Annotated in this window: 48 protein-coding genes, 1 other RNA gene, 2 pseudogenes and 1 riboswitch (1 of these 52 only partly in view); of the genes and pseudogenes, 27 read left to right on the top strand and 24 right to left on the bottom strand. The window is 73.4% G+C overall.

Features of this window, described 5'->3' with window-relative positions; translation table 11 throughout:
• The 3 genes from ACWDR0_RS19895 to ACWDR0_RS19885 all read right to left on the bottom strand — a co-directional run.
• Positions 1–421 carry the beginning of a prenyltransferase/squalene oxidase repeat-containing protein gene (locus tag ACWDR0_RS19895; RefSeq protein WP_456353018.1) on the bottom strand. 839 nt of this gene lie to the left of the window's left edge, so only the first 421 of its 1,260 coding nucleotides appear in the window; it begins with the start codon at positions 419–421; the stop codon falls past the left edge of the window.
• 158 nt (positions 422–579) lie between these two features.
• Positions 580–690: riboswitch (cobalamin riboswitch) on the bottom strand.
• 214 nt (positions 691–904) lie between these two features.
• Entirely contained in the window at positions 905–1,945 is a 1,041-nt protein-coding gene (locus tag ACWDR0_RS19890; protein ID WP_456353017.1) for an MBL fold metallo-hydrolase, read from the bottom strand.
• A gap of 191 nt (positions 1,946–2,136) precedes the next feature.
• Complete coding sequence (locus tag ACWDR0_RS19885) at positions 2,137–2,925, bottom strand: NADPH-dependent F420 reductase (protein ID WP_456353016.1); 789 nt, start codon at positions 2,923–2,925, stop codon at positions 2,137–2,139.
• An 89-nt stretch (positions 2,926–3,014) separates the two neighbouring features.
• Here ACWDR0_RS19885 and ACWDR0_RS19880 point away from each other — a divergent pair.
• Positions 3,015–3,359: pseudogene (locus ACWDR0_RS19880) on the top strand (winged helix-turn-helix transcriptional regulator); the annotation flags it as partial.
• Between the two features lie 107 nt (positions 3,360–3,466).
• On the opposite strand, the gene ACWDR0_RS19875 reads toward ACWDR0_RS19880, so the two are convergent.
• Positions 3,467–4,378, bottom strand: a complete 912-nt coding sequence (locus ACWDR0_RS19875) for a histone deacetylase (RefSeq protein WP_456353015.1) — start codon at positions 4,376–4,378, stop codon at positions 3,467–3,469.
• 148 nt (positions 4,379–4,526) lie between these two features.
• On the opposite strand from ACWDR0_RS19875, the gene ACWDR0_RS19870 reads away from it, so the two are divergent.
• Complete coding sequence (locus ACWDR0_RS19870; RefSeq protein WP_456353014.1) at positions 4,527–6,029, top strand: aldehyde dehydrogenase; 1,503 nt, start codon at positions 4,527–4,529, stop codon at positions 6,027–6,029.
• Between the two features lie 123 nt (positions 6,030–6,152).
• Positions 6,153–6,386, top strand: a complete 234-nt coding sequence (locus ACWDR0_RS19865; RefSeq protein WP_456353013.1) for a ferredoxin — start codon at positions 6,153–6,155, stop codon at positions 6,384–6,386.
• A 218-nt stretch (positions 6,387–6,604) separates the two neighbouring features.
• Here ACWDR0_RS19865 and ACWDR0_RS19860 read toward each other — a convergent pair whose 3' ends face one another.
• Positions 6,605–7,201, bottom strand: a complete 597-nt coding sequence (locus tag ACWDR0_RS19860; protein ID WP_456353033.1) for a TetR family transcriptional regulator — start codon at positions 7,199–7,201, stop codon at positions 6,605–6,607.
• A gap of 434 nt (positions 7,202–7,635) precedes the next feature.
• On the opposite strand from ACWDR0_RS19860, the gene ACWDR0_RS19855 reads away from it, so the two are divergent.
• From ACWDR0_RS19855 to ACWDR0_RS19845, 3 genes are all read left to right on the top strand, one after another.
• A complete protein-coding gene (locus ACWDR0_RS19855; RefSeq protein WP_456353012.1) occupies positions 7,636–9,084 on the top strand; it encodes a glycosyltransferase family 4 protein in 1,449 nt (482 codons plus the stop codon).
• Between the two features lie 118 nt (positions 9,085–9,202).
• The gene (locus tag ACWDR0_RS19850) at positions 9,203–9,934 is read left to right on the top strand and encodes a class I SAM-dependent methyltransferase (protein ID WP_456353011.1); all 732 of its coding nucleotides are present in this window, start codon (positions 9,203–9,205) and stop codon (positions 9,932–9,934) included.
• Positions 9,931–11,031, top strand: coding sequence for a prenyltransferase (locus ACWDR0_RS19845; protein ID WP_456353010.1), 1,101 nt, complete (start codon positions 9,931–9,933; stop codon positions 11,029–11,031). The genes ACWDR0_RS19850 and ACWDR0_RS19845 overlap by 4 nt, the downstream gene beginning before the upstream one ends.
• Positions 11,032–11,183: 152 nt before the next feature.
• On the opposite strand, the gene ACWDR0_RS19840 is transcribed toward ACWDR0_RS19845, so the two are convergent.
• The 4 genes from ACWDR0_RS19840 to ACWDR0_RS19825 form a co-directional block, all read right to left on the bottom strand.
• Positions 11,184–12,203 (bottom strand): LLM class F420-dependent oxidoreductase, encoded by a 1,020-nt coding sequence (locus tag ACWDR0_RS19840; protein ID WP_456353009.1) that lies wholly within the window; start codon positions 12,201–12,203, stop codon positions 11,184–11,186.
• Positions 12,204–12,318: 115 nt separating this feature from the next.
• A complete protein-coding gene (locus ACWDR0_RS19835) occupies positions 12,319–13,113 on the bottom strand; it encodes a hypothetical protein (RefSeq protein WP_456353008.1) in 795 nt (264 codons plus the stop codon).
• Between the two features lie 576 nt (positions 13,114–13,689).
• On the bottom strand, positions 13,690–14,592 hold the full coding sequence (locus tag ACWDR0_RS19830) for an N-acetylmuramoyl-L-alanine amidase (protein WP_456353032.1): 903 nt from the start codon (positions 14,590–14,592) through the stop codon (positions 13,690–13,692).
• A 285-nt stretch (positions 14,593–14,877) separates the two neighbouring features.
• Positions 14,878–15,528 carry a class I SAM-dependent methyltransferase gene (locus ACWDR0_RS19825; RefSeq protein ID WP_456353007.1) on the bottom strand — a complete coding sequence of 217 codons (651 nt, stop codon included), beginning with the start codon at positions 15,526–15,528 and terminating at the stop codon, positions 14,878–14,880.
• A gap of 397 nt (positions 15,529–15,925) precedes the next feature.
• Between ACWDR0_RS19825 and ACWDR0_RS19820 the strand changes: the two genes are divergently transcribed.
• The 3 genes from ACWDR0_RS19820 to ACWDR0_RS19810 all read left to right on the top strand — a co-directional run bounded on the left by ACWDR0_RS19820 (position 15,926) and on the right by ACWDR0_RS19810 (position 21,199).
• Positions 15,926–18,136 (top strand): acyl-CoA dehydrogenase, encoded by a 2,211-nt coding sequence (locus ACWDR0_RS19820; protein WP_456353006.1) that lies wholly within the window; start codon positions 15,926–15,928, stop codon positions 18,134–18,136.
• Between the two features lie 80 nt (positions 18,137–18,216).
• Entirely contained in the window at positions 18,217–19,449 is a 1,233-nt protein-coding gene (locus ACWDR0_RS19815; protein ID WP_456353005.1) for a thiolase C-terminal domain-containing protein, read from the top strand.
• A 202-nt stretch (positions 19,450–19,651) separates the two neighbouring features.
• Positions 19,652–21,199, top strand: coding sequence for an MFS transporter (locus ACWDR0_RS19810; RefSeq protein ID WP_456353004.1), 1,548 nt, complete (start codon positions 19,652–19,654; stop codon positions 21,197–21,199).
• A gap of 179 nt (positions 21,200–21,378) precedes the next feature.
• Here ACWDR0_RS19810 and ACWDR0_RS19805 read toward each other — a convergent pair whose 3' ends face one another.
• Positions 21,379–21,870 carry a response regulator gene (locus tag ACWDR0_RS19805; RefSeq protein ID WP_456353003.1) on the bottom strand — a complete coding sequence of 164 codons (492 nt, stop codon included), beginning with the start codon at positions 21,868–21,870 and terminating at the stop codon, positions 21,379–21,381.
• Between the two features lie 396 nt (positions 21,871–22,266).
• Here ACWDR0_RS19805 and ACWDR0_RS19800 point away from each other — a divergent pair, with 396 nt between their 5' ends.
• The 3 genes from ACWDR0_RS19800 (at position 22,267) to ACWDR0_RS19790 (ending at position 25,499) form a co-directional block, all read left to right on the top strand.
• Complete coding sequence (locus ACWDR0_RS19800; protein WP_456353002.1) at positions 22,267–23,124, top strand: MaoC/PaaZ C-terminal domain-containing protein; 858 nt, start codon at positions 22,267–22,269, stop codon at positions 23,122–23,124.
• Between the two features lie 273 nt (positions 23,125–23,397).
• Positions 23,398–24,474, top strand: a complete 1,077-nt coding sequence (locus ACWDR0_RS19795) for a Zn-dependent alcohol dehydrogenase (RefSeq protein WP_456353001.1) — start codon at positions 23,398–23,400, stop codon at positions 24,472–24,474.
• A gap of 83 nt (positions 24,475–24,557) precedes the next feature.
• A complete protein-coding gene (locus ACWDR0_RS19790; protein ID WP_456353000.1) occupies positions 24,558–25,499 on the top strand; it encodes a 3-oxoacyl-ACP reductase in 942 nt (313 codons plus the stop codon).
• A 248-nt stretch (positions 25,500–25,747) separates the two neighbouring features.
• Here the strand turns inward: ACWDR0_RS19790 and ACWDR0_RS19785 are convergent, their stop codons facing one another.
• Both ACWDR0_RS19785 and ACWDR0_RS19780 read right to left on the bottom strand, forming a co-directional pair.
• A complete protein-coding gene (locus ACWDR0_RS19785) occupies positions 25,748–25,915 on the bottom strand; it encodes a hypothetical protein (protein ID WP_456352999.1) in 168 nt (55 codons plus the stop codon).
• 126 nt (positions 25,916–26,041) lie between these two features.
• A complete protein-coding gene (locus ACWDR0_RS19780) occupies positions 26,042–27,544 on the bottom strand; it encodes a hypothetical protein (RefSeq protein ID WP_456352998.1) in 1,503 nt (500 codons plus the stop codon).
• Positions 27,545–27,801: 257 nt separating this feature from the next.
• Here ACWDR0_RS19780 and ACWDR0_RS19775 point away from each other — a divergent pair, with 257 nt between their 5' ends.
• The 3 genes from ACWDR0_RS19775 to ACWDR0_RS19765 are packed head-to-tail and all read left to right on the top strand — an operon-like array spanning position 27,802 to position 30,703.
• On the top strand, positions 27,802–28,653 hold the full coding sequence (locus tag ACWDR0_RS19775; protein WP_456352997.1) for a Nif3-like dinuclear metal center hexameric protein: 852 nt from the start codon (positions 27,802–27,804) through the stop codon (positions 28,651–28,653).
• Positions 28,650–29,393, top strand: a complete 744-nt coding sequence (locus ACWDR0_RS19770) for a zinc ribbon domain-containing protein (protein WP_456353031.1) — start codon at positions 28,650–28,652, stop codon at positions 29,391–29,393. The genes ACWDR0_RS19775 and ACWDR0_RS19770 overlap by 4 nt, the downstream gene beginning before the upstream one ends.
• The gene (locus tag ACWDR0_RS19765) at positions 29,393–30,703 is read left to right on the top strand and encodes a bifunctional RNase H/acid phosphatase (RefSeq protein WP_456352996.1); all 1,311 of its coding nucleotides are present in this window, start codon (positions 29,393–29,395) and stop codon (positions 30,701–30,703) included. Before ACWDR0_RS19770 ends, ACWDR0_RS19765 begins: the two co-directional genes overlap by 1 nt.
• 142 nt (positions 30,704–30,845) lie before the next feature.
• Here the strand turns inward: ACWDR0_RS19765 and ACWDR0_RS19760 are convergent, their stop codons facing one another.
• The 5 genes from ACWDR0_RS19760 to ACWDR0_RS19740 form a co-directional block, all read right to left on the bottom strand.
• Positions 30,846–31,727, bottom strand: coding sequence for an SDR family NAD(P)-dependent oxidoreductase (locus ACWDR0_RS19760; RefSeq protein ID WP_456352995.1), 882 nt, complete (start codon positions 31,725–31,727; stop codon positions 30,846–30,848).
• The gene (locus ACWDR0_RS19755) at positions 31,724–32,197 is read right to left on the bottom strand and encodes a MarR family winged helix-turn-helix transcriptional regulator (RefSeq protein ID WP_456352994.1); all 474 of its coding nucleotides are present in this window, start codon (positions 32,195–32,197) and stop codon (positions 31,724–31,726) included. Before ACWDR0_RS19755 ends, ACWDR0_RS19760 begins: the two co-directional genes overlap by 4 nt.
• 447 nt (positions 32,198–32,644) lie before the next feature.
• The gene (gene eda, locus ACWDR0_RS19750) at positions 32,645–33,262 is read right to left on the bottom strand and encodes a bifunctional 4-hydroxy-2-oxoglutarate aldolase/2-dehydro-3-deoxy-phosphogluconate aldolase (RefSeq protein ID WP_456352993.1); all 618 of its coding nucleotides are present in this window, start codon (positions 33,260–33,262) and stop codon (positions 32,645–32,647) included.
• Between the two features lie 90 nt (positions 33,263–33,352).
• The gene (yaaA, locus tag ACWDR0_RS19745; RefSeq protein ID WP_456352992.1) at positions 33,353–34,153 is read right to left on the bottom strand and encodes a peroxide stress protein YaaA; all 801 of its coding nucleotides are present in this window, start codon (positions 34,151–34,153) and stop codon (positions 33,353–33,355) included.
• A gap of 390 nt (positions 34,154–34,543) precedes the next feature.
• Positions 34,544–34,843 carry a hypothetical protein gene (locus ACWDR0_RS19740; protein WP_456352991.1) on the bottom strand — a complete coding sequence of 100 codons (300 nt, stop codon included), beginning with the start codon at positions 34,841–34,843 and terminating at the stop codon, positions 34,544–34,546.
• Between the two features lie 416 nt (positions 34,844–35,259).
• On the opposite strand from ACWDR0_RS19740, the gene ACWDR0_RS19735 reads away from it, so the two are divergent.
• Positions 35,260–36,720, top strand: a complete 1,461-nt coding sequence (locus tag ACWDR0_RS19735; RefSeq protein ID WP_456352990.1) for an RNB domain-containing ribonuclease — start codon at positions 35,260–35,262, stop codon at positions 36,718–36,720.
• Between the two features lie 38 nt (positions 36,721–36,758).
• Here the strand turns inward: ACWDR0_RS19735 and ACWDR0_RS19730 are convergent, their stop codons facing one another.
• Both ACWDR0_RS19730 and ACWDR0_RS19725 read right to left on the bottom strand, forming a co-directional pair.
• Positions 36,759–37,637: a hypothetical protein gene (locus ACWDR0_RS19730; protein WP_456352989.1), complete on the bottom strand. Its 879-nt coding sequence runs from the start codon at positions 37,635–37,637 to the stop codon at positions 36,759–36,761.
• Positions 37,634–38,512 carry a MerR family transcriptional regulator gene (locus ACWDR0_RS19725; protein ID WP_456352988.1) on the bottom strand — a complete coding sequence of 293 codons (879 nt, stop codon included), beginning with the start codon at positions 38,510–38,512 and terminating at the stop codon, positions 37,634–37,636. Before ACWDR0_RS19725 ends, ACWDR0_RS19730 begins: the two co-directional genes overlap by 4 nt.
• An 84-nt stretch (positions 38,513–38,596) precedes the next feature.
• Between ACWDR0_RS19725 and rnpB the strand changes: the two genes are divergently transcribed.
• An RNA gene (rnpB, locus tag ACWDR0_RS19720) (RNase P RNA component class A) lies at positions 38,597–39,006 on the top strand.
• Between the two features lie 240 nt (positions 39,007–39,246).
• Here rnpB and ACWDR0_RS19715 read toward each other — a convergent pair.
• On the bottom strand, positions 39,247–40,638 hold the full coding sequence (locus tag ACWDR0_RS19715) for a sporulation protein (RefSeq protein WP_456352987.1): 1,392 nt from the start codon (positions 40,636–40,638) through the stop codon (positions 39,247–39,249).
• Positions 40,639–40,875: 237 nt separating this feature from the next.
• On the opposite strand from ACWDR0_RS19715, the gene ACWDR0_RS19710 reads away from it, so the two are divergent.
• The 4 genes and pseudogenes from ACWDR0_RS19710 (at position 40,876) to ACWDR0_RS19695 (ending at position 44,461) form a co-directional block, all read left to right on the top strand.
• Positions 40,876–41,898, top strand: coding sequence for a dTDP-glucose 4,6-dehydratase (locus ACWDR0_RS19710; RefSeq protein WP_456352986.1), 1,023 nt, complete (start codon positions 40,876–40,878; stop codon positions 41,896–41,898).
• On the top strand, positions 41,888–42,901 hold the full coding sequence (locus tag ACWDR0_RS19705) for an ATP-grasp domain-containing protein (protein ID WP_456352985.1): 1,014 nt from the start codon (positions 41,888–41,890) through the stop codon (positions 42,899–42,901). The genes ACWDR0_RS19710 and ACWDR0_RS19705 overlap by 11 nt, the downstream gene beginning before the upstream one ends.
• Positions 42,898–44,030 (top strand): annotated as a pseudogene (locus ACWDR0_RS19700) (DegT/DnrJ/EryC1/StrS family aminotransferase). Before ACWDR0_RS19705 ends, ACWDR0_RS19700 begins: the two are co-directional and overlap by 4 nt.
• Positions 44,027–44,461 carry an arsenate reductase/protein-tyrosine-phosphatase family protein gene (locus tag ACWDR0_RS19695; protein ID WP_456352984.1) on the top strand — a complete coding sequence of 145 codons (435 nt, stop codon included), beginning with the start codon at positions 44,027–44,029 and terminating at the stop codon, positions 44,459–44,461. Before ACWDR0_RS19700 ends, ACWDR0_RS19695 begins: the two are co-directional and overlap by 4 nt.
• A 10-nt stretch (positions 44,462–44,471) precedes the next feature.
• Here the strand turns inward: ACWDR0_RS19695 and ACWDR0_RS19690 are convergent, their stop codons facing one another.
• Complete coding sequence (locus tag ACWDR0_RS19690) at positions 44,472–45,647, bottom strand: UDP-N-acetylglucosamine--N-acetylmuramyl-(pentapeptide) pyrophosphoryl-undecaprenol N-acetylglucosamine transferase (RefSeq protein ID WP_456352983.1); 1,176 nt, start codon at positions 45,645–45,647, stop codon at positions 44,472–44,474.
• A 540-nt stretch (positions 45,648–46,187) separates the two neighbouring features.
• On the opposite strand from ACWDR0_RS19690, the gene ACWDR0_RS19685 reads away from it, so the two are divergent.
• Positions 46,188–47,063: a hypothetical protein gene (locus ACWDR0_RS19685; RefSeq protein ID WP_456352982.1), complete on the top strand. Its 876-nt coding sequence runs from the start codon at positions 46,188–46,190 to the stop codon at positions 47,061–47,063.
• Between the two features lie 75 nt (positions 47,064–47,138).
• Here ACWDR0_RS19685 and ACWDR0_RS19680 read toward each other — a convergent pair whose 3' ends face one another.
• On the bottom strand, positions 47,139–47,762 hold the full coding sequence (locus ACWDR0_RS19680) for a DUF6879 family protein (protein WP_456352981.1): 624 nt from the start codon (positions 47,760–47,762) through the stop codon (positions 47,139–47,141).
• Positions 47,755–48,024, bottom strand: coding sequence for a hypothetical protein (locus ACWDR0_RS19675; RefSeq protein ID WP_456353030.1), 270 nt, complete (start codon positions 48,022–48,024; stop codon positions 47,755–47,757). Before ACWDR0_RS19675 ends, ACWDR0_RS19680 begins: the two co-directional genes overlap by 8 nt.
• Positions 48,025–48,244: 220 nt before the next feature.
• On the opposite strand from ACWDR0_RS19675, the gene ACWDR0_RS19670 reads away from it, so the two are divergent.
• Both ACWDR0_RS19670 and ACWDR0_RS19665 read left to right on the top strand, forming a co-directional pair.
• Positions 48,245–48,655 carry a hypothetical protein gene (locus ACWDR0_RS19670; RefSeq protein WP_456352980.1) on the top strand — a complete coding sequence of 137 codons (411 nt, stop codon included), beginning with the start codon at positions 48,245–48,247 and terminating at the stop codon, positions 48,653–48,655.
• A complete protein-coding gene (locus ACWDR0_RS19665; RefSeq protein WP_456352979.1) occupies positions 48,652–50,787 on the top strand; it encodes a tetratricopeptide repeat protein in 2,136 nt (711 codons plus the stop codon). The genes ACWDR0_RS19670 and ACWDR0_RS19665 overlap by 4 nt, the downstream gene beginning before the upstream one ends.
• Before the next feature lie 512 nt (positions 50,788–51,299).
• Here the strand turns inward: ACWDR0_RS19665 and ACWDR0_RS19660 are convergent.
• Positions 51,300–52,145, bottom strand: a complete 846-nt coding sequence (locus tag ACWDR0_RS19660) for an SDR family NAD(P)-dependent oxidoreductase (RefSeq protein WP_456352978.1) — start codon at positions 52,143–52,145, stop codon at positions 51,300–51,302.
• Between the two features lie 499 nt (positions 52,146–52,644).
• Here ACWDR0_RS19660 and ccrA point away from each other — a divergent pair, with 499 nt between their 5' ends.
• The 3 genes from ccrA to ACWDR0_RS19645 are packed head-to-tail and all read left to right on the top strand — an operon-like array spanning position 52,645 to position 55,891.
• Entirely contained in the window at positions 52,645–53,976 is a 1,332-nt protein-coding gene (ccrA, locus tag ACWDR0_RS19655; protein WP_456352977.1) for a crotonyl-CoA carboxylase/reductase, read from the top strand.
• Positions 53,973–54,977, top strand: coding sequence for a 3-oxoacyl-ACP synthase III family protein (locus ACWDR0_RS19650; protein ID WP_456352976.1), 1,005 nt, complete (start codon positions 53,973–53,975; stop codon positions 54,975–54,977). Before ccrA ends, ACWDR0_RS19650 begins: the two co-directional genes overlap by 4 nt.
• Positions 54,974–55,891: a 3-hydroxybutyryl-CoA dehydrogenase gene (locus ACWDR0_RS19645; protein WP_456352975.1), complete on the top strand. Its 918-nt coding sequence runs from the start codon at positions 54,974–54,976 to the stop codon at positions 55,889–55,891. Before ACWDR0_RS19650 ends, ACWDR0_RS19645 begins: the two co-directional genes overlap by 4 nt.
• Positions 55,892–56,154 lie beyond the last annotated feature (263 nt).

Here is a 56,154-nt window from a genome sequence, read left to right as displayed (position 1 = left end):
TCTGCACCGACTTCAGCCAGCCGACGGCCTTGCCCACGGTCTTCTCGTGGCCACCGGTCGCGGCCAGCGCCTGGACCGCGGCGGCGGTGGCGTTCGAGTCCCGCGGCAGCTTCGCGTCGCAGGCCCGCGAGGCGTCGGCGCGGTACGCCGGGAACGCCCCGTCCGCGCACTGCTGCGCGGCCAGCCAGTCGACCGCCTTGGCGGCCGGCTTCACTCCGACGGTGTCCTGGGCGAGCAGCGCCAGGGACTGCCGCCAGACGCCGTCGTACGCCGGGTCCGTGGTGCCGTAGAGGCCCGAGGGCAGCGGGGCGGCCGGCGGCGGGGTTGCGGTGGTGGCGCTCGCGGCGGGCGCCAGGGCGGCGCCGAACACGGCGGAGAGAGCGAGCGCGGCTGCCGCGCGGCGTACGGTGGCGTTGGTCATGACGGGTGGTGCCTCTTCCCGCGCCCTCTGCGGGACGCTGCCGGGATCCGGGCACGGGCGCGTCGGGGGAGACGCGCCAGGGCTCCGGCCCCGTATTCCTCGACGGGTGCCGGCCACCGGCGGCTTCCGGTGGCGCAAGCCGGTCACGGCCGCGAACAGGGCATTCCGACTCTGCCCCGGCGCGTACGGCAGTGACCTGGGGTCACGGACACGGTGCGCGCCGACGGCTCACGGCTGCGGGTCAGTGCCGGATTCGCACCGGCTTCCCCCTGTTAGGGCGTGATACGACCCGTCCACTTTACCGACGGCCGGGAGCGGGGCCGTCCACGGCGCCGGTTTTACGGGCCGGGCCGGGCCGGGTCGGCCCGGGCGGCGGTGGCGGTGGTGCGAGCGGCGGCGGTGGCGATACGGGCCGCGGTGGCGGTAGGGGCCCGCCGCGCACCACGGGCCGCCCACCGCCCGCCGCGCACCGCGGGCCCCGGGTCAGACCGCCGCGTACCGGGTCGGAATCCCCGGCAGGACTTCTGCCCGCCCCAGCTTCACCAGCCGTCGCAGATGGGCCTCCGCCTCCGAGACCGCGATCGTCCGGGAGGTGTGCGGTATCGCCTCCCAGGGGCGGTTCCACTCCATCCGCTCGGCCGCCTGCCAGGGAGTGAGGGGTACGGAGAGGAGCGCGAGGAGGCCCCGGAGGCGGTCCTCGTGGTGGGCGAGCAGCTCCCGTACCCGGGCCCCGGCGCCGGTGAAGGCGTGCTGATGGGCCGGGAGCACCTCGGCCGGGGCGAGCCGCGCGACGCGTTCCAGGGAGGCGGCGTAGTCGCCCAGCGGGTCGGTCTCGTCCGCGCCGGTGTCCTCCGGGTCCTCGTAGAGCCCGATATGGGGGGTGATCCCGGGCAGCAGATGATCACCGGAGAACAGCCTGCCGTGGCCGGGCAGCCCGGTGGGATGGGCCTCCTCCAGGTGGAGGCAGACATGCCCGGGGGTGTGCCCGGGCGTCCAGATCGCCCGCAGCCTCCGGCCCGCCAGGGGCAGCAGCTCACCGGGGACGATCTCCCGGTCGGGCAGGGCCGCGCCCAGCCCGGGCAGGCCCCTGGTCCGGCCGGCCGCGCGGGCCGCATAGAGGGGAGCGATGTGTGTGTCGGGGGCTCCGGCGCGGATGAGCTTCTCGGCCAGGTAGTCGAACCAGAGGGAGGAGTGGGAGTCGCGGGTGCGGCGGACGATCGCCGTGTCGGCCGGATGCATCGCGAGCCAGGCCCCGGACTCCTCGCGGACCCGGCCGGAGAGCCCGTGGTGGTCCGGATGGTGGTGGGTGATCACGACTCCGTGCAGCTCGGACACCGTGGTGCCGACGGCGGCCAGCCCCGCCACGAGCGTGGCCCAGGAGGCGGGGTCGTCCCAGCCGGTGTCGACGAGGACCGGGCCGCGGCCGGTGTCGAGGACATGGATCAGGGTGTGGCCGAGGGGGTTGTCGGGGATGGGTACCTGGACGGACCAGACGCCGCCGCCGTGGTCGATGACCTGCGCCATGCACGCTCCTCGGCTGCTCTCCGGGGTGGTACGGCGCTCCGCGCCGCCGCGCTGCCTGTCGGTGCCGTTCGTGTTGCCGTCCTGCCTTGCCGCCCCGACGGGCGGGCGGTGCGGTTCGCCGCTGCCGCGCCGCCGCGTGCGTCGTGTTCGTTGACGAGGGCAACTTCATCATAGTCTGATCTGATGAACTGTCAGGAAGTCCTTCGGTGACGCTTCTCCGTCCCCGTCCCCGTAACCGCTCCGTTCCTGCACCGGCTCCGGCTCCGCTCCCGTACCGGCTCCGTGTGCGTTTCCGGCTCCGGCTCCGGGTCCGGGTCCGGTCGGTCGGAGCCCCGCCCCGCGCCCGGTGCGGCGTACGGCAGCGGCGGTGCGATCGCCTGGGCGTCCGCTCCCTCGCCCACCCATAGTCCGATCAGGAACGCGGCCGTCGCTTCCAGCAGCCCCGCCCGGTCGAGCCCGCCGCCGCCGAGGGGCTCACAGCCCAGGTCGCGGACCAGCCGGCCCGTGGTGGCGAGCGCCCCGGGGTCGTCGCCGCAGAGCGGAACCGCCAGCGGGCGCTCGTCGAAGACCGGCGGGGTCAGCCGCCACACGCTCTCGTGGCAGAGGTTGAACGCCTTCACCACGTGCGCACCGGGTGCCGCCGCGGCGATTTGTGCCGCCGCCGAGTGCCCGCCCCGCGTCACCAGACGGAACCCCGGGGCGACGGGGTTCGTGCAGTCGATCAGGGTCCGGCCCGCCAGGGCGTCGGCCAGACCGGTCACCACGGCGGTGGCCGCCGCGTAGGGCACCGCCAGCAGCACGGCGTCCGTGCCGTGTTCGACGGCCTCCCGCAGGCCGCCCGCCCGGGCGCCGATCCGGGCCGCCGACGCCGCGGCCCGGTCCGGGTCCCGGCCGCCGATCAGGACCTCGTGCCCGGCCCGCACCCACTGCGCGCCCAGGGCCCCCGCCATTCCGCCGCTGCCGATCGTCCCGATCCTCATCCGCCCGCTCCCGTCGCCGCCGTGGCCGTATCCGCCGTATCCGCCGTACGGTCACGACAGTAGGGAGCCGGTCGGGCACCATTCGGTATATGACCGCCGACCAGCCCCCGCTCGCCGACTGCCGGGCCCGGCTCGCCTTCGACCTGCTCGCCAACACCTGGAATTCGGTGGTGATCTGGGCGCTGCGCGACGGTCCGGAGCGCCCCGGGCGGCTGCGCGAGCGGATCGGCGGCATCAGTCCGAAGGTCCTCAACGAGACGCTGCGCAGGCTGTGTTTCAACGGACTGGTGGAGCGGCGGGCCTTTCCGGGCGCGCCGCCCCGCGTCGAGTACGGGCTCACCGGCCTGGGCCGCAGCCTGCTCCCGTCGATCGGCGCCTTCGGGGCCTGGGCGTTCGAGCACGGCGACGCGGTGATGGCGGCTCAGGAACGGGCGGAGGAGGCGGAGGCGGAGGCGGAGGCGGCCGAAGCCGGGGCGGCGGGGACGGAGGGGGCGGCACGTACGGTCACGGCTGCGGTCGGTGCGGTTCCCGCGCGGGGCCGTCAGCCCGTTCCCCCCTCCGGCTCCAGCAGCTCCGCCACCCGCTCCGGTGTCCAGTCCTCCGCCCCCGGCGCCGCCGCCAGATAACGGGCGATCTCGGGTGCCCGCCACGGCCCGGCCCCCAGCAGTCCGGCCGCCAGACGGCGGAGACAGGCGGCCGACGGGGAGACCGCGGGGACCTCGCCGCAGTGCCAGGGTGCCGTGAAGGTCAGGACCGGCAGACCGGCGACGTACCCGGGGCAGACCAGCGTCTCGTACCGCCCGGGGCCTGGGCCGTGTCCGCAAAGTCCCGCCTGGCCCGCGACGCCCGGCACGCACACTCGCTGCGTTGTCGGGATTTCCCGAGTACGTCCAGTACGAGGGAAACCCTCCGCCTTGCGATTGCACGCACCGGACGCCGCAGGCCCCGCCCTCCGGGCGGACGACGCTACTTTGCGGACACGACCCAGCTCCTCGCGGCCGTCGGCCAGTGCGCCCGCCGGGTCCAGGTCCGGGCCCCGGCCCGGTGTCCGGTACATCTCCTGGGCGGCGATGTCGGAGAACTGGCCGAGCGTGACCAGATACGCCCGGGCCCAGGTGGTGCCCCCGGCGTCCGGGTCCCAGAACGCCCGGCCGCCGGACCAGACCGGCGACCGGGTCGCGAAGTGCAGTGTGCCGGGGAGTTCGAGCGGGAGGGTGCGCCGCGGCGGCCGCGGGTCCCGGCAGCCCGGGGTGGACCGCGCGGCCCCCGCCGGCCGGCCGCCCTCGAGATAGGCGCGCAGCCGGGCGGGGTCCGTGTTGGAGCCGTACGAGGCGTACCAGACCAGGCCGGGCCGGGTGCCGGTCGCCGGTCGGTCCGGATCCGGGCGGGCGCCCGTCGCGGCGGGGCGGGGGTCCGGACGTACCGGGCGCGGGCGCGGGGGAGTGCCGCTCATCTGCCCACCGTACGCACTCACCGGGCCCGGCGGGCCCGGCGGCGGGCTCCCGGGTCTGGATTACTCCTCCCGGAGCTGATATCAGTTCTGACGGAGCGTCAGAAAGTGACAGGTCGGAGAAGACCCCGGCGCGGGAGAGGCGGCGGCCATGGCGGAATCCACCGGATCCACGGGACCCGAGGGGCCCACCGGATCCACGGAGTTCACGGAGCACGGACAGTTTTTCGTCGGCGGCGTGTGGACCGACCCCCTCGGGAGCGACACCATCGAGGTCGTCTCCCCGCATACCGAGCGGCCCATCGGCCGGGTCCCGCACGCGTGCCCGGCCGATGTCGACCGGGCCGTCGCCGCCGCCCGCCGTGCCTTCGACGAGGGGCCCTGGCCCCGGATGGAGTTGGCCGAGCGGATCGCGGTCGTCGGCCGGATCAGGGACGCCTTCGCGGTACGCCACGAGGAACTGGCCCGGCTGATCAGCGCGCAGAACGGCTCACCGTACGCGTGGAGCGTCCTTGCCCAGGCGCTCGGCGCGATGATGGTCTGGGACTCGGCGATCACCGTGGCCCGGGCGGTCGCGGAGGAGGAGCCGAGGGCGGGAGTCCTCGGCCCGATTCTCGTGCGGCGCGAACCCGTCGGTGTCGTCGCGGCCGTGGTGCCGTGGAACGTGCCCCAGTTCACCGCCGCGGCCAAACTGGCGCCCGCCCTGCTCGCGGGCTGCACCGCCGTCCTGAAACCGTCCCCGGAGACCCCCCTGGACTCGTATGTCCTGGCCGAGATCGTCCGCGAGGCCGGACTCCCCGAAGGGGTGCTGTCCATCCTGCCCGCCGGCCGGGAGACCGGTGAGTACCTGGTGGGCCACCCGGGCGTGGACAAGGTGTCGTTCACCGGCTCGGTCGCCGCGGGCCGGCGCGTGATGGCGGTCGCCGCGCGCAATCTGACCCGGGTCACCCTCGAACTGGGCGGAAAGTCCGCCGCGGTGATCCTGCCGGATGCCGACGCGGCCGAGGCGGTCGCCGGGATCGCGCCCGCGGCCTGGATGAACAACGGACAGGCGTGCGTCGCCCAGACCCGGGTGCTGGCACCGCGCGCACGCTACGACGAGCTGGCCGAGGCCCTGACGGCGGCCGCGGCCGCGCTGACCGTCGGCGATCCGCTCGACCCCGCCACCCAGATCGGCCCGCTGGTCGCCGAGCGCCAGCGCCGCCGCTCCCTCGACTACATCGCGGCGGGCCTGCGGGACGGCGCCCGGGTGCTCACCGGCGGCGGCCGCCCCAAGGAGATGGAGCACGGCTGGTACGTCGAACCGACCCTCCTCGGCGGTGTCGGCAACGGGATGAGCGTGGCGCGGGAGGAGATCTTCGGCCCGGTGGTCTGTCTGCTGCCGTACGAGGACGAGGAGGAGGCGGTACGGATCGCGAACGACTCCGACTACGGGCTCAGCGGCAGCGTCTGGACGGCCGACCCGGAGCGCGGTATCGACTTCGCCCGCCGGATCCGGACCGGGACGTACAGCGTCAACACCTTCAGCCTCGACATGCTGGGCCCCTTCGGCGGCTACAAGAACTCGGGCCTGGGGCGGGAGTTCGGGACCGAGGGGTACGCGGCGTATCTGGAGTACAAGACGATCCACCTGCCGGCCGGGTACGGCTCCTGACCGGGCCGGGGACGGGCGGGGGAGGGCGGGACTGCTACGGGCCCGGGCGAGAACGGGCGGGAGCGAGCGGCGGAGACGGGCGCGGCGGAGACGCCGTGCGGGCGCGACGGACGGAGGCGTGGGATGGGCGACCGCTGGCATGTGGAGGTCGACCGCGGGGTCTGTATCGGCTCGGGGATGTGCGTGGGTACGGCACCGGGGGGCTTCGCCCTGGACTCGGCCCGGCAGGCCCGTCCGACGGACGCGGCGACGGACGCGAACGAGACGGTGCTCGCGGCCGCCGAGAACTGCCCGGTCGAGGCGATCGCGATCACCCTGCTGGAGAGCGGTGAACCGGTCTTCCCGCCGGAGGACTGACCGTGTCGGCCGCCCGGCGGCTTCCCTCCGGCCGGAGGACGGACGGGCCGGTCCCGCCCGGGCCCGTACCGGTGCCCGGTGGATTCGTACCGCTCGGACCCGTACCGGTCTCCGGTGGGCCCGTACTGCTCCGGCCGGTACCGGTGCCGGGCCGGTCACTGCCGCTCGCGGCCGTACCGGAACACCGCGGGCTCCCGCCGGTCCGGTCCCGCCCCGGATCAGTCCCCGCGGCCCGGCCGGGCCGCCGGGGCCGGGCCCGTCAGGTCGATCAGCCGGCAGACGGTCTCGATGTCGATTTTCACCTGGGCGATCGACGCCCGGCCCGACAGCCAGGTGATCAGTGCCGAGTGCCAGGTGTGTTCGATCACCCGGACCGCCGACAGCTGCTCCGGCGTCGGATCGTCGAGCCCCGTCGCGTCCAGGATGATCACCGTCGTCTGCCGGGAGACCGTGTCCACCTCGGGGCTCACGCTGCGGTCCGCGAAGGTCAGCGCCCGCACCATCGCGTCGGCGAGCTGCGGTTCGCGCTGGAGCGCCCGGAAGGCCCGCATCAGGGTCTCGGCCACCCGCTCGGCGGAGGTCGCTCCGCCCGGGGGCCGCTTGCGCAGGGTCGTGTGGAGGTGCTGCAACTGGTCCTGCATGGTGGCGACCAGCAGATGGATCTTGGAGGGGAAGTAGCGGTACAGGGTGCCCAGGGCGACCCCCGCGGCCTCGGCGACCTCCCGCATCTGCACGGCCTCGAAGCCGCCCCGGCCGGCGAGCTGGGCGCTGGCGTGCAGGATCCGGCGGCGCCGCGCCTCCTGGCGCTCCGTCAGGGGCGGCGAGCCGGGTACGGCGCCCGGCTGCGGTACGGGGGCGCGCCCGCTCCCGGCGCCCGGCCGGGGCGCGGACTTCGCCGTGGGGCGCGGGCCCCCGCCGGACGCGGTGGCGGGGCCGGACCGCGGTACGGGCTCCGGTGCCGGTCCCGTACCGTCCGCGCCGCCGGGTCTCGGCCCGGAACCCCGTTCCGGCCGCCGCCGTGCCTGCTGGGCTTCGGCTGTCATCGTCCGCGTACCCCGTTCCCCGTTGAGCCCGTCGCCGAGCCCGCCGAACCCGGCCCGTCGTGGCGCGAATCACCTGATCCGGCCGTCATGGCGGAGCTACCTGCGGGTAGATTCAATGCTCCTTGAGCGGGCAAGTCTGAAACTTGTTCTAGATTAGCGCGAGCGGTTACGCTCCGGCGAAACGTAGGGGAGACAGGGGGCCGTGAGTGACCGCTGAGGCCATCGAAGCCGGTCCCCGTGAACCGGAGGACGGCGCCCCGCGCGGCTCCGGAAAGCCTGCCGGAAGGTCTGTCGGGAAGCCTGCCGGGGAGCACGGCGGAAAGCCCGGCGGGAGCGCCGACCCCGGCCGGCCGCTGCGGATCGCCCTGCTCACCTACAAGGGCAACCCCTTCTGCGGCGGCCAGGGCGTCTACGTACGCCATCTCTCTCGCGAACTCGCCCGCCTCGGCCACGACGTCGAGGTGATCGGCGCCCAGCCCTACCCGGTGCTCGACCCCGGAGAAGGCGGCGAGGGCGGCGAGAGCGGGGCGGGCGTCCGCCTCACCGAACTCCCCAGCCTCGACCTCTACCGCAGCCCCGACCCCTTCCGCACGCCCGCCCGTGACGAGTACCGCGACTGGGTCGACGCGCTGGAGGTCGGCACCATGTGGACGGGCGGCTTCCCCGAGCCGCTGACGTTCTCCCTGCGCGCCCGCCGCCATCTGCGGGCCCACCGCGGCCGGTTCGACGTCGTCCACGACAACCAGACCCTCGGCTACGGGCTCCTCGGCGATCTCGGCGCCCCCCTGGTCACCACCATCCACCATCCGATCACCGTCGACCGGCGGCTGGAACTCGACGCCGCCGACACCTGGCAGCGCCGGGCCTCCGTGCGCCGCTGGTACGCCTTCACCCGGATGCAGAAGCGGGTGGCCCGGCGGCTGCCGTCGGTGCTCACCGTCTCCGGCACCTCCCGGAGCGAGATCGAAGAGCAGCTCGGGGTCCGTCCCGACCGGATCCGGGTCGTCCATATCGGCGCCGACACCGGGCTGTTCTCGCCCGATCCGGCCGTTCCCGAGGTGCCCGGCCGGATCGTCACCACCTCCAGCGCCGATGTGCCGCTGAAGGGACTGGTCCATCTGGTCGAGGCGCTCGCCAAGGTCCGTACCGAGCACCCCGGCGCCCATCTCGTGGTGGTCGGCAAGCGGGCCGAGGACGGGCCGGTCGCCCGGGCCATCGAGCGGTACGGCCTCGGCGGCGCGGTCGAGTTCGTCAAGGGCGTCTCCGACGCGGAGCTGGTCGATCTGGTCCGCGGGGCGCAGATCGCCTGTGTGCCGTCGCTGTACGAGGGCTTCTCCCTGCCCGCGGCGGAGGCCATGGCCACCGGCACCCCGCTGGTCGCCACCACCGGCGGGGCGATCCCCGAGGTCGCCGGGCCCGACGGCGAGACCTGTCTGGCGGTGCCCCCCGGCGACGCGGGCGCGCTGGCCGCGGCCCTCGGACGGCTGCTCGGCGACCCCGCGCTGCGGGCGAGGCTGGGCGAAGCCGGGCGCGCCCGGGTGCTGGAACGATTCACCTGGGCCAGGGCCGCCCAGGGAACGGCGGAGCTGTACCGGGAAGCGGTGGACCGGGCCGCGCGCTCCGGCCGCCGGGTCCGGGCGGCGGCCGCCCGGTGATCCGTACCGGGGTTCCCGCCCGCGGCCGGTCCGGCCCGGGCCGCCGACCGCACCCCACCACTCCCTCTCCTTCCTCCTCCTTGCGCCCCTCCCGTGCCGACCGCGAAAGCAGGAACGCGTGCTGACCGTCGATTTCTCTCGCTTCCCGCTCGCCCCCGGCGACCGTGTCCTGGACCTCGGCTGCGGTGCGGGGCGCCATGCCTTCGAGTGCTACCGGCGCGGTGCCCGGGTCGTCGCCCTCGACCGCAACGCCGAGGAGATCCGCGAGGTCGCCAAGTGGTTCGCCGCGATGAAGGAGGCGGGGGAGGCGCCCGAGGGCGCCACCGCCACCGCCATGGAGGGCGACGCGCTCAACCTCCCCTTCCCCGACGGCTCCTTCGACGTCGTGATCATCTCCGAGGTGATGGAGCACATCCACGACGACAAGGGCGTGCTCGCCGAGATGGTCCGCGTCCTGCGGCCCGGCGGCCGGATCGCCGTCACCGTCCCCCGCTACGGCCCCGAGAAGATCTGCTGGGCGCTGAGCGACGCCTACCACGAGGTCGAGGGCGGCCATATCCGTATCTACAAGGCCGACGAACTGCTCGCGCGGATCGAGGAGGCCGGGCTCGTCCCGTACGGCACCCATCACGCCCACGCCCTGCACAGCCCCTACTGGTGGCTCAAGTGCGCCTTCGGCGTCGACAACGACCAGGTCCTCCCGGTGAAGGCGTACCACAAGCTCCTGGTCTGGGACATCATGAAGAAGCCGCTGGCCACCCGGCTCGCCGAACAGGCGCTCAACCCCCTGATCGGCAAGAGCTTCGTGGCCTACGCGACCAAGCCCGCGCTGCCCCGGGCGGAGGCGTGACCACGCCCCGTACGCCCGGCACTCCGCGCACCCCCCGTACCGACGGGCTCGTCCTGTCCGGCGTACTGACGGCGGAACAGGCCGCCGCGACCGTCGCCGGGATCCGCGCCCAGCAGCGCGAGGACGGCGCGATCCCCTGGTTCCGGGGCCACCACCTCGACCCCTGGGACCACACCGAGGCGGCCATGGCGCTGGACGCGGCCGGGGAGCACGAGGCCGCGGCCCGCGCGTACGACTGGCTGCGCGAGCACCAGAACGACGACGGCTCCTGGTACGCGGCCTATCACGACGGCGACGCCGCCCGGCCCACCGACCTGGGCCGGGAGAGCAACTTCACCGCCTATGCCGCCGTCGGCACCTGGCACCACTGGCTGGCCACCGGCGACCCGGCCTTCCTGGACCGGATGTGGCCCGTGGTGCGCGCCGCGCTGGACTTCGTGCTCCGCCTCCAGCAGCCCGGCGGCGAAATCGGCTGGAAGCGCGAAGCCGACGGCACCGCGGTCACCGACGCGCTGCTGACCGGCTGTTCGTCCGTGCACCATGCGCTGCGCTGCGGGCTGGCGATCGCCGAGGAGCGCGGTGAGCCCCAGCCGGACTGGGAGCTGGCGGCGGGCGCGCTGGCCCATGCGATCCGGAGCCACCCCGAGCGGTTCCTCGACAAGGACCGCTACTCGATGGACTGGTACTACCCGGTACTCGGCGGCGCGGTCACCGGCGCCGCCGCGCGGGCCCGGCTCGACGAGCGCTGGGACGAATTCGTGGTGCCCGGCCTCGGGGTCCGCTGCGTCCTGCCCAACCCCTGGGTGACCGGCGGCGAGAGCTGCGAACTGGCCCTGGCGCTCTGGGCGGCCGGGCAGCCGGAGCGGGCGCACGAGGTACTGCGGTCCATCGGCCATCTGCGGGCCGACGACGGGATGTACTGGACGGGGTACGTCTTCGAGGACGACGCGGTCTGGCCGGAGGAGCGGACCACCTGGACCGCGGGCTCCCTGCTGCTCGCGGCCGCCGCGCTCGGCGGCGACCGGCCCACCCGGGCCGTGTTCGGCGGTACGGACCTGCCGGAGGGCCTCGTGCCGGACTGCTGCGGGCTGCCGTAGGGGGCCGGGCCGGGCCGGGCCGGGCCGGGCCAGCGGAGCGGGCCGGCGGAGGCGGGGCGCGCGGGTGTGCCGGTCCGCCCGCCGGGAGCCGCCGGAGCCGCCGGGGCCGGTGCGGACGGGGCCGGGCCCGGGGGCGACGGGGGCGACGGGGCTCAGAGCACCAGCTCCGCCAGCACCCGCAGCGTCGCCGGGTCCGGCGCCGTGACAAGGAGATCCGTCACGGGGGTCGCGCGCCAGTGCTCCAGCCGCTCCGCGATCCTCGCCCGCGGTCCGACCAGGGAGATCTCGTCGGCGAACGCGTCGGGGACCGCCGCCACCGCTTCCGCCCGGCGCCCCTGCGCAAAGAGTTCCTGTACGCGCCGGGCCTCGGCCTCGTACCCCATCCGTGCCATCAGATCGGCGTGGAAGTTGCGGCTGCGGTGTCCCATGCCGCCGATGTAGAAGCCGAGCATCGTCTTCACCGGGAGCAGCCCCTGTGCCACGTCGTCGCAGACCGTGGCCCGCACCAGGGGGGCGATCATGAAGTCACCGGTGCGGCCGGAGAGCGGGGCGAGGGAGTCCGCGTAGACCCCGGGCCGCAGCGGCGACCAGAGGAGCGGCAGCCAGCCGTCGGCGATCCGGACGGTCTGCGCCACGTTCTTCGGCCCCTCCGCGCCCAGCAGGACCGGCAGGTCCGGCCGGAGCGGATGGGTGATCGGCTTCAGTGGGCGGCCGAGGCCGGTGCCGTCGGCGCCGCCGTACGGATGGGAGTGGTAGCGCCCCTCGTACACCACGGGCCCCTCGCGGCGCAGCACTTGGCGGACCACCTCGACGTACTCCCGGGTCGCGGTCAGCGGGGAGGCGGGGAAGGGGCGGCCGTACCAGCCCTCGACCACCTGCGGCCCCGACAGGCCGAGGCCCAGCATCATCCGGCCGCCGGAGAGATGGTCCAGGGTGAGGGCGTGCATCGCGGTGGCGGTGGGGGCGCGCGCCGCCATCTGCGCGACGGCGGTACCGAGCCGGATCCGGGAGGTGTGCGCGGCGATCCAGGTCAGCGGGGTGAAGGCGTCCGAGCCCCAGGCCTCCGACGTCCACACCGAGTGGTAGCCGAGCCGCTCGGCCTCCCGGGCGAGACCGAGCCGGTCCGGATCGGGGCCGCGGCCCCAGTAGCCGAGGGCCAGTCCCAGTCGCACGGCGCCACCCGCCCTTCCGCGGCCGGTTCACCGCCGAACCTTTCTGATGGTGCGTCAGAATACGGCGACGGCCCCCCGCCCGGAAGGGGCGGGGGGCCGCAAGGTCGTGCAGGCGTCAGCCGCGCTGGATGCCGGTGGTGTCCTGGAGGACGCCCCGGCGGCCGTCCTGGGTCTGGGCCACCAGGGCCTGGCCGCGCTGGTCCACGGCGAGGTACCAGGTGCCGGGCGCCAGTTCGGCGATCGGGGTCGGGGAGCCGTCCTCCGGGTACAGCGGACGGGCCACCGGAACCGCGAACCAGAACGGCGCGAACTCGGGGGCGCCGGGCGCCCCGCCGGGCGGGGTGGCACCCGGGGCGCCGTGCTGCGCGGCCTGGCCGGGGTACGGCTGCTGCTGGGTGCCCGGGTAGCCGTAGCCGCCCTGCGGGTGGCCGCCGTACGGCGACGGGGGCGCCGCCGGGCTCGGGGTACCCAGCAGCGGGGCCTTGAACGCGGGCACCAGCCGGCCGCAGAGCGCGCCCGCGGCCAGCAGCAGCGCCGCGATCAGGCCGAGGATCAGCCCGGTACCGGCGTCGAGGCTGAACTCGCCCATGTCGAAGGAGCCCGACGGGTCGAAGATCGCGCCGAGTGCGGTCCAGGCGGCGAGGACCGTGGCGACCACGCCGATGTCGCCCAGCTCGATACCGAGGACCTTCGGCGCGCGGGGCAGCAGGTGCGAGAGCACGATCAGCGCGGCGCCGATCACGCCGGCGAGGTAGACCCCCAGGAGCAGGGCCCCGTTGTCCCAGGCGTTCGGCACGTCGTCGCACCGGGTTCCGGCGCAGTCGAACGTGTCGAGGAACGAGGCGATGAACAGCAGTACGGCTGCTCCGATCACCACGCCGTCGCCTCGTGTGAGGGAGCGGATGTTCACGTGAGAATCCTTCGTCGGTCGTCTCGGGTCGTCGTCGCATCGGGGCGCTCGGCGCAAGTGCGGGGACTCCCCCGTCACCCGGGGTGAATCTATCGTCTGACGCTTCCCTGCGTCTGCCCGGTATACGGACTCACAGGGACGGGCGCCCGCGAAGGGACCGGATGGAAACCCGATCGGAACCGGATCGGGATCTTGGACGGCGGCCGCGGTGGGGAAGGGCGGGGAAGGGCGCGGGCGGGCCCTGGAGTTCCGCCGGAAGGAGCCCGCGGGGCAGTGGGCCGGAATGCGCCGGAATGGTCCGGGGAACGGTCGGATTCGGTCCGATACCGGCGGGTGCGGTCCGCCGTGATCGCGCCGCGATCCGGGCCGCGCGGAAATACGGAGTGCGGAAGGAGTGCGGAATACGTGCCGTCCGTTCCGTCCGGCCCCGCGGGGCCGGAACGGAAGTGCCGGACGGAAGTGCCGGACGGAAGTGCCGGACGGAAGTGCCGGACGGAAGCGGCGGCGCGGCCGCGGAGGAACTGCCTGGAAGGAACTGCCGCGGAGGAACTGCCTGGAAGGAACGGTCGTGGTGGTTCAGACGGCGGGGGCGAGGAACGCGCCCAGCCCCTCCGCGATACCGAGCGCGGCCTGCTGCCGCCAGGCGCCGTCCGCGAGCAGTGCGGCGTCCCGCGGGTCGCCCATGTTCCCGCACTCGACGAACACCTTGGGCACGGTCGAGAGGTTGAGCCCGCCCAGGTCGGTGCGGACGTCCAGACCGGTTCCGCCGCCCAGGTAGTTGGCCGGGGCGGAGCCCGTGGCCCGGGCGAAGGCGTCGACGACACGCTCCCCGAGCAGCCGGGAGGGATCGACGATCGCGGTGGTGTCCGCGCCGCCCGAGACGACCTTTCCGGGCAGGATCACATGGAATCCCCGGTGGCCCTCCGCCGATCCGTCGGCGTGTACGGAAATGACGGCGTCGGCCTTCGCCTCGTTGCCGATCCGGGCCCGTTCGTCGATGCACGGGCCGAAGGCCCGCTCGCCTTCCTCATGGGTGACGACGACCTGTGCGCCCTCCTTTTCGAGGAGGGTGCGGAGACGCTGTGAAACATCGCGGGTGAATGCGGCCTCGGTGTAACCGTCTTCGGTCTCCGTACCCGTCGTGTCGCATTCCTTGCGATGGGTTCCGACGTCGACGAGCCGATTGATCTCGGTGGAATGGCGGAAGTTGCCGGGATTGTGGCCGGGGTCGATCACGATGGTCCGGCCGCTGAGGCGTCCCTCGCGGGTGCCCCGGGTGGTGGCCGGGGGCCGGTCGTCGGTACGGGAGCCGGTGCGGCCGTCCGCGGAACCGTCCGGGGTACGGCCGGTCCGGCCGTCCGCGGCGGCCGCCGGAAGGGCCCGGCCGTCCCCGGGGGAGGAGGATTCGCCGACGGCCCGCCAGGAGAGCCACCCGGCGAACGCGCCACCGGCCAGAACGACGACGGCGGTGGCCGCCACGGCCCGCCGGACGCGCCGCCGGGGACGGGCGGGGGGCACCGGTCCGGCCGGGCCCGGCTCCGTACCCGGCTCGGTAAGAGGTTCCGTACGCGGCCCACCGGCCGGTCCGGACCGTGCGCGCGGCGCCTGCGGTCCGGCGCCGTCACCGCCCCGGTGGCCGTCGTACCCGCCGCGCTCGTGCTGCTCGTCGTGCCCGCCGCGCTCGTCGTGGCCGCCGGGCCGGTCCTGCTCGTCGTGCTGGCCGTGCTCGTTGTCCGACACGACCGCGAGCCTAGCCCCGGGACATCAGATTCCCGGGCCGATACGCCGCAGGACACGCAGCGAGTCGGTCACCGAGATCTCGGTGAACGCGCCCGACGCCAGTGCGCGCTGATGGATCCGGAAGGGCGCCCGGCCGCCGTCCGCCGGATCGGGGAAGACGTCGTGGATGACCAGCAGCCCGCCTTCGGCGACATGGGGCGCCCAGCCCTCGTAGTCCGCGGTGGCGTGTTCGTCGGTGTGTCCGCCGTCGATGAACACCAGTCCGAGCGGGGCGGCCCAGACCCGGGCCACCTGCGGCGACCGGCCGACGATCGCGATCACATGGTCCTCAAGCCCGGCCCGCAGCAGGGTCCGGCGGAAGGTCGGCAGGGTGTCCATCAGCCCGGCCTCCGGGTCGACCAGCGACGGGTCGTGGTACTCCCAGCCTGGCTGCTGCTCCTCGCTGCCGCGGTGGTGGTCCACGGTGACGGCGGTCGTTCCGGCGGCCCGGGCCGCGGCCGCCAGCAGGATCGTGGACCGGCCGCAGTACGTCCCCACCTCCAGCAGCGGCAGTCCGGGGGCCGCCGCCCCGGCCGCCGCCGCGTACAGCGCGAGCCCCTCGGCGGGCGGCATAAAGCCCTTGGCCGCCGTGAACGCGTCGAGGACCTCCGGCGCGGGGGAGGGGGTGTGGCTCATGGCGGTGTCCTTCGGTGGTGCGGGCGGCGGCTGCGCGGGCGCCGACGCCGTACGGATATGCGGTGCTGCCGGACCGTCTCCGTACGGATGTACGGGTACGGGCCCGGCGGACCATGGTGCCCCACCGGTCCCGTCGGGTCGACGGCGGACCGGATCCGCGGGGGTGCCGGGCGGGGCGGGCGTTCGTCCGGGAGTGTGTCCGGGCCGCGGCCGCGTTACCGGGGCGCGGGCAGTACGGCACGTTCGGCGTGCCTCGTGCGAACGCGTTCGCAGGGACCGCCCGAGGTTGCTGCCCGACTCCGTCCCGCCCGGGCGTGACCGCCCGGGCGGTCCGGCGGCGTATCCCGTCGCGCATCTGACCTACCGTCAGATTGAAACGTGTTCTACCCTGCCGCCCATGGGCATCGGAATCACGCGCGAACACCAGGAGCTCGCCCGGTCCGTGCGCAACTGGCTGGCCCGGGCCGTACCGCCCGAAGAGATACGCAAGGCGCTCGACGCCCCGCTGCCGGAGCACCAGCCCGGACGTCCCGCCTACTGGGACGGCGCCGCCGCCCAGGGCCTCCTCGGCATCCATCTCCCCGAGGAGCACGGCGGTGGCGGCGGCACCCTGCTCGACCTGGCCGTGGCGCTGGAGGAGACCGGGGCCGGACTGCTCCCCGGGCCGTACCCCGGCCATGCCCTGACCGCCGAAGTCCTGCGCCGCTCCGGCCGGCACGACCTGGTCGCCGCACTCGCCGGCGGCCGCCGGGTCGCGGCCGCCGCCCTCGGCCCCGGCGGGCTGACCGCCGTCCGCGAGCCCGGCGGCGGGCTGGTCGTCGACGGCACCGCGCCGCCCGTCCTCGGGGGCGGCCATGCCGATCTGCTGCTGATCGCGGCCCGTACCGCCGAGGGGACGGTATGGGCGGCGGCCGACGCGGACGCGTTCACCGTCCGGGTGCACCCGTGCGCCGACCCCGTCCGGCCCACGGCCGAGGTCACCGCGACCGCCGTCCGTGTCCCCGCCTCCCGGATCGCCGGACCGGCCGCCGCCGACCCCGGACTCGTCCGGGACCTGGGCGCGGTCCTGCTGGCCGCCGAGGCCTGCGGAGTCGCCGCCCGGGCGCTGGCCACCGCCGTTGAACACGCGAAGACACGAGAGCAGTTCGGCAGCCCCATCGGCCGCTTCCAGGCGGTCAAGCACCTCTGCGCCGAAATGCTGCTCGGCCTGGAGCAGGCGCGGGCACTGACCTGGGACGCCGCGACCGCCGCGGGTGAAACCGGCCCTCCGGCGCCCGGTCCCGAGCCGTACCCCGGCCGTGCCCTGACCGCCGCCTTCGCCGCGGCCGCCGCGCTCGACGCCGCGTACACCTGCGCCAAGGACTGCATCCAGATCCTCGGCGGCACCGGCTTCACCTGGGAGCACGACGCCCATCTCCTGCTGCGCCGGGCCGTCGTCGCCCGGCAGCTCGCCGGTACCCCGGACGATCTGCTGCCGCACGCCGCCCGGCTGGCCGCCGCCGGGGCCCGCCGCGAACTCCGTACCGAACTGCCGCCCGCGGCCGCCCGCCACCGGCGGCGGGTACGGACGGCGATTGCCGCCGCCCGCGGCCTCGACCCCGCCGCCGCCCGCCGTGCCCTCGCGCCGAGCGGTCTCGCCGCCCCCCATCTGCCGCCGCCGTACGGCCTCGGCGCCGGACCCGTGGAGCAACTGGCCGTCCAGCGGGAGCTGGCCGACGCGGGAGTACGGCTCAGCGGACTGTCCGTCGCGGCCTGGGTCGTACCGTCGCTGATCGCCCACGGCACCCCCGAACAGCAGGAACGGCTGGTCCCCGGCACCCTCGCGGGCCGGCTCCGCTGGTGCCAGCTGTTCAGCGAACCGGGCGCCGGATCGGATCTGGCGGCGCTCACCACCCGCGCCGAACACCTTCCCGACGGCCGCTGGCGGGTCACCGGCCAGAAGGTGTGGACCAGCGCCGCGCACAAGGCGGACCTCGGGATCCTGCTGGCCCGTACGGACCCCGGCTCGACCCGGCACCGGGGGCTGACGTACTTCGTCGTCGACCTGCGGGCCTGCGAGGGAGTCACCGTCCGGCCGCTGCGGGAGATCACCGGCGACTCCGTCTTCAACGAGGTGTGGTTCGACGGCACCCTGCTGCCCGCCGACTCCGTCGTGGGGGAGACCGGCGACGGCTGGCGGGTGGCCCGCAACACCCTCGGCAACGAACGCGTCCACATGGCCGACCAGACAGGCTTCGACAGCGGGCTCGAAGCGCTGCTGGCCGCCGTGCCCGGACCGGACGGCGCCCGGCGGGCCCGGGTCGGGGCCCTGGCGGCCGAGGCCCACGCCCTCGGCTGTCTCGCGCTGCGGACGACCCTCCGGCAGGTCTCCGGCCTCGAACCGGGCCCGGGCGCCTCCGTACGGAAACTCGTCCAGACCCGGCACCAGCAGCGGACCGCCGAACTCCGCCTGGAACTCCTCGGCCCGGCGGGCGCGGTGTGCGAGGGCGCGGGCGAGGGGGCCGTCCGGGAGCTGCTGCTGTCCCGGTGCCTGACCATCGCGGGCGGCACCACCCAGATACAGCTCAATGTGGTGGCCGAGCGGATCCTCGGCCTGCCCCGGGACTGACCGGTCGCGTACCGGCCGGTCGGTCCCGGGGCAGGCCGGTCGCGTACCGGCCGCCCGGCACGGACGGAAGGAGCAGGGACATGATGACGACCAGCGCCCGGAGCTTTGTCCTCGGCGTCGGCACCACCCCGTTCGGGAAACCCGGAGCACCGGACCGGCCGTACTGGGAACTGGCCCGGGAAGCGGGTACGGAGGCCCTCACCGACGCCGGAATCGGATACCAGGACGTGGCACAGGCGGTCGTCGGCTACTGCTTCCAGCCCTCCACCGCCGGACAGCGCGCCGTCTACACCCTCGGACTGACCGGCATCCCCGTCTACAACGTCAGCAACAACTGCGCCACCGGCGCCACCGCCCTGATGCTCGCCCGCCAACTCGTCGAGGGCGGGTCCGCCGACTGCGTACTGGCCCTCGGCTTCGAGACGATGAAGAAGGGCCCCCTGGGCGGCGGCCCGGACGCCGAGAGCGGGTTCGCCGCCTCACCCGTCGCCCGGCACTACGGGATCATGGCGGCCGCCCACGGCTTCACCGCCGCCCCGCCGACCGCCCAGCTCTTCGGCAACGCGGCCCGTGAGCACATGGAGCGGTACGGCACCACCGAGGCGCAACTGGCCGCGGTCGCCGCCAAGAACCACCGGCACTCCGCGCACAATCCACGGGCCCAGTTCCAGGACGTGTACACCGTCGACGAGGTGCTCGCCGCCCCGGCCGTCCATCCGCCCCTGACCCGACTCCAGTGCTCGCCGACCTCGGACGGCGCCGCGGCGGCCGTCGTGGTGTCCGAACGCTTCCTGCGGGAGCGCAGGGGACTGCCGGGACGCGGCGCCGAGGCGGCGGCGCGGGCCGTGGAGATCGCGGGCCAGGCGATGGCCACCGACACCGGCGAGACCTTCGCCTCCGGCTCCTGTCTGGATGTCGTCGGGCGGCCGGTGTCCCGGGCCGCGGCCCGCCGGGCATACGAATCGTCGGGGCTGGGGATAGAGGACGTCGACGTGGTCGAACTGCACGACTGCTTCTCCGTGAACGAACTGCTGAGCTACGAGGCGCTCGGCATGTGCGAGGACGGCGGCTCCGGAAAGCTGGTGGCGGACGGGGCGACGACCTACGGCGGCCGGTGGGTGGTCAATCCGTCGGGCGGACTGATCTCCAAGGGGCATCCGCTGGGCGCCACCGGGCTGGCGCAGACCGCCGAACTGGTCTGGCAGCTACGGGGCGAGGCCGGGGCCCGGCAGGTCGCCGGGGCGAGGGTGGGGCTGGCGCACAACATCGGACTCGGCGGGGCCGCGGTGGTCACGCTCTTCCGGGCCCGGTAGCGGGGGCGGGGGCGGGCCGGGGTGAGGGAGCCCGGGGCGCGGGTCGCGGTGCCGGTCGGGGGGTGCGGGCCCGGGGCGCGGGGTGCGGTGCCGGTCGAGGGGTGCGTGCCGGAGCGTCCGGGCCGCGCGCCGGGTGCGGCCCCGGGCCGCCGTCGTCCACAACCCGGATGTGCGTTCGGGACTTCGCTGGGACGATGGCGCAATGCCCCACTCGCGACCGCACCGCCCGTCCGAAAGCGCTTCCGGCTCACCCCTCGACCCCGCCGTACCCCTCGACCCCTCCATACCCCCCGGCACCGGCCCCGGTTTCGGCGGGGGACCGGGCCGTCCGGACGGCGGCAACCCCGCCGTGCCGGGCCCGCCGAAGCGTTCCGTGCCGACCTGGCTGGTCCTCTTCACCGTCTGCGCCGGACAGTTCCTCGTCGTCCTCGACGTCTCCGTGGTCAATGTGGCCCTGCCGTCGATGCGCGCCGACCTCGGGCTCTCCACCACCGGACTCCAGTGGGTGCTCAACGCCTACACCATCGCCTTCGCCGGATTCATGCTCCTCGGCGGGCGCGCGGCCGACCTCTTCGGCAGCAAGCGGATGTTCCTCGTCGGGCTCGGGCTGTTCACGGTCGCCTCCCTGGCGGGCGGACTGGCCCAGGAGGGCTGGCAGTTGCTCGCCGCCCGTGCCGTCCAGGGGCTGGGGGCCGCGGTACTGGCCCCGGCGACCCTCACCATCATCATGGCCGCGGTGCCCGCGGGCCCGGCCCGCACCCGGGCGATCGGCACCTGGGCCGCGGTGGGGGCCGCGGGCGGTGCCGCGGGCGGGCTGGTCGGCGGGCTGCTCACGGACCTTCTCTCCTGGCGCTGGGTGCTGCTGATCAACGTGCCGGTCGGGGCGGTGGTCCTGGCGGGAGCCGTGGTGTGGCTCGCCGGAGCGCGCGCCGCCGGAGAGCGGCGGCTCGACCTCCCCGGGGCCGTACTGGCCACGGCCGGTCTGGCGGCCCTCGCCTACGGCGTGGTGGAGACCGAGGCGTCCGGCTGGGGGACCTCGGCCCTGCTGCCGCTGGCCGCCGGGCTGCTGCTGATCGGCGCGTTCGTCGTGGTGGAGGCGCGGACCGCGGTCCCGCTGATGCCGCTGAAGCTGTTCCGGTCCCGGGCGGTGACCGCCGCCAACGCGACCATGCTGCTGACCGGCTCGGCCTCCTTCGCCTCCTGGTTCTTTATGACGATGTACGCGCAGAACGTGCTGGGCTACAGCCCGCTGGCGGCCGGGGTCGCGCTGATACCCAGTTCCATCAGCATCGTCGTCGGCTCGAAGCTGGCGCCGCCGCTGATGGCCCGGGCGGGGGCGCGGACGGTCGCCGTGGGCGGCGCGCTGGTGGCGTCCGCGGGCTTCGCCTGGCAGTCGGCCATGACCGCCGACGGAAGCTACGCCACCGCCGTACTCGGCCCCGGCGTACTGATGCTGATGGGCATCGGCCTGGCGGCGACCCCGCTCTCCGCGCTCGCCACGGCCGGAGTGCCCGCGGAGGACGCGGGGCTGGCCTCGGGGCTGATCAACACCTCCCGGACGATGGGCGGTGCCCTGGGCCTCGCGGTCCTCTCCACGGTCGCCGCGTCCCGGACCGGCGGCGGCACCTCCCCGGAGGCGCTGACGGCCGGTTACGCCCTGGCCTTCCGCTGTGGCGCGGTCACCCTGTTCACGGCCGCGCTGCTGATGCTGCTCTGGCTGCCGCGGGGGGACGGGGAGCGGGAGCGGTAGCCCGCGGGGCGCGACGGCCGGAATGACGCGGCGGAGCCCTGCGGCCGGGTGGCGGGGCGGCGGGGCCCGGCGGGCGGGCGGCGGGGTGGGCGGGTGGCCGTACGGCGGGGGCGGTTCCACCTGGCCGGAGCCGGTGGCGGGGCCGGGGCGGATGCGCTCGCCGGGCCCGGGTGTGCCGCTCAGCCGCCGGACGGCCCGGGGTCCCCCGGGCGGTCGCGGCGTCCCCCGGCGGCGGCGTCCCCGGGCAGCAGGGCCGGGTCGATCACGGTCTCCCCGGTCAGACAGCGGTGGACGGCCCGGACCAGTTCGTCGTGCGGGCCGTCCTTCACCAGCAGGCCCGCCGCCCCGGCGGCCAGGGCCCGTTCCACGAGCCCCGGCCGCCCGGAACCGGTCAGGACCAGCACCCGGCACTCGGGCACCTCGCCGAGCAGCAGGGCGGTGGCGTCGAGGCCGTCGCCGTCCGGCAGCACCGCGTCCAGCAGGGCGACATCCGGCCGCCGCTCCCGGGCCGCGGGCACCACATCCTCGCCCCGCCCCACCTGCGAGACCACCGCGAACCCCGGCTCCATCCCGAGCAGCAGGGCCAGGGCGCCACCGGTCGCCCCGCCGTCCCCGGCGAGCAGGATCCGAACGGACACGGCCGGGCGATGGTCCCGGGGCATTTCTTCCATGGGCGCAGGGTATGTCCGCCGGTGTCCTTCCTGTCCCAGTGACACGGTGGCCCCGTATCCCCGGGCCAACTATCTGACGTTGCATCAGATATTTTCCTGACGGCCTGTCAGGGGCATTCCCTTGTGCCGGGGCCTGCGTTATACATGGCCCCACCGGACGAGAACACGTTCCAGCAATGTCCCGGGGCGCGCCACCCGGCCGCCGGGAGAAGGGGCGCCGCGGGCCGGCGGAACCACCGGACCCGCCCCCGGGGGTCCGGCCCCGTACGACCTCGGCGCGGCCGACGGTGCGGACGGTCGCGCCGAGGTCTTCCGGCACCGCGGACCGCCGGGGAGCCCCCTGCGGCCGCCCTCCGGACCGGGCCCGGTCTCTTCCAGCAAGGGAGCAGCAGCCTTATGCCCATCGACCCCGCCAGGGCCCTCGCCGCCGGACCCCGTACCGCCGACATCTCGTGGGACCACCGCGATGTCCAGCTCTACCATCTGGGCATCGGCGCCGGGATCCCGCCGACCGACCCCGCCGAACTCCGCTACACCCTGGAGTCCCGGCTCCAGGTCCTGCCGAGCTTCGCGACCGTCGCGGGCGGGGGCAGGGGCATCGCGGGCGGTCTCTCGGCCCCCGGGCTCGACCTCGACCTCACCGCGGTGCTGCACGGCGGCCAGACCGTCCGGCTGCACCGCCCCATCCCGCCCGTCGGCACCGCCGTCTCGGCGAGCCGGGTCGCCGCGGTCCACGACAAGGGCAAGGCCGCCGTGGTCGTCCTGCGGACCGAGGCGTCTGACGCCGACGGGCCGCTGTGGACCAGCGACTCCCGGATCTATGTCCGGGGGGAGGGCGGCTTCGGCGGCGAACGCGGCCCCTCCACCCGTACCGAACCGCCCGGCCGTGAACCCGACAAGACCGTCGACCGGCCCGTCCGGGCCGACCAGGCGCTGCTCTACCGGCTCTCCGGCGACCTCAACCCGCTCCACGCCGATCCGGAGTTCGCCGCGCTGGCCGGCTTCGACCGCCCGATCCTGCACGGGCTCTGCACCTACGGAATGACCCTCAAGGCCGTCGTCGACACCGTCCTCGGCGGCGAGGCGGCCCGGGTCCGCTCGTACGACACCCGCTTCGCCGGGGTCGTCTTCCCCGGCGAGACGCTCCGGATCCGGATGTGGGCGGAGGGCGGGGGGCGGGTGCGGGTCGAGGTCGGGGCGGTCGAGCGGGGGGACACGCCCGTACTCGCCGACACGGTCGTGGAACACGACTGAGACTGTGCGCCCGCCGCCCTGCCGTCCCGCCGCCTTGTGCCGGCACCACCTCCCGGCGGCGACCGGCCGCCTGACCGACCGGCCGACCGCCTGACACCGGCCGCCTGACACCCGCTGACCGACCGAGGACCGAGCGGCCGCCTGACGGACCCGCCGACCGATGGACCGACCGATGGACCGGTTGATGGGCCGGTCGCCCGACTCGTTTCCGGCCCGAATCCGGCCCGGATCCCGTCCCCGGGCCGGGGACAACGACACGAGAGGAGCCGTACCGTGCGCGCAGCCGTACTGCACGAGACCGGGCAGGAGAAGCTCGAAGTCCTCGACGATGTGGAGGCCGTGGGCTTCGGCCCCGGAAAGGTCAGGATCCGGATCCGGGCCACCGGGCTCTGCCACTCGGACCTCTCCGCCATGAGCGGTGTCCTGCCGCAGCCCGTGCCCTTCGTGCCCGGCCACGAGGCCGCGGGCGACGTACTCGACACCGGCGACGGCGTCACCGGCGTCAAACCCGGGGACCGGGTGCTGATCTGCTGGCTCCCCGCCTGCCGGGCCTGTCCGTCCTGCCGCCGCGGCCAGAGCCAGTTGTGCCTGGCCGGCTTTATGAACGCGGGCACCCCCAACTTCCGCCGCGCCTCCGGCGACGTCTTCGGCTTCGCGGGCACCGGCACCTTCGCCGAAGAGGTCGTCGTCTCCGCGGACGCGGCCGTACCGATCCCGGACGACGTCCCGTACGACATCGCGGCTCTCATCGGCTGCGGGGTGACCACCGGACTCGGGGCCGCCGTCAACACCGCCGATGTCACGGCCGGTTCCTCGGTCGCGGTCATCGGCTGCGGCGGTGTCGGTGTCTCGGCCATCCAGGGCGCCCGGCTCAAGGGCGCGGCTGAGATCGTCGCCGTGGACCCGGTACCGGCCCGGCGCGAGGCGGCGCTCCGCTTCGGCGCCACCGAGGCCGTCGCCCCCGAAGCCCTCGGCGACGCCAAGCAGCGGCTCACCGCGGGCGAGGGATTCGACTACGTCTTCGAGGTGGTGGGGAAGTCGGCGACCGCCCGGACCGCCTACGAGACCACCCGCCGCGGCGGCACCCTCTGCGTCGTCGGCGCGGGCGCCATGGACGACATGCTCCAGCTCAATATGTTCGAGCTGTTCTTCGACGAGAAGCGGATCCTGCCGTCGATGTACGGCGGCGGCGACGCCCTGGCCTCCTTCGAGCGCTCCATCGCGCTGTGGCGCGCGGGCCGTATCGACCTGGAGGGGCTGATCACCCACCGGCTGCCGCTCGCCCGGGTCAACGAGGCACTGGAGCTGATGCGTACCGGCGCCGGACTCCGTACCTGCATAGAGATCTGAGGGCCGGACGGGCCCGGCGGCGCGCGCCGCCGGGCCCGTCCGGCCGGCTGGCCGACCTACCGACCGAAAGGAGACCGGACCGGATGACACTGCCACTGGACGGACTGTCCGCGATCGTCACGGGCGCGGGCCGCGGCCTGGGCCGCGCCGAGGCGCTCGAACTGGCGCGCCTCGGGGCGGGCGTCGTCGTCAACGACTATGGGCAGCCCGGCCGGGACGGTTCCGGGCGCTCCTCCCCGGACCCCGCCGAGCAGGTCGCCGAGGAGATCCGTATCGCGGGCGGGAACGCCGTCGCCCACCACGGGGACATCGCCGACTTCGCGCGGGCCCGGGAGCTGGTCGCGCTCGCCGTGGAGCGGTTCGGCAAGCTCGACGTCCTCGTCAACAACGCGGGCATCCTCCGGGACCGGATGGTGTTCTCGATGTCCGAGGAGGAGTGGGACTCGGTGATCCGGGTCCATCTCAAAGGCCACTTCAACACCGTCCGCTTCGCCTCGGCCCACTGGCGGGAGCGGGCCAAGGCGACCGGCGGCCCGGTCTACGGCCGGATCGTCAACACCGCGTCGGAGGCGTTCCTCGCGGGATCGGCCGGACAGCCCAACTATGCGGCGGCGAAGGGCGGGGTGGTCGGTCTGACGACGTCCACGGCCGCCGCCCTGGCCGGGTACGGCGTCACCGCGAACGCGATCTGCCCCCGGGCCCGCACCCGGATGACCGAGGACGTCTTCGCCGGGTACCGGGAACCGGCCGGCGGCGAACTGGACCCACTGGCGCCCGAACACGTGGCCCCGCTGGTCGGCTATCTGGCCGCGCCCGCCGCGGCGGGGGTGACCGGACAGGTGTTCGTCGTCCACGGCGGGCTGGTCGCCGTCGTGGAGCGGCCCCGGGTCGCGGCGAAGTTCGACACGGCGAAGGAGTGTTTCGGCCACGACGAACTGGATGCCCTGCTCACTCCGTACTTCGCGGCCCTCCCGGCCGGGGAGTCGTTCGCCGCGACGGAGGTGCTGGGGCTGCGGAGGGGCTGAACCCCGCGGGCGGCGGGTGGGCGTCGGGCGTGGCTGCGAAGGGCCGAACCCCGCCGCAGGCCGGATGGGCCGTCCGCCCCGGACCCGGTGGCACCGGTCCCGGCCCCGGACACGGCCGGGGCCCGGCCACGGGCTCGGGGAGCCTCCTGTGACCGGGCCCGGCGCTGATCCGGCGGCCCGCCGCCCCGTGTTCCGCGGAAGCGGTCAGCGGGGGATACGGCGCCGCCCGGGGCGGCGGTGACGCGTGGTCACCCGGCCGCGGGCTTGCGGTGCTTGCCGTGGGGCTCGGCCGCGGCATCGTCCCGGGCGGCCGTGCCCCGGTGCTTGCCGTGTGCTTCGGCCGCCGCGGCGTCGGCCTGGGACTGGGGCTGGGACTGGGAGTGGGTCAGAGGATTGTCGGTTCGGGCTTCGGGCATGGTTCGGAACTTCCCCGTAGTGGTTGCTTGTCACTGTCACCGGACACTGCTCACCGGCCGCTCGGTTCCGCGCCGGGTCATTCGTACACCCCGGCGAGTGACGGAACTTCGCGCAGGTCGGAGAGTTTAGCCAGCCTGTGTGCGGCCCACGAGCGGTGCCTGCTGCAGGGGAACGGGGCGCAGGGCGGCCGCCGGCCGCCGTCCGGGCCCAGGAACCGCGCCCTTCCCGGCGGCCGGGGCCCCGGGACCGGTGGCCCGCTCCTTCAGGGGTGTGAGCCGGGCCACTCCGCAGGGTGTTCCGGGGGTTGCGTACGGAAGGTGCAGTACGCCCTCCGGGGTCCAGCGGCCGGTCCCCGGGAACCAGCCGTCCGGTACGGCCGTACGGTGCAGCTCCCGGCCCTCCGGACACCAGACGGCCGCCCCGGCCCGGCTGCCGGTGCCCGTACTCGTACTCGTACTCGTACTCGTACTCGTCCGGACGGTGAATGCGACGGAGCAGCGCTCGGGCTGGAGGATCTGGCCGGGCTGGACGGCGAACGGGGTGAGGGTGCCGCCGGCCGGACGCAGGCACTCGGGGAAGCGGACCGGGCGGTCGCTCCCGAGGACGCCCCAGCCGATCCGGTCCTCGCCGGGGGCGTCGGAGCGCACGACCAGCAGTCCGCTGTCGGGTGCGGCGAGCAGCAGGCGGTCATTGCTGTCCGGTGCGATCTGGAGCAGCGGCGAGACCTCGCCGCCGCGCTCCAGGTCGACGGCGACGGCCTTCACCGGACCGCCCGGCTCGCGCTGCCGGTCCAGGGCGAGCAGCCGCCCCGTACGGTCCAGCCAGACGCCGCCGGTGCAGCGGCCCGGCACCTCGGCGACGCGTTCCGGACCGGCGGCACCGTGTCCGGCCACCCGCCAGACCGTGGTCACGGTCCCGCCGGACCCCGGGCCGCCGCCCGGTCTTCCGGGGCCGTGTCCGGTGCTGTGACCGGGGCCGGGGCCGGGGACCAGGAGGTAGGCCCGGGTGCCGTCCGGCGCGGGCGGCAGCAGTACGGCGGGGCCGTACCCGGAGTGCGGGGCCGGGACCGAGCCGAGGACGAGTTCACCGGTCCCGCGGCCGGCCGGGTAGAGCAGCGAGAACAGCCGGTGCCCCGCGGTCCTGCGGTGGATGAGGACCCGTCCGTCCGCCAGCGGCAGCACGGTGGTGTCGCGCTCCTCCGGCTGGTGGAGCGGCAGCGGTACGGCATACGGCTCCGGCCCGTCGAGGGTCCACCGCTCCGGGTAGAGGGCGTCGCCCGTGCCCGCGAGCCCGGCCGCGTAGGCGCCGTCGGCGGAGAGCGTCAGGGCCGGGGCGGGGACGGCGGCGGCCGGGGCCGCGGGAGGCGCGGTGAGCGTGCCGCGGTCCGCGGGGGTAACGCCGCGGACGGGCGGGCCGTCGCCGTCCCGGAGCCGGTCACCGCCGACACCGGTCGCCGCGGATCCGCTGATCCCGGTCCCGGGACCGGGATCAGCGGATCCGGCGGGTCCGTATCCGGTCCCGGCTTCGTATCCGGCCTCGTTTCCGGTCCCGGTCCCGTGTCCGGGGCCGTCTTCTCCGCCGGGCACCTTCCACCGCGTCGCCACCGGCTGGACCGCACAGGCTGTCATCGACTGGTCACCTCCGGGCACGAAGCTAGATTTCGCACTTCCTGCCGAACAACACGGGCCCGCCCACTTCACACATAAGGGTGGCCGGGCGCCGATTCGCCCCGACGAGAACCGCCCGTTGTGCTGGGGGTGCGGCGGGGACCGGCGGCGGAGGGAACCCGGGCGGCCCGACAGCCCTCCTTTCCGGTGTGATGATCGGGCCGGAGTTGTGGACAGGGCAGGCCGGGGGAGGGCAGGGCGCGGGTAACCTGTGTCCCGTGCCCCGCCTCTCCGAAGTCATCGCAGCCCTCGACGCCCTGTGGCCTCCCGCCCGGGCCGAGCAGTGGGACGCCGTCGGGACCGTCTGCGGCGATCCCGACGCCGAGGTCCGGGGGGTCCTGTTCGCCGTCGATCCCGTCCAGCAGATCGTGGACGAGGCCGTGGCACTCGGTGTCCAGCTCGTGGTGGCCCATCACCCCCTCTATCTCCGGGGGACCACGACGGTCGCGGCCGGTCACTTCAAGGGCCGCGTCGTGCACACCCTGATCAAGAACGACATCGCGCTCCATGTCGCCCACACCAACGCCGACACCGCGGACCCCGGTGTTTCCGACGCTCTCGCGGCCGCCCTCGGCCTCAAGGTCGTGGCGCCCCTGGTGCCGGACCCCACCGACCCGTCGGGCCGCCGCGGCCTGGGCCGGATCTGCGAGCCGGAGCGGCCGGAGACCCTCCGGGCCTTCGCCGAGCGGGCCGCCCGCACCCTTCCGGCCACCGCTCAGGGCATCCGCCTCGCGGGCGACCCGGACGCCGTGGTGCGGAAGGTCGCGGTCAGCGGCGGCTCCGGCGACAGCCTCTTCGACGCGGTCCGCGCGGCCGGCGTCGATGCCTTCCTCACCGCCGATCTGCGCCACCACCCGGCCTCCGAGGCCACCGAGCGCTCCCCGCTCGGCCTGGTGGACGCCGCCCACTGGGCCACCGAGTGGCCCTGGTGCGGACAGGCGGCCGCCCAGCTCGACGAGATCTCCGACCGGCACGGCTGGGACCTGCGGGTCCATGTGTCGTCCACGGTCACCGACCCCTGGTCATCCCATACCGCTTCCCTTTCCTCTTCTTCTGGAGCCCCCAACTGAACGCCGCGCCCGCCGACCAGATCCGACTCCTCGACGTCCAGAACTTCGACCTGCGGCTGTCGCAGCTCGCCCACAAGCGCAAGTCGCTGCCCGAGCACGCGGAGCTGGAGTCGCTCACCAAGGACCTCACCCAGCTCCGCGATCTGCTGGTCGCCGCGCAGACCGAGGAGAGCGACACCGCTCGCGAGCAGACCAAGGCGGAACAGGACGTCGACCAGGTCCGCCAGCGTGCCGCGCGCGACCAGCAGCGGCTGGACTCGGGCGCGATCACCTCGCCCAAGGACCTGGAGAGCCTCCAGCGGGAGATCGTCTCCCTCGCCAAGCGCCAGGGCGATCTGGAGGACGTGGTCCTCGATGTGATGGAGCGCCGTGAGGCCGTCCAGGAGCGGGTGACCGAGCTGACCGCCCGGGTCTCCTCCGTCCAGGCCAAGGCCGACGACGCCACCGCCCGCCGCGACGCCGCCCAGCAGGAGCTGGACGACCAGTCCGCGACGATCACCAAGGAGCGCGAGACGGTCGCCGCCGCCGTCCCCGCCGACCTGCTGAAGCTCTACGAGAAGCTCCGCGTCCAGCAGGGCGGCATCGGGGCCGCCCGGCTCTACCAGCGCCGCTGCGAGGGCTGCCGTCTCGAACTGAACATCACCGAGCTGAACGACGTCCGGTCCGCCGCCTCGGACAAGGTGGTCCGCTGCGAGAACTGCAGCCGGATCCTCGTCCGCACCGCCGAGTCCGGTCTCTGATGCCCTCGTTCGTCGTCGAGGCCGACGGCGGATCCCGGGGCAATCCGGGCCCCGCGGGCTACGGCGCCGTGGTGCTCGACGCGACCACCGGCGAGACCCTCGCCGAGGCCGCCGAGTACATCGGCGTCGCGACGAACAACGTCGCCGAGTACAAGGGGCTGATCGCCGGGCTGCGGGCCGCCCGCGCCCTCGACCCGGAGGCCTCGGTCCGGGTCCGGATGGACTCCAAGCTGGTCGTCGAGCAGATGTCCGGCCGCTGGAAGATCAAGCACCCCGATATGAAGCCGCTGGCGGCGGAGGCGGCGGAGATCTTCCCCCGCTCCGCCGTGCGCTACGAGTGGATCCCGCGCGAGCGGAACAAGCACGCGGACCGGCTCGCCAACGAGGCGATGGACGCGGGCAAGCGCGGCAGGCAGTGGGAGCCGTCCGGCTCCACCGCCGCGCTCGACACCTCCGCGGCCCGCGCCTCGGCCGGGGAGCCCCGCGCGGTCGGCGACGCCACGGTGGGCGCGGCCCGCGCCCGCGCGGCGCTCGCCGGTGCTGCGCCCCGGACAGCCCAGGCTCCCGCCGGGGACCAGGGCGGCTCCGGTGTCTCCGGTGTCTCCGGCGGCGAGGTTCCGGAGGCCGTGCCCGCGGCCGCGGGCACGCCGTCCGTCGGCTGGTCCGCCTCCGCCGACCTGGGCAACCCCACCACCTTCGTCCTGCTGCGCCACGGCGAGACCGCCCTCACCCCCGAGAAGCGCTTCTCGGGCAGCGGCGGCAGCGACCCGGAGCTCTCGCCCGCGGGCCGGCGGCAGGCCGAGGCCGTCGCGGCCGCCCTGGCCGCCCGCGGCACGGTCCAGGAGATCGTCAGCTCACCGCTGAAGCGCTGCCGGGAGACCGCGGAGGCGGTCGCCGCCCGGCTCGGCCTCGGCGTCCGGGTCGACGACGGCCTCCGGGAGACCGACTTCGGTGCCTGGGAGGGACTGACCTTCGCGGAGGTCCAGGAGCGCCATCCGGAGGATCTGGCGGCCTGGCTGTCGTCGGCGAAGGCCGCGCCCACCGGCGGCGGGGAGAGCTTCACCACCGTCTCCCGCCGGGTCGCGGCCGCCCGCGACCGGCTTCTCGCCGCCTCGCCCGGCCGCACGGTCCTGCTGGTCACCCATGTGACCCCGGTCAAAACCCTGGTCCGGCTGGCCCTCGGCGCCCCGCCCGAGTCCCTGTTCCGGATGGAGCTGTCGGCGGCATCCGTATCGGCCGTCGCGTACTACGCCGACGGCAACGCCTCGGTCCGCCTCCTGAACGACACGTCCCACCTGCGGCGGGCCTAGGTGTATTGACCACCAGCGTCAACAACGCTCGTGGTCAATACACCTAGCCGGACCTGTCCATCCGGGCTGCGGTGCCCAGCCCGCGTACTCCGCAGGACGAGGGAGTTGCGACCTCGGCGTGACAACCGGTTCCGGGCCGGCCCTACCTCGTGAGGGGCTCCACTCCGAGGAGGGCTGCGGTTTTCGTGTAGACGGTCCGGGCGAGGGTGTCGTTCAGGGCCAGGCGTGAAGGGGTGTCCGGCTGGGACTCGCTGAAAAAGCCGCCGCTGGGGTGCGGTGCGGGCGAGGCACTGGCGAGCCAGACCGGGGTTTGCACGCCTTTGTCCGGGGTGACGGCGAACGGGCGGAACAGCGGGGCGGTCAGCCGCATCGGACCGCCGGCGTTCCTGTTCATCGCGGTGCCCTTGACCATGCCAGGGTTGGCGTTGTAGATGCTCATGCCGTCGGGGAGGCGGTGTGCGAGTTCTCGCGCAGCCAGGAGGCTGACGAGTTTGCTCGTGGCGTAGACCTTGGGCTGGTTGTAGAAGCGCTTGCGCCACGACGTTCCCGCGACGTCCGGATCGGTGGTGTCGAGCGTGCCGCGTTTTTCCACGAACGAGGACATGTTGATGATCCGCGCTTCGCGCGTGAGTACTCCTGCGGCCAGGAGGGCGTGGGTGAGCAGGAACGGGGCGTGGTGGTTGAGCGCGTACGTGCGTTCCACGCCGTCCGGCGTCTGTCCGTATCGGGGAAACGCTGCTCCTGCATTGTTGATGAGGACGTTCACCAGGTGTCCGTCGGCGGCCACTTTCGCTGCCAGTGTCTGTACCTGCGACCACTGTTGCAGGTCAGCGGTGTACGTCCGCGGCGGTCCGGCGTCGCTGCCCGCAGGGGCCAGGCCGCGCAGGCTGTCGGCGGCGGCCCGGGCGCGCGCCGCGTCCCGGCCGACGAGGACGACGCTCTGACCGGCCGTGATCAGGCGGCGTGCCATCACCATGCCCAGGCCCGAGGCTCCGCCCGTGATGACCGCGATCCCGCTGCTCATCGCTGCTCCTTGTCCACGGTTTCCCCGACGCCGCCGGCCTGACCCGCCGGGTGGGGGGCGTCGATCACCTCGCGCAGAAGCGTGTGCAGGCGCAACCTGCTCTCGTGGTCGAGGCGGGCGAAGGGGGAGTACTCGGTGGTGTGCTGGATGACGCGATCGCGCAGCGCGCATCCCTCGGGGGTGAGCTGGATGACTTTCGCGCGGCGGTCGGTGGGGTGGGGTACGCGGCGGACCAGGCCGCGCTTCTCCAGTCGGTCGATCATCGATGTGGCGGTTGATGCGTCGCAGTGCAAGAGGTCGGCCAGACGACGCGCGGTCATCTCGCGCCCGCGACTCAGCCTCCACAACGCATCGGTCTGAGTGTCGGTCAGTCCCGCTTCCCGGGCCAGTTCCTTGAGCTCGCTGTGCACCTGGGTGCGGATGGCGAACAGGTAGTCGTGAAGCTCTGCGGTCAGCTGCCGATCATCCATAACCGCACAGTACATGGACAATCAAATCATTGGAAAGTCCATGCACTACTTGAAGTCTTCTCGGCGCGACGGGCTGACCCGCCCCAACGCCCCAGCCGCCCCGCCCTTTCGACTCCTGGACGCGACGGCCCGGCTCCTGGAAGCGACCCCTTCCCGGAGGGGTCGGGAAGAGTCACAGGGATCGTTCCGGAGGTGCGGTAGTTCCCGGAGCCCGTTCCCGCGGCAGCGCCGTCCGGCCCGGAGAGCGGATATGCGGCTCCCCTGCGCTGCGACTCGGGGGCGCTTCGGCGCTCGCCGGGCTGCGGGGCGGCACCCGGGAAATCCCGGCAGCCCGGTGGGCACCCGCGCGGCCCTTGACCGGCGGCACGCGCCGGGTGCCGTTCCGATCCGGGGCCGCGTCCGGAAACCCCGCCGGTCGGCGCCGGGGCAGGCCCGCGGGACCGGGTCTCAGGGGGCGAGGGTCGCGGCCTCCGCCGCCAGGGCCTCGATGCGGGACCAGTCCTTGGCGGCGACCGCGTCCGGGGGGAGCATCCAGGTGCCGCCGACGCAGGCGACGTTCGGCAGGGCGAGATAGCCCGGGGCGGACTCCCGCGAGATTCCGCCGGTGGGGCAGAACCGGGCCTGGGGGAGCGGCCCGGAGACGGAGGTCAGATAGGGCCTGCCGCCCGCGGCCTCCGCCGGGAAGAACTTCATCTCGGTAACCCCGCGCTCCAGCAGGGCCACCACCTCCGACACCGTGGAGACACCCGGCAGGAACGGCACTCCCGAGTCGCGCATCGCGTCCAGCAGCGCATCCGTCCAGCCGGGGCTGACCAGGAACCGCGCCCCGGCGGAGACCGCGGTCTCCACCTGGGCGGGGGTGATCACCGTGCCCGCGCCGACCACGGCGCCGGGCACCTCGGCGGCGATCGCCCGGATCGCGTCCGGTGCGGCCGGGGTCCGCAGGGTCACTTCGATCGCGGGCAGACCGCCCGCGACCAGCGCCCTGGCGAGCGGTACGGCGTCCTCGGCGTCCTTGATGACGACGACGGGAATCACGGGCGCGAGATCAAGAACGGAGGTCATAACGGCCATCCTGCCGGGTGCCCACAGTCTCTGCAACGACCGTTGTGCTCTGTGCAACGCGGTGGCGTGGTGCGGCGGCCCGGCGGCCGTTCAGTGGATCTCGGTGACCACCACATCCAGCGACCAGGGCCGGTCCTTGCGGGCCGGGGCCTCGACCTCCACCGCATGCCCCAGATCCCGCAGGGCCTCGACCAGTTGGGCCGGACCCTTGGGCTTCGCCCCCGCGGTCAGCAGGTCCCGGACGATCCGCCCCTTGGTCGCCTTGTTGAAGTGGCTGACGACGGAGCGCTGTTCGACCCCGCCGACCGTCCGGGAGTGCAGCACCCGCACCGTCGCGGTGCGCCCGGCGACCTCGCCGCGCGGCTTCCAAGCCGCCGTATAGGCCGATGAGCGCAGGTCGAGAACGAGCCCGCCGCCGGCCGCCTCGGGCAGCGCCGTCTCCATCGGTTCCCGCCAGTGCGCGGCGAGCGCCCCGAGCCCGGGAAGCTTCACGCCCATGGAGCAGCGGTACGACGGGATCCGGTCGCCCACCCGCACCGCGCCCCACAGCCCGGAGAAGACCAGTAGGGAGGCCCGGGCCCGGCGCTTGGCGGCGGGCTCCAGGCTCGCCAGCCCCAGGGCGTCGTACAGCACCCCGGTGTAGATCTCCCCGGCGGGCCGCGCCCCGGCCGTCCGCAGCGCCGTGTTCTTCGCGACCTCGCCGCGGAGGCCCGCACTCAGCCCGAGGACCTCCGCCGCCTTGGCCTCGTCGGCGGAGCAGAGCCGGACCAACTCGTCCAGCACGGCCTCCCGCGCGGCCGCGAGCCCGGGCAGCGACAGCGACTCCGGCTTCAGCGCGGCGCCACGGCCCGAATCGGCCTTGCCTTCCGACGGCGGCAGCAGGACCAGCACGAACGATCTCCTCACGGGCGGGGACGGGGCGCGGGGATGGGCCCCGCGCCAGCGTACGCCCCCGGGGAGGCCGGGCCGCCCGGGGAGGAGGACGGGCGGCCCGGCCCCGGGCGGCCGGCGGCGATGCCGCCGACCCGTCCTGCCACGGCCGGCCGGAGCCGTACGGAGAGCCGTGGGAGCGCGGGGGAGGAGGGGAGCAGAGGGGAAACGGGGTGAGGTTGTGCGGGAGTGACCGAGGCCCGGGGGGTGTGGGGAGGGGGGCCGGGCCTCGGACGCCCCGCCCGGCGGGGCCGTGGGGCGGCGCTCCCGCCGGAGCCGGTGGGCGGTGGTGCCGTGCGGGCGCGGGGCCCTGCCGCGGCGGCCGCCGCCGGAGCGGTCGGCGACCGCCGGTCAGACGATGGAGACCGATCTTCCGAGCGCCCAGACCGAGTGCTGGTCCGGCCGGACGATACCGATCACCCGCCCTTCGCAGTCGGCCCGCTCATGGATCCAGGCATAGGCGCCGGTCCGGTTCTCCACGGTGAGCGGACGGCGGTCGCTTCCGTAACAACCGGCGGGGTCGCGGTGGACCGTGCGATTGACGACCAGCTCGCCGGTCGCGGCGAAAACCGGCGCCGCTGCCAGCGGCACCGCGACGGTGAGCGCCGCCGCGGCGGCGAGGGTGACGAGAAGGGTGGCGAGACGGCGCATGCTGATACCTCCGATCGCGGGTCGGGGGCCCGATGCGTACCCCCGCGGTTCCACGGTAGGTAGTGTCACCATTACATACAGTCACCCTACCGGGTGAACGTCCCGCCCCCGCCACCGGCACCCGGGCAAAACCGCAGGCAGTCGCGTTATCGGCGCCCCAAACCCCACTGGCGTACCCTCGCCATCCCTTTCCGCGCCCACCCGTCGGGCGCCCACTCGTCCCACGCCCACCGGGGCCGTCCGCCACGGAAGCCTCCCCGCCCGGACCGCCCGCCCGGACCGCACCCCAAGACCGCGCCCCGGCGCCCCGACCCCGCCCCGCCCGGCTCGCGCCCACCCACTCCTCCCGGAACCCACCCCTCCCGGACCCGCCGCTTCGCCGCGCGCCCCCGCGCCCCGCGGCCTACGCTCGACTCATGCCCCGCCGCCCCCTGCGCACCAGCGGCGCGGCCGAGGCCGACCTCGCTCCGGCCCTGCGCGCGCTCCGCACCCACCTGGACGTGCCCGACGGCTTCCCCGCCGCCGTACTCGACGAGGCCGGACGGGCCGCCGCGGCGCCCCGCCCGCCCGGCCCGGCCCCCGCCGACGCCACCGGACTTCCCTTCTTCACCGTCGACCCGCCCGGCTCCGCCGATCTCGACCAGGCCGTCCATCTCGCCCGGCGCGACGGCGGCGGCTACCGCGTCCACTACGCCATCGCCGATGTCGCCGCCTTCACGGCCCCCGGCGGCGCGGTCGACTCCGAGGCCCACCGGCGGGTGCAGACGCTCTACTTCCCCGACGGGCCCGTCCCCCTCCACCCGCCCGTGCTCTCCGCCGGGGCCGCCAGCCTGCTGCCCGGCGAGACCCGCCCCGCCCTGCTGTGGCGCATCGACCTCGACGCCGAAGGCCGTACCGTCGCCGCCGGAGTCCGCCGTGCGCTCGTCCGCAGCCGGACCCGCCTCGACTACGCCACCGCCCAGCGCCTCATCGACGACGGCACCGCCGCGGAACCCCTCGCCCTGCTCAAGGAGATCGGCCCGCTGCGGGAGGCCCTGGAGCGCGAACGCGGCGGCATCTCCCTCCCCGTCCCCGAACAGGAGATCGCCCGGCACGACGGCGGGTACGTCCTCGGCTTCCGGGCCCCGCTTCCCGTCGAGGGCTGGAACGCCCAGCTGTCCCTGCTCACCGGGATGGCCGCGGCCGACATCATGACCGAATCCGGTACGGGAATCCTGCGGACGCTCCCCACCGCCCCGCTCGGCGCGGTCGACCGGCTCCGGCGGACGGCGCGCGCCCTCGGCGTCGACTGGCCGCACCATGTCCCGTACGCCGAGGTCATCCGCTCCCTCGACCCGCACCTGCCCCGCCACGCGGCCTTCCTCGCCGAGTGCACCGGCCTGCTGCGCGGCGCCGGATACACCGTCTTCACCGGCGGCCGGATCCCCGAACCCTCCGTCCACGCCGCCGTCGCCCACGCCTACACGCACTGCACCGCACCCCTGCGGCGGCTCGTCGACCGCTACACCGGCGAACTGTGCCTGGCCGCAGACGCCGGACAGGGCGTCCCCGAATGGGTCCTCGCCGCGCTCGGCGCGCTCCCCGGGGAGATGGCGGCGGGCGCCCGCCGCGCGGGCGCCGTGGAACGCGAGTGCGTCGACCTGGTGGAGGCCGCCCTGCTCAGGGACCGCGTCGGCGAAACCTTCGACGGGCTGGTCATCGATGTGAAGGAGAGCGACCCGACGGCCGGGACGGTCCAGCTGTCCGACCCGGCCGTGGTGGCGCGGATCTCGGGCGACGGCGAACTCCCGCTCGGCGAGCCCCTGCGGGTACGGCTGACCCGCGCCGACCCGGCGGCGCCGCCGGGCACGGCGAAGGTCCTCTTCGGCCCCGCCTGACCCGGCCGCCGCACGCCGCGCGGACCCGGCGCCCGCCCTCACCGGCTCCCCGGACCCGCCTCCGCTCCCGCCCCCGGCCGCCCAACCCCGCGCACCGCGGCGATCAGCGCGTCCGGGGCGTCCGCGTGGAAGCGGATCGTCTTCCGGACGGTGCCGCGGCGGCCCAGCGGTCTGGTGTACGGCACCGGGGACGCCAGGTCCACGGCGAGCGTGGTCTGCCCGCCGACGATCAGATCCAGCGAACCGTCGTCGTCCGCCCTCAGCAGACTGCCGGACGGATAGCGCCGCTCGGCCCGGATCCGGAGGATGCTCTCCGCCGGTATCCGCAGGTCGAAGAGGGCGCCGTAGCGCAGCCTCAGCGAACCGTCCGCGCCCGCCACATGGGGCCGTACGACGCACGCCGCCTGCATCCCGACCATCAGCACGGTCCCGTACATGCCCACGTACAGCAGGATCAGATGCGCCAGGGGCCAGGGGATCAGAAAGGCCAGGGCGACCGTCTCGACGACGGAGAGACCGATCCACGACCACATCATCGCGTTCTGCGGCGCCGTGTAACCGGCGGCGTGGTCACCCGCGCCGATGCCGTGCCCGCGCCGCCGCAGCCAGAGCCAGACACTGCGCAGGGAGCGGATCTCATGGACCAGGAGCCGTACGAGGACCCGGGGGAAGCGGCCGTACGCGACGCTCCGCAGCGCGGCCCGGCGCCGCGCACCGCCCCGGCGTGCCCTCAGGTAATCCTGGACCGCGCCCACCGTCTCCACCACGGCGACGGCCGCCAGCAGCACCCGGGCGAAGACGGCCACGGCGGCCGGCACCACCGCCCCGGCCGCCTCGGCGCCCAGTACGGCGAACTGGACCGGGGCCAGAATCCACAGCAGCCGCCGGGCCGGGACCCGGCCGCCCGGGCCGCTCATGACCCCTCCCCGTCCCGGCTGCCGTCCCGGTTGCCGTTCCCACCGCCGGGCCGGCCGGCTTCCAGCCGCTCCTGCCGCTCCTGCCGCTGCTCCGGGCGCTCCCGGTGCCGCACCGCCCGGCGGGCGTCGAGGGCCGCCAGCATCCGCCGTACGGCAGCGGCCTGGGCGGGCGTGAAGTCGGCCAGGAACGCCCGCCCGAAGGTGTCGCTCCCGCTCGGCAGCGGAGCGTCCCCCATCATCGCGATCAGCTCGTCCGGCATACAGGCCGCGAGCGCGTCGCCGAGCGGGCCGATCCGCGGATCGCCGGGGGCGGCGTCCGCGAGCGCGTCCAGTTGCTCGTACAACTCGTGGATCCGGTCCGCCCGCCCGTCCCGCGCCAGCGGCGTCAGCGCGCCGAAGAGCCGCTCCCGGTCCGCCGGGGCCAGCAGGGTGTCCAGCAGCGTCAGATGGCCCCGGTCCTTGGCGGCCATCGCCGACGCGCCGGGCGGCAGCGCCCCCAGCAGCCCGGCCAGCTCCGGCGAGACGGGCCCCTCGGCGGGCAGGGTGCCGTCACGGGCCCGCGCGATCAGCTCCGCGAGCCGGCTCCGCCGCCGGGCCAGCCCGGCCTCCTGCCGGGCCAGGTCCTCGTCCAGCTCCTCCAGGACCTCCACCAGCTCCCGTCCCGCGTCGTCGGCGAGGACGTCCCGGACCTCCGCCAGCCCGAGCCCCAGCTCGGTGAGGCGCCGGATCCGGGCCAGGACGACCGCGTGCCGCAGCCCGTAGTCCCGGTAGCCGTTCGACAGCCGGTCGGGTTCGGGACACAGCCCGAGCTGGTGGTAGTGGCGTACGGTCCGCGGGGTGACGCCGACAAGCGCGGCGACTTCTCCGATCCTCATGGCCCCAGTGGAAACCATGACGCTGCGGCAAGGTCAACGGCGCGCTGCGCCCGTGCCGCCGGGTAGCATGGTCGGCACGGCAGACGAGCCGGGCGGACGGCCGCGTGGGGATCCCCGGATCCTCCCGAGGAACGTCCGGGCTCCACAGAGCAGGGTGGTGGCTAACGGCCACCCGGGGTGACCCGCGGGACAGTGCCACAGAGAACAGACCGCCGGGGACCGTATCCGTACGGACCCCCGGTAAGGGTGAAACGGTGGTGTAAGAGACCACCAGCGCCTGAGGTGACTCAGGCGGCTAGGTAAACCCCACCCGGAGCAAGGTCAAGAGGGAGCACCCCGGTGCTCCTGCGCGGACGTTCGAGGGCTGCTCGCCCGAGTCCGCGGGTAGACCGCACGAGGCCGGTGGCAACACCGGTCCTAGATGGATGGCCGTCGCCCCGCAGGCCGCGAGGCCCGCGGGGAAACAGAACCCGGCGTACGGCCCGGCTCGTCTGCCCCTTCAGCGCCTCTGGCCAGCGAATCGCAGCTCAGGGGCCCTTTTTGCAGATCGAATAGCCTTATCGAACCTTGGTCCATACCCGTTCAAACGGGACTGTTCTGCTGCGTGCGGCGCTGTGAAGGTAGCCACGCTCGTGGGCCGGATGCGGGCGTCGGCCGACTCGGGAGGGGCGTGGGTGGCAGCGTCATGGACACCCACCGTGCGGCGTGATCCACCCAGTGGTCGTCCGGCGGAATCAGGCCGCGGCGGGCAACTCGGTGCGCGTGCGCCGGATCAGGTCGGCTACCTCGGGCTGCCCCTTCCAGACGGTGAGGGCGCGAATCACGTCGTGGAGGTAGCTGTGGGCGCGGGTGGAGTGGACGTTGGTGAGGATGCGCAGCGAGGTATTCGCGGCGGTGAGGCCGCGTTCGAGTTCGCGGTTCTGGAGGTGGCTGGTGGCCAGGACGGCCATGCGGATGCCGGTGGCTCGGGTGAAGCGGTCCGCCGGCATGGGTTCGGCCAGTTCGTTCCAGACGAAGGCGCCCCTGGGATCGGCGAGGTCGCGGTGTACTTCGGTGGCGTCGGCGGCGAGTCGGGCGTGGGTCATATAGGCGAGCTGTTCCGGATCGTGGCTGCCCGGCCGGATGGAGTCGAGGAGTTCCTCGGTCCGGCCGAGCGCGGTTTTGGCCGCTTCGGCGTTTCCGGTGCGCCCGTGGGCGCGGGCCTCGGCCAGCTTGGCGAAGGCCAGCACCCGGGGTGCGGCGTGTCCGAGACCGCGTTCGTAGGCGCCTTCGGCCATGTCGGCAGCCTGTTCGGGGTATCCGCGCAGGAAGGTATGCAGCGCCATGGTGGCCAGCACGTAGCAGCCGCTCTCCACGTTGCCTGCGGCCCGTGCCAGGCGCAGGGCCTGGACGAAGTGGCGCTGGGCGATGTCGTGGTGGCCGGTGTCGACCGCTGACCAGCCCACGACCCGGGACAGCTCAGCGGTCGCGGCGAACAGCTCGCGCCCGATGGTCCCGGTGTAGGTGCCGGTCAGCAGCGGTGCGGCGCGCAGGCGCAGGCATTCGGTGACAGAGCCGGCCTTCCAGTTCCCGCCGCCGAAGCGGGAGTCCCACAGGCGGGCTTCGTCGGCGGCCTTCCACAGCTCGTCGAGGTCGCTGCGGCCGACCTGGCGGACGCCTTCATGTGCGGTCGGGGCGTCGGTCGGCTTGGCCAGCCAGCGGGTGACGGGGGTGGTGAAGGCGGCGATGGCGAAGCCGTTGCTGATGAGCTGACGGCGGGAGCGTTCCACGGTTCTCCAGTAGGTCGCGGCGACGCGGATCGCATCGACGGGGTCGCGGGCGAAATCCAACCCGATGTCAGGGTTTCCGCCTGACCTGCTGTACATGCCGATCTCGGTCACGCTCACCGCTCTGCCGAGACGTTCGCCCAGTGCGGCGGCCAGGAACTCAGGTGTGCGGCCGCGCGGGATCATTCCGAGATTCACCCATCTGGCGACACTGGTGTGCTCGTACCTGAGCGGGACGCCGGCCGCTGCTCCGATCTTGTTGATCTGCGCTGCCAGAGACTTGTGGCTCGCGCCGGCCTGTTTGACGAGCCGGGCCAGGTCCTCGTTGGGATGGCCCTGGCGATCCTTCGTGGGTGCCACCGAGCCCCCTCATGTCAACCGGTGCCCTGCGCGTGGATGCTGCTGGTGCGGATCCGAGCGTAGGCCGGGACGGTGATACGGGAGAACCGGATGTGCGTTGTTCGCCCCCTGGTTCGCCTCCCGCGCACACCGGCTCCGACGGTTCTCTGAATGCAGGCGGCGGCTCGCCGAGCGGCCCGACCTCGGAGTTCCGGGGGCCGCCGTTCCTTTCCGATCCATGACCAAGGCGGGTGTCAGATGTACGAAATCCTCGTCACAGGCGGTGCCGGCTTCATCGGTTCGCACTTCGTCCGGCGGATCCTGCGCCGGGACGACGTGTCCCGGGTGACCGTGATGGACGCGCTCACCTACGCGGGCCACACCAATAACCTCGGGGAAGCGCTGTTCGATCCGAGGCTGGTGTTCGTCCACGGCAACATCCTCGACGCCCCGCTCGTGGACGAACTCATGGCCCGGCACACGGCCGTCGTCCACTTCGCCGCCGAGTCTCACGTCGACCGCTCCCTGACCACGGCCGACAACTTCCTCATGACGAACGTCCTGGGCACGCAGACCCTCGCCGCCTCCGCAGGCCGTCACGGGATCACCAAGTTCGTCCACGTCTCCACGGACGAGGTGTACGGGTCGCTGGCCGAAGGCTCGGCGAGCGAGGAAACTCCTTTACGGCCCGGTGTCCCGTACGCGGCGTCGAAGGCCGCCGGCGACCTTGTGGCCCTGAGCCACTTCCAGACCTACGGCCTGCCCCTCTGTGTGACGCGCAGCTCGAACAACTACGGCCCCCGCCAGTTTCCCGAGAAGGTGATTCCCCTCTTCACCACCCGCCTCCTACGGGGCGAGAAGGTGACCCTGCACGGCCAGGGGCAGCACGTGCGGAACTGGCTGCACGTCGAAGACAACTGTGCTGGTGTCGAACTCGTGCTGTGCGACGGGAAGCCGGGCGAGATCTACAATCTGGGCGGCGGCACCGACCTCACCGTCCGGGACCTGACGCTCAAGCTTCTGGCCCTGTGCGGCAAGGACGGGGACTCGATCACCTGCATTCCTGACCGGCAGGCCAACGACCTGCGGTACTCGATGCACTGGGACAAGATTGCCGCGATCGGCTTCAGGCCGACCCGTGATTTCGACGAGGGCCTGGCCGAGACCGTCGACTGGTACCGGCACAACCCCGACCGCTGGGCGCCGCTGACGCGCATCTCGTACGCGGCCCGCGCCACGGACGCGATCGTACCCGCCGGACAGGAAGTCTGTGCCCACTGACCAGCACACCCCGCGCAGGATCCTGGTGACTGGTGTCGGCGCCAACCCGGGCTTCGGACTGACCCGCAGCCTCATCCGCCTGGGTCACACGGTCATCGCGGTGGACGCGAACCGCCTCGCCCCCGGGTTCCTGCTGCCCTCCGTGGTGCCCCGGGTCGTTCCCCTCGCCGGCGACCCCGACTTTCCGGGCGTCATGGCCCAGCTGTGCCGGGATCAGGCCGTGGAGGGTGTGGTGGCAGGCATCGAGCCGGACCTGGAACCGCTGACGCAGATGGTGCCCCGACTCGAAGGCGACGGCGTGCGCCTGTGGCTCCCGGACGCCTCGTCGTTGCGCGCCTGCACCGACAAGGCCCTCTTCCACGAGGTGCTGACCGAGCACGGCATCGCAACCCCGCGAACCTGGCAGCCGCAGGACATCGACCAGGTCCCGGACAGCGCCGAGCTGGTCGTCAAGCCCCGCCACGGCCACGGCGCACAGAACGTGCACTTCGTCCGCCGCCGAGAGCACGCACGCGTACTGTGTGAGCTGGTTCCGGAGCCCATCGTGCAGGAGCGGATCCACGGCTCCGAGTTCACGGCGGACTGCCTGGTGGACCGGACCGGCCGTGCTTCGGTCATCCTGCGCCGCCGGGATCTTGTCAAGGCCGGCCTTGCAACGGTGTCCACCACGTTCGACGACCCCAACGTGCGCGACCTCGTTGTGCAGACGCTGAATGCCGTCGGTGCCCGCGGCCTCTGCTGCGTCCAGGGTTTTGTCTCCGCCGACGGCACGATCACCATCACCGAGCTGAACCCGCGGATCGCCGGCGGCTTCCCCCTGACCGAGGCGGCCGGCGCGGATCTCGTCGCCCAGATGGTCAATGGCCTGTTCGGCCTGCCGGTCGACCACAGCCGCCTCACCTGCCGGACCGGCGTGTTCCTGACCAACTACATCGCGACCCTGGCCGTCGGCGACGTTGCCGAGCTTGAGCGCACGGTCGCGGCGAGGGGAGAGACATCGTGATCGCATCAGCGAGGCCCGATGCCCGGCGTAACGCCAGCCCGTACCTGTACGGGCCAGAGATCGCGGCAGTTTCCCGAGTCCTGGAGGGTGGGCAGTACGGACACACCGACATCACCGAGGAGTTCGAGCGGCGGATCGCCGACTTCCTCGGCGTCCCCGACGTCGTGGCCCTCGCCTCCGGCACCGCGGCCCTGCACACCGCGCTGCTCGCCGCCGGGGTCGGTCCCGGCCGCGAGGTGATTGTGCCGTCCATGACGTTCTGCGCGACCGTGCAGGCCATCCTGGCCGTCGGCGCCAGCCCGCACTTCGTCGACATCGACCCCGCCACTCTGTGCGTCAGCGACCAACTCGTCATGGACGCCGTCACCGACAGGACCGCCGCCGTCATTCCGGTACTGTTCGGCGGCCGGCCCGTCGACATCTCCGCCGTCCAGGAGCAACTCGACGAACGAGGCGTCGTCGTGATCGAGGATGCGGCGCATGCGTTCGGCTCCCGCCACGGCATACGCCGTGTCGGGGCGGTGGGGCACTGACCTGCTTCTCGTTTGGGCCGGTCAAGAACCTCACCTGCGGCCAGGGCGGCATGGTCATCCCCCGCGTGTCCACGGAAGCCGACACGATCCGCCGCATCCGGCTACTGGGGGTGGTCCAGTCCCAGGGCGAGCGCGCGAACACCACCAGCTACCAGGTGGAGGGCTTTGGCCTGCGCTACCAGCTCTCATCCATCAACGCCGCCATCGGCCTGGTCCAGCTCGATGGCTTCCAAGCCGCCGAGGACACCCGCCGCCACCTGTGGCGGACCTACCGCGACGCACTCACCCCGCTGGACGGCGTGACGCTCATCGACGTCGATGTGGACCACGCTGTGCCGCACCTGTGCCAGGTCCGCGTCCCTCACCGCGACCGGGTGTTCACGAACCTCCGGGCCCGAGACGTCGGGGTCGGTGTCCACTACCCGCCCAACCACACCCAGCCCGCGTTCGCTGCCTGGAAGCGCCGCCTGCCGGCCACCGAGCAGGCCGGCGCGGAGATTCTCAGCCTGCCGTTCCACCAGCACCTCACCGAGATGGACATCGACCTCGTGGTGACCGCGCTCGAACAGGCCCTCAAGTCCGTCGGAGGATCATGATGCGCAAGCTCCTGACCGTATGCCTGGGGAACCATTGCCGAAGCCCGCTCGCCCAGGTCGCGCTCACCCGCAGGGGCGGGACGGCGGTGACGGTCCGCTCAGCCGGGCTGATCGGCAAATGGAGGGATCAGCCCGCCAACCCGTCCATGATCAACGCGGCCCGGCGCCTCGGGCTCGACCTCACCCACCACCGCGGACAGCAGATCACCCTGCAGGACTTGGACTGGGCGGATGGCATCCTGGCGATGGATGCCGCCGTCCTCGACACGCTTCGCGCGATCGACGGCGGGCACCACACCCACAAGCTCCGCCTTTACCTCCCCGGCCGTGACGTCCCCGACCCGATGAGTCAGGACCAGAAGACGTTCAACGACTGTGCCGTGGTGATCGAGGCGGGCACAGCCCTGCACATGGGACGACGCCACCCCTGAAAGCGGCTGATCAGCTGGATGCGGCGGACAGCACTACGTCCACGAGCCTGTCCGCCGCATCCGGCCGCCCATGACCCCTTGCCCGCTCAGCCATCCCCGCCCGCAGGGCGGGGTCGGTCAGGAGCGGGCCCACCGCGTTCCGCAGAGCCTGGCCGGTGACCTCGCCGAGCAGGGCGAGCGCGGCTCCGGCGTCGGCCAGGTGCCTGGCGTTGTGAGCCTGTTCATTTCCGGCTGATGTGGCGAGCGGGACGAACACCGCTGGCTTGCCGAGGGCGGTCAGCTCCGCCAGTGTCCCGGCACCGCTGCGGGACACCACGATGTCGGCCAGTGCCAGCACGTCCGGCAGCTCCGGTCCGACGAACCCGGCCAGGTGGTAGCGGCCGGCGAGGACCGGGGGGAGCCCGGCGGTGGCCGACCGGAGTCCGTCCACGTTCGCCGGACCGCACTGGTGGATGACGTTCGCGTGGCTCAGCAGCCAGGGCAGTACGTCATGGACAACGTCGTTGATCTGCTGGGCGCCCTGAGCGCCGCCGGTGATGTAGACGGTCGGCAGGTGCCGGTCGAACCCGTACAGGCTCAGTGTCTCGATCGCCTTGTCCGGGTGGCCGCCCAGCACTTCCGGCCGCACTGGGTTCCCGGTGACGACCGCGCGCTCACGTACCTCGGCGGGCAGCAGCGGCAGCGAGGACTCCGAGGACACCGCGATACGCGTCGCCGAACTCGCGAGCTTGCGGTTGGCCAGCCCGAGCCGGACGGTCTGCTCGTGCAGGACCAGAGGAACGCGGCACAGCCGAGCGGCCAGCCCGGCCGGGACCGCGACGTACCCGCCCGTCGCCAAGACCACGTCCGGCTGGAAGCCGGACACGATCGACCGTGCCTGTGCCACGCCGAGCGGCACCCGCGCCATGTCCTTCACATTCGCGGCGGACAGCATCCTGAGCGGATTCGACGAACGGCGGATCTTTCCCGTGGCCACCGTCTTGAATGCGATCCCCTCCGCCGGAGCGACACGGGCTTCGAGACCGTCCGCCGTCCCGATCCACAGCACTTCCAACGCGCTGCCCGCATCCGCGAGGCGGCCTTGCAGAGTACGGATCGCCGTCAGGGCCGGGTAGGTGTGACCGCCAGTGCCCCCGCCCGTCACGAGCAGCCGGAACGAACGCGGGAGCACGGAGGAAGTAATCACCCCACGCACCCTACTGGCTGCCCAGCCGCTCACACTGAGGACGCCGGAGGGCAGCCGCACAGGGCGACGGGTGCCCGGCGGCAGTCCACGCGTACCGGCGCGGTCACGCGGTACGCCGACGGCCCGCAAGCTCGCGGGCGCGATACGTGCGGAGGAACGGCTGCCCGCGTCGGCCCGCCGGGGCGGGTGCCGGCCGTACGGCAGCAGCGGGTCCGGGACGCCGTACGGGAACCGGGCGCCGAGCGGCTGCGCACAGACGCGGTGCCGGTCACCGAGTTGTTCCTTGAGGCCCTGCACGCACAGTTCACGCCGGGCCCCGCCGGGCGGCCGTGCTTGGCCGGGGGAGCCCGGGCGAGGGGTGACGTCCCGATCGTCCGCGAGGGCTGCGACGAAGTGGAGGCAGCGACCGGACTCGGATGTGGAGTCGGTCGGGAGAGTGTGCGGGGCTGCTGCTCGGTGTGGCTGCCGGCGGCTCTGCAAGGTCTCAACGGAGGGCATCCGGAGGGCACTTGACGCGTGGAACTACTGTAGGTTCCTGCCATGAAACAGGGTAAAGGGGCCGAGAACCCCGAATCGCGCTTCTCCGCGGTGCTGGTGGGCGCGGCCAAGCTGCCGGGCGTGCGGATCAGCAGGGAGGCGTACCTCCGGAGCGCCCTGGCTCGCCGCTGCACCGAGGAGCAGATCCGCAAGGCGGTAGAGGAGTCCCCCGCCGCGGCAGGCATCCCCGTCGAGATTCTCGACAAGGCGGCCCAGGAATCCATCCGCTACGAAACCGCCAAGGTCAGTGCTCTCTCCGCGGCTGCCGGGATACCCGGTGCCCTCGCCCTTCCCGCCACTGTGCCCGCCGATATGGTCCAGTACTTCGGGCACATGGTCCGTATCGCGCAGAAGCTCGCATACCTCTACAGCTGGCCCGATCTGTTCTCCGACGAGGGCGACGAAGTCGACGACGCGACCATGGGCGTGCTCACGCTGTTCTTCGGCGTGATGTTCGGTACCCAGTCGGCGAACGCCGCCGTGGGGAAGGTCGCGGGGATGATGGCGGAGCAGGTCGCCAAGAAGCTGCCCCAGAAGGCGCTTACCCACGGGGTCGTCTACCCCGTGGTGAAGAAGGTCGCGGGCTACCTCGGTGTCAGGATGACGACGCGGTCCTTCGCGGCAACCGTCTCGAAAGCCATCCCTCTCGTAGGTGCCGCCGTCTCCGGCGGGCTCACTCTTGCGACCTTCCTGCCGATGGCCAAGAGGCTCCAGAAGCACCTCGCCGGCCTGCCGCTGGCGGAACCGCCGCACCGGACCGTCGACAGCGAAGTCGTGGACGGCGAGGCCGTCGAAGACCACGGGCCCTTCGCCCAAGCCACTGCAGAACAGCGCAGCCCGGACGTGAATCCCGCCAAGACGGAGGAGCCTCGGACCTGACGCCCCGAGCCCTGCCCTGGCCTGCCCCGCCGGGGCTGCTCGCCGCCCCGGCGGCACCGATTACCGCGAACCGCGTCAACCCCTGGGAGCGCCGGTCACCCGGGGCGGGGCCAGTGGGCCGATATCCCGGTCGAAGAATTCATGGAATCCCTCGCCGCGCTCGTACAGCGCGTCGAACCCCGTATTGGTTTCGCGGATCAGTGAGCCGTCGGTGTAGCGATTCGCTCCGTCCGCGTTTCCGTCGCCGTCGTACACGACCTCGTACATCACCGCATCGCCGAGAATGACGACTTCCGGAACCGGTCGAATCCGCTCGATAAGCGCGATGTCGCGGGCGGCGAGCACCTTGATGTCGTCGCCCGCCTCCACCCGTACGCGCAGGACGTGGAATTCCCATTGCACATACGGCGTCACCGGGAATTCCACGACGCGAAGGCGACGGTGCGCGACACCCGATTGCGAAGCCCGACGGATTTCCCGCGCGTAGTCCTCGCGCCTCTCGTCGGCCAGGGCCAGGGCTCCCTCCCAGTCGCCGGCGGCGAACGCCTCCCAGCTCGGGAAGCCCCGCTCCTGGAAGTGCTGGCCGCGTTCCAGCTTGTTCAGGAAGCCGATTCCACTGTTGTAGATCCGGCTCAAGTCGGCGTGGTACGTGGGTCGGTCAAGGCGTTCGGAGGTGCTGCTCGGGAAGGAGTCAAACACTGGGGATGTCCGGCTTCGCCGCGATCAGCATGTTCCTGGGGATGACCACGAGGCGTTCGTCCGATCCGATCGAGACCCCGTCCGGCAGGTTCTCGCCGAGTGACTGGGTGAGGTCCCGGCCGATAACGGCGATATCGCCGTTGGCGAGCTCCCAGATATCAGGACAGTCGGGAGTTCCGGTGGTGTTGCCGAGTTCCTGGGGTGATTTTCCCAGCCGCCGTTTGAAAGACGTGGCCGGATCAGCTTCCCATGGCCGGGACATTTCCATCGCCTCCTGGATTGGTCGCAACCCGTCACTCTAGCCCGCACCGGGACGCCCTGGCCAGGGTCGGGCCTGGCATGCAAGGTATTGACGAGGACTGATTCCTCCTTGTCCCCCGGTGCTCAGGAGGGAATCATAGGGGCCGCAATGAAATCATCTGTCTGATGAGTGACACCTTTCAGGTCCACTGTCCGACAACCGGGTGAACGGAGGGGCGGCTGTGGACGCGGAAGTGGCCTTACTCGCACAGAGCGCGGGGACCACTCTGGTCGCGCTGATGGCAACCGATGCCTGGCAGCACATGCGTGACGGAATCGTCCGGCTCTGGCGCCGGGCGCGACCCGAGCGCGCCGACACGGTCGCCGCCGAGCTGGAGGCCGCTCGCGACGACGTGCTTGCTGCCGTCGCGGCGGATGACCAGGAAACCCTGGAGGAACTGCGCCTCCAGTGGCAGGGATCGGTGCGCAGGCTGCTTGTCGCGAGGCCGGACGCCGTTGAGGAACTGCGCAAGCTACTGGACCAGGTCGATCCCGAAGGCTCCGCCGCCCGGCGGATCACCCAGAATGCCACCGCGTCCGGCCGGGGCAGGGTCTACCAAGCGGGACGCGACCAGCACATCACCGAGCGATGACGGGTGGCACCGACGGCCGCGCCGAGGGCCACGGGCGCGTCTACCAGTCGCGGGGCGACCAGCACATCACCGAGCACCACCACTACGGCGGTGACGGTACGGAGTACGTCGGACCGGACTCGGTCCGACGCCCGGCGGTCGGCCGGTACCCCGTCGCGCTCCGCGACCGCGGAGAGGTGATGCGACGCCTGCGGGACAGCGTCGGGCCGGAACGCGGCGGCCAGGTCTATGTGCTGTACGGGATGGGCGGCTCGGGCAAGACGGCGGTCGCCTGTGCCCTGTTCGAGGAGGTCACCGGGGAACAGGGCCGCGTGGGTCTGTGGGTCAACGCCGCCGACCGGGCCAGCCTGCGGGCCGGCATGCTGGCTGTTGCCGCCGACCGGGGAGCGAGCGACGGCGAACTGCTCGCCGCACGCAACGGCCTCAGACCCGCCGCCGATCTCGTGTGGAGATACCTCGACCGTTCCACCGAACCCTGGCTACTGGTCCTCGACAACACCGACGAACCGGAAATCCTGCGGGACGGAGACTGGCTGCGTACCAGCCCGCGCGGCACCGTCCTGGTGACCACCCGGCGGGCAGCGGCCCGGTGGTGGCCCGGAGCCGAGCTGCAGCACATCGGCGTACTGCCCCGTGAGGACGCCGCACTCGTACTGAGCGACCTCGCACCGCACAGCGGGACGACCGAGCAGGCGGCGCGGGTCGCGGACCGGCTCGGACGGCTGCCCCTCGCGCTCACCCTGGCGGGCGGCTTCCTCTCCCACCAGGTCATCGACCCCTGGACGATGGACACGTACGGGGAGCGGCTCGACGGCGATGAACGGGTCCGGCTGATCGACCGGGGAGCCGACGCGATGTCCGAAGCGAACCCCCGCCAGCTCGTCGGCCTGACCTGGCAGCTCACCCTGGACGCGTTCGAGGCGCGCGGGCTGCCCGAAGCCGCGGCCCTGCTCAGGCTGCTGGCCCGGTTCGCCGCGGAGCCGCTGCCGCTGACACTGCTCGACCACACAGCCATCGGGGCCCTGCTGCCCCGGGACCGCACCGAGACGGCCCTCAGAGCCCTGCTCGACCAGTCGCTGTCCGAACTGGTCGACACCGTCGGCACACGCTGCGTGCAGAGTCACGGCATCCTTCTCGACAGCGTTTCGGCGGCCACCCCCGCCCACCTGACGGCCGCGTTGGACGCGACCGCCGTCCTGCTGCTCGACGCGGTCGTGCCGGCCGTACCCGACGCGGGACCGCACGATCCGCGACTGCGCCTGCTGGTACCGCACACCCTGACCCTGCTGAGGAACGTCGCCGAGCCGTCCGCCGCCGACGCCCTGGCCGTTACGACCCGGCTGGCCGTCGCCCTGCACCGCACCGGTGACTACCTCTCCGCCCGGGAGACCGCCCGTACCGCGGCGGACCTCGGGCAGCGGCACCTCGGCGCGGACCACCGCACGGTCCTTGCCGCACGCTCCAGGGCCGCGCGGGCACTGTTCCGGCTGGGCAGGTATGCCGAGGCCGAGACGGAACTCCGCACGGTCCTGGACGCGCAGCGGCGCCTGTTCGGCGCCGACGACCCCGATACCTCGGACAGCGGCTACGGGCTCCAGCTCGTACTGGCCAACCTCGGACGACGAGAGGAATCCGTCGCGCTGCTCCGCGGCACCATCGCCGGGCGGCGCTCGGCGCTCGGCCCCTCGCATCCGCTGACCCTCAGGGCCCGCGCCGGCCTGCTGGAGACACTGCCCGCCACTGACGTGGTCACCGAGGAAGACGGCGCCCTGCTCGCGCTGCCGGGAGAATGCGAGCGGGCTCTCGGCCCCGACCACACGGTGACCCTGGGCGCCCGGCACAACCACGCCTGGGCCCTGTACCTTCTGGGCCGCTTCGACGCGGCCGACCGCGAGATCCGGCAGGTCACCGAGGCGTACGCGCGGCGCTGGGGGCCCGACTACCCCCTTGTGCTCGCCGCCCGGCAGCTCCTCTCCCGAACCCGGGCCGCGCTCGGGCACGCCGACGAAGGGATCGCGCTGATGACCGATGTCGTCGAGCGGCGGGAACGCGGCCTGGGTGCCGAGCACCCCTTCACCGTCGCGAGCCGACGGCTGCTGGATGCCTACCGATCAGGGCGACGGCGGCCGTAGTGCCTCCGGCAGGACGGGGGGCGGTCGCGCACGGACGGCGCGTGAGGGTTCACCGTGCGGCCTGCGCAAAGCGCCCTCATACGTGCCCTCGCCGGCAACCTGCCGGCAGGATTTCCGGGTGGCGGGCGGTGCTTTTCACTGGCGCCCGGCGGCGGAAAGAAGTGGCATTCCTCCGGAGGCGGCGCGGGGCAGTGTGCCGGTGGCACGAGTAATCAGTTAGGGAGAAGCCGGGGCGGTTGGCGAACGGCTTTTCGGGTGGGCGGTGGCGGATTTACCGCCGGGGAATTGCGGGCGGGGTCGCACGCCCTTTCGGGGGTACTCCGGGGTCCGGCCGGTCGGCGGGCGGGGCGGATGGCCCTGCCCGCCGGGTCCGGGGGCTTCCCGTAGCGGGGGAACTCGTCCTCGGCGACGGCCGTGTGCGGTGGTCACCCCTTACGGGAGGGCGGGCCCGCCGAGGCGTCTCCCCTGGTTAGGGGGGACCTAGGGGTTCCCCGGGGGCGGACCTAGGGGGGTCAGTGGTTCTTGAGCAGTTCCCGGGTGACTCCCTCCAGCCGGGCCGCGTTGCCCTTGTCGAACATCTTCTGGCCGAGGTCCACCGCCTTGCCGCGGTCGTCCACCGTGAGCCGCCGGGCCGGCGGGTTCTCGATCCACTCGACCATCGGGGCCGCCGAGTCGGTGACCGCCTTGGCGCCCACCTTCGCGTACACCTTCACGATCGCGCGCAGCGGCTGGTTGAACTGGTTGATCGCGTCGGTCTGGGTGAAACCCGGGTGGTAGAGCACGTACTTGGCCTTGCTCGAAGGGTTCTCCGCGAACGCCACCGCGAGCAGGTCGTTGGCCCGGCCGCCCTGGAGCTGGGCCCGCATGGTGTTGTACTTGCCGGTCAGCTGGAGGTCGTCCCAGACGACCGCCCCGGCCTTGATGCCCGGCCCCGCCACATTGATGATGACCGGGTCGTCGGCCGCGTTGAGCTGGTCCGCGAGGCCGTGGCCCAGCAGATAGCGGCTCAGGTAGTACAGGGAGAGCGTCGACTCCAGGCCCTCGGCGGACTCCGCGCGCTTCAGGTTCTGCCGGTTGGCCGTGAGGACCAAGGCGTCCACGACGGGGTGGGCGGCGGCGATCTGCGCGATCACCCGGCGTACCGCCGCGGTCGAGCTGAGGTCGGCCTGGATGAACTCGAGGCGGCCCGCCGCGCCGAGCCGCTCCGCCTCCTCGCCGAGCCTGGCGGCCTTCTCGGCGTTCCGGCCGATCACTACGACGGTGTCGCCCCGCTCCAGGCGGGCCACGGCGGTGGCCCTTCCCATTCCGTCGGTCCCGCCCGCCACCACGACGGTTCGGGCAGAAGCTTTCCGCTGCATTAGATGGACTCCCAACGAACCCACGAACATGTAATCCGGAGGGGAAAGTCTAGCGTCCGTCCGGAGGTGCGAAAACGCCAGGTGAACCCCTTATCGAACCCCGAGCGCAATTTAATTGGTAGGGGTTCTTTGTATAACTCGGCAGGGGTTGACCATGGAGTTGGCAGGAAAATAGGCTCGGGCCCCAGACCGATCACTCCCCGAAACAACGACGTTCTTCGGCGCGGCAGACCGCGCCGGGACCGCAAGCTGTGCGACTCCGTCGCCACCGTTTCAGGAAGTCCGGCCCCGTCCGCCGGGTGCCGGCTTGCCGTCCGAGAGTGCGCGCTGCCGCGGCGGCACGGCCCGTTCACCAGGAACCGCCGTACGCCGGGCCCGTTCCGGAATCTCCATCGCACGCACCGCCGCCCTGTTGGGCCGAGCGGCTTCGCTGAACCCCGCCGCCCGTTCGACCGGGCCGGCGGGGGATGACGACCGACCCGAGGGAAGGAGACGAGGCATGGACCCGTTGGCAGCCGCCGCGCTCGGAGGAGCGGACGCCGCCGTCCTGGCCGCCAGCCCGGTGCCCGACAGGTATCAGGCGGCGCACGTCCGGTTCGAGGACGTGGACATGTTCCGGGACATCGAGGACAAGGACGTCCGGAAATCGCTGCGCGTCGGCGAGATACCGATGCCCGAACTGGCGCCGGACGAGGTGCTGGTCGCGGTCATGGCGAGTTCGGTGAACTACAACACCGTATGGACCGGGACCTTCGAGCCGGTGCCGACCTTCAGCTTCCTCCGCGCCTACGGGAAGCTGGGCCCCTGGGAGAAGCGGCACGACCAGCCCTTCCATGTGCTCGGCTCGGACGCCGCGGGCGTCGTGGTGCGCACCGGCCCCGGGGTACGGCGCTGGCAGCTCGGGGACCATGTCCTGGTCAGCGCCATCCAGGTCGACGACCAGGAGGCCGTCACCCATGCCGACGGCATGCTCGGCGCCGGGCAGAAGGCCTGGGGCTACGAGACGAACTACGGCGGTCTCGCCCACTACGCGGTGGTGCGGGCCAGCCAGCTCATCCCCAAACCCGCCCATCTGACCTGGGAGGAGGCGGCCAGCGTGCCCGCGTGCGCCGGGACCGCCTACCGGATGCTGGTCAGCGACACCGGGGCCAGGATGAAACAGGGCGATGTGGTGCTCGTCTGGGGCGCCGCGGGCGGGCTCGGCACCTACGCCGTACAACTCGTCCGCAACGGCGGCGGGATCAGCGTCGGCGTGGTCAACTCCGAACGCAAGGCCGAGGCGGTCCGCAGGCTGGGCTGCGACATCGTGATCAACCGCACCGAGCTGGGGATCGGCGACGACACCGCGGACGACCCGGCGAAGGTCATCGAGGCGGGCAAGAAGCTGGGACGGATCATCCGCGAACGGACCGGCGAGGACCCGCATATCGTCTTCGAATACGTCGGCCGGGCCACCTTCGGCATCTCCATGTTCGTCACCCGCCGCGGCGGAACCATCGTGACCTGCGGCTCCTCCAGCGGATACCGGCACGAATACGACAACCGCTATCTCTGGATGAAGCTCAAGCGGATCATCGGCAGCCATGCGGCCAACCTCAACGAGCAGTGGGAGACCGTCCGCCTGGTCGACCAGGGCAGAATCGTTCCGACACTCTCCCGGGTCTACGGACTCGACGAGATCGGCGAGGCGGCCCGGCTGGTCCAGGAGAACGTCCACATCGGCAAGGTCGGTGTGCTCTGCCTGGCGCCCGAGCCGGGGCTCGGCGTCACCGACCCGGAGAAGCGGGCGGCGGTCGGAGAGGCCCGGCTGACCCCGATGATGAACCTGTGACCGTGACCGGGATCCTCGGCACCGGGTCCTACACACCGGACCGGGAGGTCACCAACGAGGAGTTGGCCGCCCGCTTCGGCGTCACCCCGGACTGGATCACCGGCAAGACCGGTATCGGGGCCCGCCGGTACGCCGCGCCGGACGAGGCGGCGTCCGACTTGGCGGTCCGCGCCGCCGAACGGGCCCTCACCGACGCCGGGACCGCGGTGGACGACATCGACCACATCGTGGTCTCCACCTCCACCGGCGACCACGCGGTCCCCCCGACGGCGACCCTGGTCCAGGCCGCGCTCGGCGCCGCCCGGGCCAACTGCATGGACATCAACGTCGCATGCAGCGGATTCGTCCACGCCCTGGTCACCGCCCGGGGGCTGCTCGCGCTCGAACCCGGCCGCCGCGCGCTGGTCGTCGCCACCGACGTATGGTCCCGGTTCATCGACCCGGCCGACCGGTCCACCGCGGTACTCCTCGGCGACGGCGCGGGCGCGGCGGTCCTCGGCCCCGTACCGGCGCCCGGTGCCGGGGGCTTCCTCGGGCACCTCCTGCGCGGCCACGGGGACGCCCACCGGATGCTGGTGGTCCCCGCGGGCGGCAGCAGACAGCCCGCCTCGGCGCGGACCGTCGAAGAGACCGGGCACGTGCTGCGCATGAAAGGCCGCGAGGTCACCGAGTTCGTGCACGCCGTGGTGCCGGGCGAGATCCGGGAACTCCTCGCCGCCGAAGGGCTCGCCCCGGCGGACATCGACCACTTCGTCCCGCACCAGGCGAACGGGGTGCTCCTGGAGAAGGTCGTGGCGACCCTCGGACTGCGCCCCGGGGTGGCCCGCCTGACCCTGGACCGCTACGGCAACACGGGCAGCGCCTCCGTCGCGATCACCCTCGACGAGGCCCGCCGGAGCGGCGCCGTCGCCGACGGGGACCTGCTGCTCCTCAGCGGGTTCGGCGGCGGGATGACGCACGGCAGCGTGCTGGTCCGCTGGCACGGGGACGGCGCGCGGTGACCCCGCCCCGGCGTATCGGTGTGATCGGCTGCGGGGTGATGGGCGCCGGGATCGCCGAGATCTGCGCGCTCGGCGGTCTCGACGTGCTGGTCGCGGTCTCCGGGCCCGCCTCCGCGGACCGGGGCCGGCGCCGGATCGCCGACTCGCTCGGGAAACGGGTCGCCAAGGGCCGGCTCGGGCGCGCCGAGGCCGACGCGGCCTTCGCGAACATCGGGATCACCGCGGACCTGCTGGAGCTGGCCGACCGCGAGTTCGTCTTCGAGTGCGTCACCGAGGACGAGGCCACCAAACTGAAGGTGCTCACCGCGCTCGACGGCGTCCTGCGGGACCCGGACGCGATCGTCGCCACCAACACCTCCTCCCTGCCGGTGATCCGGCTGGCCAGGGCGACCGGACGGCCCGCACGGGTGATCGGCACCCACTTCTTCAACCCGGTGCCGGTGCTGCCCCTGGTCGAGGTCACCTCGTCGCTGCTGACCGACGAACAGACCCGGCTGACCACCGTCGGACTGCTGACCGGCCCCCTCGGCAAGCAGATCATCCACGCCCCGGACCGGGCGGGCTTCGTGGTCAACGCGCTGCTGGTGCCGTATCTGCTGTCCGCGGTGCGGATGGTCGAGGCGGGTCACGCGACCACCGAGGAGGTGGACACCGGAATGGTGCTCGGCTGCGCGCATCCGATCGGACCGCTGCAACTCCTCGACCTGATCGGCATCGACACCCTCGCGCTGGTCGCCGCCGGGCTCTACGAGGAGTACAAGGACCCCGTCTACTCGACCCCGCCGCTGCTGGCCCGGATGGCCGACGGCGGGCTCCTCGGCCGCAAGTCGGGCCGGGGTTTCTACGACTACGGCACGGGCACCCCCGTACCTCTGGGCCCGAACGGGTCGCGGCGGCCGCGCCACAGCGACTGACGGCCGCCGCGGCGACCTGCCGCCGTGCCGGCGGGGATCCCGCCCGGCACACCGCGCTGCCGCCGGACACGTCACAAGCGTGCCCGGCGGCAGCCGTATCCGCTCCGCGGGGGAAGGGGATACAGGACATCTGTGCCACGTGCGACGTGCCACGTGCCACGTGCGGCCCGCCGGGCCTACGGGGCCGCCGCACCCCCGGCCGCTCCGGTGACCAGCTCGGCGATCCGGTCGTCACCGCTGCCGGGCGCCTCGTCCACCCGGAC

It is taken from the genome of Streptomyces sp. NPDC003691 (genome assembly GCF_053981115.1).
The sequence above is the reverse complement of the archived record's forward strand: the minus strand, read 5'-3'. Positions and strand labels throughout refer to the sequence as shown.

What these genes read in the sequence shown, in the direction of transcription:
- ACWDR0_RS19890 (WP_456353017.1), bottom strand. Translation starts at nt 1,945, where the DNA reads ATGGCGCAGGTCATCGACCACGGCGGCGGCGTCTGGTCCGTCCAGGTA.
- ACWDR0_RS19885 (WP_456353016.1), bottom strand. Translation starts at nt 2,925, where the DNA reads ATGAGGATCGGGACGATCGGCAGCGGCGGAATGGCGGGGGCCCTGGGC.
- ACWDR0_RS19875 (WP_456353015.1), bottom strand. Translation starts at nt 4,378, where the DNA reads ATGAGCGGCACTCCCCCGCGCCCGCGCCCGGTACGTCCGGACCCCCGC.
- ACWDR0_RS19870 (WP_456353014.1), top strand. Translation starts at nt 4,527, where the DNA reads ATGGCGGAATCCACCGGATCCACGGGACCCGAGGGGCCCACCGGATCC.
- ACWDR0_RS19865 (WP_456353013.1), top strand. Translation starts at nt 6,153, where the DNA reads ATGGGCGACCGCTGGCATGTGGAGGTCGACCGCGGGGTCTGTATCGGC.
- ACWDR0_RS19825 (WP_456353007.1), bottom strand. Translation starts at nt 15,528, where the DNA reads ATGAGCCACACCCCCTCCCCCGCGCCGGAGGTCCTCGACGCGTTCACG.
- ACWDR0_RS19820 (WP_456353006.1), top strand. Translation starts at nt 15,926, where the DNA reads ATGGGCATCGGAATCACGCGCGAACACCAGGAGCTCGCCCGGTCCGTG.
- ACWDR0_RS19815 (WP_456353005.1), top strand. Translation starts at nt 18,217, where the DNA reads ATGATGACGACCAGCGCCCGGAGCTTTGTCCTCGGCGTCGGCACCACC.
- ACWDR0_RS19810 (WP_456353004.1), top strand. Translation starts at nt 19,652, where the DNA reads ATGCCCCACTCGCGACCGCACCGCCCGTCCGAAAGCGCTTCCGGCTCA.
- ACWDR0_RS19805 (WP_456353003.1), bottom strand. Translation starts at nt 21,870, where the DNA reads ATGGAAGAAATGCCCCGGGACCATCGCCCGGCCGTGTCCGTTCGGATC.
- ACWDR0_RS19800 (WP_456353002.1), top strand. Translation starts at nt 22,267, where the DNA reads ATGCCCATCGACCCCGCCAGGGCCCTCGCCGCCGGACCCCGTACCGCC.
- ACWDR0_RS19790 (WP_456353000.1), top strand. Translation starts at nt 24,558, where the DNA reads ATGACACTGCCACTGGACGGACTGTCCGCGATCGTCACGGGCGCGGGC.
- ACWDR0_RS19785 (WP_456352999.1), bottom strand. Translation starts at nt 25,915, where the DNA reads ATGCCCGAAGCCCGAACCGACAATCCTCTGACCCACTCCCAGTCCCAG.
- ACWDR0_RS19780 (WP_456352998.1), bottom strand. Translation starts at nt 27,544, where the DNA reads ATGACAGCCTGTGCGGTCCAGCCGGTGGCGACGCGGTGGAAGGTGCCC.
- ACWDR0_RS19765 (WP_456352996.1), top strand. Translation starts at nt 29,393, where the DNA reads ATGCCCTCGTTCGTCGTCGAGGCCGACGGCGGATCCCGGGGCAATCCG.
- ACWDR0_RS19760 (WP_456352995.1), bottom strand. Translation starts at nt 31,727, where the DNA reads ATGAGCAGCGGGATCGCGGTCATCACGGGCGGAGCCTCGGGCCTGGGC.
- ACWDR0_RS19755 (WP_456352994.1), bottom strand. Translation starts at nt 32,197, where the DNA reads ATGGATGATCGGCAGCTGACCGCAGAGCTTCACGACTACCTGTTCGCC.
- eda (WP_456352993.1), bottom strand. Translation starts at nt 33,262, where the DNA reads ATGACCTCCGTTCTTGATCTCGCGCCCGTGATTCCCGTCGTCGTCATC.
- ACWDR0_RS19740 (WP_456352991.1), bottom strand. Translation starts at nt 34,843, where the DNA reads ATGCGCCGTCTCGCCACCCTTCTCGTCACCCTCGCCGCCGCGGCGGCG.
- ACWDR0_RS19735 (WP_456352990.1), top strand. Translation starts at nt 35,260, where the DNA reads ATGCCCCGCCGCCCCCTGCGCACCAGCGGCGCGGCCGAGGCCGACCTC.
- ACWDR0_RS19730 (WP_456352989.1), bottom strand. Translation starts at nt 37,637, where the DNA reads ATGAGCGGCCCGGGCGGCCGGGTCCCGGCCCGGCGGCTGCTGTGGATT.
- ACWDR0_RS19725 (WP_456352988.1), bottom strand. Translation starts at nt 38,512, where the DNA reads ATGAGGATCGGAGAAGTCGCCGCGCTTGTCGGCGTCACCCCGCGGACC.
- ACWDR0_RS19710 (WP_456352986.1), top strand. Translation starts at nt 40,876, where the DNA reads ATGTACGAAATCCTCGTCACAGGCGGTGCCGGCTTCATCGGTTCGCAC.
- ACWDR0_RS19695 (WP_456352984.1), top strand. Translation starts at nt 44,027, where the DNA reads ATGATGCGCAAGCTCCTGACCGTATGCCTGGGGAACCATTGCCGAAGC.
- ACWDR0_RS19685 (WP_456352982.1), top strand. Translation starts at nt 46,188, where the DNA reads ATGAAACAGGGTAAAGGGGCCGAGAACCCCGAATCGCGCTTCTCCGCG.
- ACWDR0_RS19675 (WP_456353030.1), bottom strand. Translation starts at nt 48,024, where the DNA reads ATGTCCCGGCCATGGGAAGCTGATCCGGCCACGTCTTTCAAACGGCGG.
- ACWDR0_RS19665 (WP_456352979.1), top strand. Translation starts at nt 48,652, where the DNA reads ATGACGGGTGGCACCGACGGCCGCGCCGAGGGCCACGGGCGCGTCTAC.
- ACWDR0_RS19660 (WP_456352978.1), bottom strand. Translation starts at nt 52,145, where the DNA reads ATGCAGCGGAAAGCTTCTGCCCGAACCGTCGTGGTGGCGGGCGGGACC.
- ccrA (WP_456352977.1), top strand. Translation starts at nt 52,645, where the DNA reads ATGGACCCGTTGGCAGCCGCCGCGCTCGGAGGAGCGGACGCCGCCGTC.